The following is a 40,914-nucleotide window of genomic DNA, read 5'->3' as shown; positions in this document are numbered from 1 at the left end:
TCCTGCGCGAAATAGGATGAACGTAACACGTGCGCAACAAATTGCTCAATCGCCCGATATGAAAAATGTAACGTATAATGGAAAATCGGTATATATCGAACATGTCGATGCGCAAACGGAAACGGCAACAATCCATTTTTTAGACAACCCTGAAAAGCAACAGCTTGTTCCTGTTTCACAGCTAGAGGAACATTAAACAAAAAGATGTAACAGAGCAGGATAGCCGTGCTCGTTACATCTTTTTTCGTTCGAGAAAATCAATAAATAAATGGACAATTTTTTTGCTTTTCATTGTCGGTGCATAAAGATAAGAAAACGTTCGGTAAAAAGGGGGGTGCTTTAAACAGACGATCGATAAGTGACCTTGTTTTAATTCACGCTCAATCACATGGCGTGAAAGAAAGGCTAACCCGTTTCCGCGCATTAACGTTTCTTTAATTCCTTGATTGCTGCTGATGATCATGAGCGATTTAATTTTTAATCCATTTGAACGAATAAAATGGTTAAAGTATTCACGTGTGCCAGAGCCTAATTCGCGCGTAATCCATATTTGATTTTGTAGATCGCTTATACATACTTCCTGTTTGTGAACGAGCGGGTGATCGTTTGAAGCCACGATAACAAGCTCATCTTGCATGAATGGATAAACAGCCAATTCTTTTTCGTTCGTTTGCCCTTCAATTAAGCCAATATCGGCTTCATATGAACGGACAAGCTCGACGATCTCCTTCGTGTTGCCAATCATCACTTCGAAGTGTAGTTCTGGATAATCGTCTTGTAAAGAAAGTAAAAAAGAAGGAAGCACGTATTCCCCGATCGTAAAACTAGCCCCGATTTTCAACGTTCCTTTCACACAATCGTGGTATTCTAAAATATCTTGTTTTGTTTGTTCGTACAAGGCAATCATTTTTTTAGCTCGATCGTAAAGTAATTCGCCAGTCGCCGTCACTTGTAGTTTTTTTGGCGAACGAATAAATAGTTTCGTTTGAAATTCTTTTTCTAAATTTTTAATGTGCAAACTGACGCTCGGTTGGGATAGATGGAGAATTTCCGCAGTTTTTGTGAAGTTTTTCACCTCTACTAAAGTCATAAATGTTTTTAATTCATCGTACACAGCTATCGCCCCTTAATCATTAAAAAAATAAATAGTTCTGATAATTTATATTTATTTTACTAATTTTATTTTTTGCGGTAAAGTCAAATAAAACATACTTGATTTATAGGAATAGTAAAAAAATGAGAGGTGAAAGATGTTGCCGTTTCAAGTGACGAATAGCCCATTTAACGAACAACAAGTTGACTTGCTCAACCGACTTTGGCCGACATTAACGCCAGCGCAAAAGCTTTGGTTAAGCGGATATTTGGCTGCTACCGAATTTGCGAGCACAGCGGTACAGCAAGAAGCCCCTGTATCGAAAGAAGTGACCGTTCTTTACGGGTCGCAAACAGGAAACGCACAAAAATTGGCAGAAAAAGCAGGAGAAGCACTTAAAAATCGCGGGTTTCACGTCACCGTTTCCTCGATGCTTGATTTCAAACCAAGCGACTTAAAAAAAATCGACACGTTGCTTGTTGTCGTTAGCACGTATGGTGAAGGGGAACCGCCAGATAATGCTTTATCATTTTACGAATTTCTCCATAGCAAGCGCGCACCGAAGCTCAATCATCTTCGTTTTTCGGTATTGGCGCTTGGCGATACGTCGTATGAGCATTTTTGCAAGACGGGAAAAGATTTTGATAAACGGTTAGAAGAGCTAGGCGGGGAGCGGTTATACGAGCGCGTTGATTGTGACGTCGATTATGAGGAAGCAGCGGCGAAGTGGCTTGATGGGGTGCTTAGTGAGTTGAATAAGCAAGGCGGGGGTTCCGTCACCGTCCTTCCCCAGCAGTCGCAAGTGAAACCTGTTTCTAACTACTCGCGCAAGCATCCGTTTCAAGCAGAAGTATTAGAAAATATCAATTTAAACGGACGCGGTTCGAACAAAGAAACACGTCATATTGAATTATCGCTCGAAGGTTCAGGATTGGTATTTGAACCAGGCGACGCGCTTGGTGTTTTCCCGAAAAACGACCCAGAACTTGTCGATTGGATTATTGAAGAAATGAAATGGAATCCAGACACACCGGTTTCTGTGGAAGGGAAGGAAGAACCGTTACGCGAAGCGTTGCTCTCTCGTTTAGAAATTACGGTATTAAGCGAGCAATTATTGCAAACATTGGCTTCGTTTTCACGTAATCAAGCGTTTCATGCGCTTCTTTCTGCTGAACAAGAAGCGAAGCGAAAAGACTATATAAAAGGGCGCGATGTGCTCGATGTCCTTCGCGAGTTCGGTCCGTGGGATATGTCGCCAGAACAGTTTGTGTCTTCTTTGCGGAAGTTGCAGCCGCGCTTTTATTCAATTGCAAGCAGCTTGTTAGCGTATCCAGAGGAAGTGCATATTACCGTTGGTGCGGTTCGTTACGAAGCGCACGGACGGTTGCGAAAAGGCGTTTGCTCGACGTTTTGTGCAGAGCGCCTGCAAATCGGCGACAAACTTCCTGTGTTCGTTCATCACAATCCGAACTTTAAACTGCCAAAGGATGCAAATACGCCAATTATTATGATTGGACCAGGTACGGGAGTTGCGCCGTTCCGCAGCTTTTTGCAAGAGCGTGAGGCAATAGGGGCGAAAGGGAAGTCGTGGCTATTTTTTGGCGATCAACATTTCGTGACCGATTTCCTTTATCAAACAGAATGGCAAGCTTGGTTGAAAAACGGTGTGCTAACGAAAATGGACGTCGCATTTTCGCGCGATACAAAAGAAAAAGTGTACGTCCAACACCGAATGCTCGAGCAAAGGAAAGAGTTGTTCCGATGGTTAGAAGAAGGAGCAGCTGTTTACGTTTGCGGTGATAAGCAGCGTATGGCGCGCGACGTTCACCAGACGCTTATTCATATTATCGAAAAAGAAGGACAGATGAGTAGTGAACAAGCGGAAGCGTATATAGCTGAGATGCAAAAACAAAAACGTTACCAACGCGACGTATATTAGGGGGGATCATTGTGGAAAAATTTTTATTAACCGCACCAGATGGACCGCCAAGCGACGTCGAGCGGATTAAACAAGAAAGCAACTATTTGCGCGGCACGTTAAAAGAAACGATGGAAGACCGTATTACTGCTGGTATTCCAGAAGACGACAATCGACTAATGAAATTTCATGGAAGTTATTTACAAGATGACCGCGACTTACGAGCAGAGCGACAAAAACAGAAGTTAGAACCTGCATATCAATTTATGATTCGCGTTCGTACGCCAGGCGGAGTAGCAACACCAGAACAGTGGCTTGTGATGGACGAATTGGCGCGGACATATGCGAACGGGACATTGAAGCTTACGACACGACAAGCGTTTCAGTTTCATGGTGTATTGAAATGGAATATGAAAAAAACGCTTCAAGCCATTAATGATGCCCTACTTACAACGTTGGCGGCATGTGGCGATGTGAATCGAAACGTTATGTGCAACCCAAATCCGTACCAGTCAGAAGTGCATGCGGAAGTGTATGAATGGGCGAAAAGGTTAAGTGACCATTTATTGCCACAAACAAGGGCGTATTACGAAATTTGGTTGGATGAAGAAAAAGTAGCCGGTACACCAGAAATAGAGCAAGAGCCGATTTACGGACCGCTTTACTTGCCACGGAAATTTAAAATCGGCATTGCCGTCCCACCGTCAAACGATGTCGATGTATTTTCGCAAGACCTTGGTTTTATTGCGATTGTCGAACAAGGAAAGCTCGTTGGTTTTAATGTAGCGATCGGTGGGGGGATGGGAATGACGCATGGCGACCGTACGACATATCCGCAGCTAGCGAAAGTCATCGGTTTTTGTAAGCCAGAACAAGTCATTGATGTGGCAGAAAAAGTCGTCACGATTCAGCGCGATTACGGCAACCGCTCCGTACGCAAACACGCCCGCTTTAAATATACGATTGATCGGCTAGGGCTTGAAGCTGTCAAAGCAGAATTAGAGCGTCGGCTTGGATGGGAGCTGGAAGAAGCGCGTCCGTATCATTTTGAACATAATGGCGATCGCTACGGCTGGGTTGAAGGGGTAAACGGGACGTGGCATTTTACGTTATTTGTCGAAGGTGGTCGGGTGAAAGATACAGATGATTATCCGTTAATGACAGGCTTGCGAGAAATTGCGAAAGTGCATACAGGGGACTTTCGCTTAACAGCTAATCAAAACTTAGTCATTGCGAACGTGCCAAGCGAGAAAAAAGAAGAAATTGATGCGCTCATTCAACAATACAAATTGACAGATGGCAAACATTATAGTGCGCTTCGCCGCAACTCACTTGCCTGTGTGGCGCTACCAACGTGCGGATTAGCGATGGCGGAAGCGGAGCGGTATTTGCCAAAACTGCTTGATAAAATCGAAGAAATTGTGGAAGAAAACGGGCTTCGCGATGAAGAAATCACGATTCGTATGACGGGTTGCCCGAACGGCTGTGCACGTCATGTGCTTGGAGAAATTGCATTTATCGGCAAATCCGTTGGTAAATATAATATGTATCTCGGAGCAGCGTTTGACGGCAGTCGCCTTGGAAAATTATATCGTGAAAATATCGGGGAAAAAGAGATTTTATCAGAGCTTCGTATGCTTCTTTCTCGTTATGCGAAAGAACGCTTCGATGGCGAACGTTTTGGCGACTTCGTCATTCGTGCGGGCATTGTGAAAGAAACGACAGATGGAAGGAACTTTCATGACTAAACAAATCGGCTTCCTGTTTGGGAGCCGATTCGTTTTTGGAGAAAGGATGATTTTAAACGGTGGAGAATATAATAAAGGAGTTCATTTTATTTATAGAAAGGGGTAATTGACATGATCGTTACAACAACAAATAGCATTGAAGGAAAGCAAATTGAGCAATATCTCGGTTTAGTGTCTGGTGAGGTGATTTTAGGGGCTAACGTCGTACGCGATTTTTTAGCGAGCATTACAGACATTATCGGTGGGCGAAGTGGAACGTATGAAAGCAAGCTAGCTGAAGGACGAGACATGGCAGTAGAAGAAATGGTAAAAAAAGCGCGCAATATGGGCGCAAATGCAGTCGTTGGTGTCGATCTTGATTTTGAAACGTTGCGCGATGGAATGATGATGTGCATTGCGACAGGTACAGCGGTGAAGGTGAAGGAATAGAAAATTTTGGGAAGAAGCCAAGTCGGCTTCTTTTTTCTTTTTTATGGTTGAGCGTGTATTCAAAATTTCGTTGAGAAACTGACATACAATGTTCAATGGTTCCTTTTTGTATATTGACTCATGTATAAAAAAGGGATATTATGCAATTAGAAATTTATCTAAATATCTAAAAGAAAGTAGGTGAAAAAGGATGTCGTTTAACGAAGCGTTTAAAGCGATTGCTGATCCGAACCGAAGAAAAATTCTTTCTTTATTAAAAAAAGGGGACTTAACAGCAGGGGAAATTGCCGAACATTTTGATATGCAAAAGCCGAGCGTTTCCCATCATTTAAAAATATTAAAGCAAGCCGATTTAGTGGAAGATCGACGGGTTGGTCAGCATATTTATTATTCATTAAACACAACGGTGTTTCAAGATTTAATGAGCTGGTTTTATGACATATTACAAAAAGAAGGTGATGAATCATGAAAAAGCATTCGTTTGTTATTTTTCTTATTATATGTAGCTATATCTTAAGTTTATTAGCTATTCCGTATTTGCCGAATGAGGTAGCCATTCATTGGAACGTTGCGGGAGAACCAGATGGCTTTACAAACAAATGGTGGGGCGCGTTATTATTACCGATTTTGTTAACAGGAATTGTTGCTCTCATCGTCTTTTTGCCGAAAGTGGATCCACGCAAAGAAAACTACGAGAAATTTGAAAAAGTATATCGTATTTTTTTACATGTATTTATTTTGTTTTTATTTAGCATACATGTGGTGACGCTCGCATATAATCTCGGGTTTCCTGTGCAAGTTGATATTGTTGTGCCTATCGGGGTGGGTGTTTTATTTATTGTCCTTGGCAATTATATGCCGAAAATTAAACCGAATTATTTCATTGGCATTCGCACCCCTTGGACGTTAGAAAACGAAGTAGTTTGGCAAAAAACGCACCGTGTCGGTGGAAAAGTGTTTGTTATCATGGGTGTATTGATTATGTTCACGATATTTGTAACAAGTGTGTGGCGCTTTATTTTTCTTATGATCGTCGTATTTGGTGGCACGATGTATTTGTTTATCCAGTCGTATATATTTTCACGTAAATGAACGGAGAGATCAATTTGTTTGGGATGTCTATTCAATGATGTTGTCCCTGCGTTATATCAAGTGAAAGTTATTTCAAATATTTGGGCTGTAGAAAGTATCCTTGCTTTGATTGCAATTGCTTCGTTTGTTTTTATTCGACGCATGAGTGAAAAGTTTCATTAAAAAATTACAAAAACATGTTGCATCGAAACGCGTTTCATACCTTATGCTTGCGTCAAAAGCATAAGGGAGGGAAAACAATGGGGATCTTTTTTATTTTCATTTTATGCGCCGTTGAGTTAATGGGGGCACAGTTTGCGATAGAAGCTGCTTCAAAAAAGAAGTAATTACGAAAAAATCATCTGTTGACCCTGCGTTTCAGCTTGATGTAACAAAGATTTTTCATTGTCTTCATCGGTTCGTTCGGGGCTAGTAAAAGCTTGGTGAAAAACTAAACATGCTAAGCTTAAAAAATGTGCAAACAGTTTGGCAAATAATTTGTGTGGGCGATAATAACTTATTGACAGGTAGAAAAAAATGAGATAATATGAAAGTAGCAGTATATGAGAGATGTGTAAAAGGGGAGTAGCTTTTACAGCAAAGTCGTCAGTTCAGGGTTTGCGCCCTCGGCTTTGTTGGCAACGTTGACGTTGTTAGCGAGACCTTTACCGATGCGGTAGAGGTCCGTACGAATATAGAAGACCTTTACCGAAATGGTAAAGGTCTTTTTTCGTTTGGAAGGAGGGGAAAGCAATGAGAAGGATACGATTATTTTTCAAAATAGGGCGCTTTATTCCGTTTGTCATTTCGTTTTTTCGTTCCCGAGAAATAGCGCTTCGTAAAAAAATAGCGTACCTTCTTCTCTTCATCGGGTATTTTTTCATTCCGTTTGATGCCATTCCAGATTGGCTAGCTGTTATTGGGATGCTCGATGATGTAGCCGTATTGATGCTTATTTTGAAAAGCATGATCAAAACAGCACCAAACACATTAAAACATAAATATGGAATATAAGAGGATGAAACAAAATGGATTTTCTTTCAATAGAATTTTTGACCGCACTATTATCAATCATTATTATTGACCTTGTGTTGGCTGGAGATAATGCGATTGTCATTGGGTTGGCTGCACGAAATTTACCGAAGCATCAACAAAAGCAAGCGATCATTTGGGGGACAGTCGGTGCCATTGCCATTCGGGCGTTGGCGACAATGGCGGTCGTGTGGTTGTTAAAAATTCCAGGCTTATTACTTGTCGGTGGGGTATTGCTCGTTTGGATCGCTTATAAATTGCTTATCGAAGAAAAAGGACATGAAGTGGAAGCCGGACAAAGCATGTGGGAAGCGATTCGCACGATTATTATCGCTGATGCACTAATGGGGATTGACAACGTTTTAGCGGTAGCTGGTGCTGCTCATGGTAGCTTTTTGCTCGTCATTTTAGGATTGCTCATTTCTGTTCCGGTCGTTGTCTGGGGAAGCACGCTCATTTTAAGATGGGTCGATCGCTTCCCGATCATTATTACGATCGGAGCCGGTGTGTTAGCGTGGACGGCTGCAAAAATGATTGTTGGCGAGCCGTTTTTAGCAACGTATTTCGCCAATCCAATCGTAAAATATGGATTTGAGCTTCTTGTCATTGCTGGAGTGCTTATGGCAGGGAAATGGAAAAATGGAAAAATGCATAAAGAAGCGACAGAAGAAGCGAAAGCCGCCAATGGATAATTGGCGGCTTTGATTTATGAGTGATGGAGAGGGGATTGGAGAAACTACATCGAATTATGAGCGCTTGATATAGCGGTTTACTGGTCGGCCAATTCCGCCGTATTGAACGTCTAGTTGAACTTTTCGCTCTTTTTCTAAATACTCTAAATACCTTCGAGCCGTCACGCGAGCAATGCCGACTCCTTCAGCTACTTCTTCTGCCGACACCGAAACGGTTTGTTGTTGCAGAAAGTCGACAATTTTTTTTAATGTGATGTCATTTAGCCCTTTCGGAAGTTCTGTCCGCACGTCCGTTTCCAGTTGGAAAAGCGAGTCTAACTCTTTTTGTGTAACCTTTTCTTTTGTTTTTAACGTTTGACGGAAAGTGTGATAATGCTCGAGCGTTTGTTTAAGCCGTTCAAACTTAAACGGTTTCATAATATAGTCAAACACACCGTTTTGCAACATCCGTCGAACGGTTTCTATATCATTTGCAGCAGTAATGGCAATGACATCTACTTCAAGTTTTTCGCTCCGAATTGTTTGGATCGTCTCAATCCCGTCTTTTAGAGGCATGTAAATATCAATAATTACTAAATCGGGCTGAAGATTGCGAACCATTTCCATTCCGTCGACGCCATTGCCGGCGATGCCGACGACACGAAATGGCGAAACTTGTTCGATAAATTGCCGATTTACTTCTTGTACCATTGGATCGTCTTCGATTAATACCACTTTGTACATTTCCCATCCCCTCACATTTCGAATGTAATTGTAAAAATCGTTCCTTTTCCTTTTTCCGACTCAACGTGAATATGCCCTTTTCCTTTTTCAACGATTTGTTTAATTAAATATAGGCCAATGCCACGTCCTGTTGTTTTTTTTGTAGAAAATCCTTCTTCAAACATATGGACTTGTATCGATTCTTCTATGCCGCAGCCGTTATCTTCTACAGACAGCGATAAAATGTCATCTGTTTGTTCAATGCTAATATATACTTCTTTCGGACGATCGTTAACCGTCTCAAACGAATCGAAGGCATTTTCAATGAGATTGCCGAGGATGACGACGAAATCATGATGATCTAAAGACTTTGGAAATCGGTGTAATTGGCTATGACGATCAATCGTTACTGTAATCCCCAATTCTTTTCCGCGGCTAATTTTACTTAAGAGAAGACCAGAAATGCTCTCATTTTTAATGTTTTTGCTTAAAAAGCGAATTAATTCTTCTTGCTCGGCTGTCACTTGAAACACATATTCTAGCGCCTTTTCTTTATGTCCGAGCTGAATAAGTCCAGCGATTGTATGAAGTTTATTCATATATTCGTGCGTCTGCACGCGAAGTGCGCTAACGAACGCTTTGACCCCGGTCAGTTCTTCTGCTAGTTTTTTCACCTCTGTCTGGTCTTGGAAAATTGCAACTGCTCCTACTGTTTTCCCGTTCACTTTAATCGGGATACGATTGCTTAAAATCGCTAAATTGCGAATTTGCAGTTCTTTGTTATAAATTGGGCGATTGATTTGTAAAATTTCCGGCAAATGAGTATCAGGAAGCACGGAACGAATCGGTTTTCCGATGACATCTTCCGTTACACCTAGCATCGCTTTTGCCCTATCATTAAAAATAGTAATGCGTTCATCTGTATCAATTGCGATCACTCCTTCATGCATCGCGTTGAATGTTTCCATCCGCTCCACTAATAACTTTGCAATTTCATGAGGTTCAAGTTGAAACATTTGTTGTTTAATATGGGAAGCTAAATGCCATGCGCCGAATCCGCCAAACAATAACGAAAGACTCGCTGTGACGAAAATCTCGGTTTTTAACGATAGAAGCACTTGCATAAAGCTAGGAAGCACGTATGCAGCAATCACAACGCCAATTTGGTGATGGTCGTTATCCATCACAGGAACAAAGGCACGAATCACCGTTCCGATTTCGCCGCGTGCTTTTGTTGTATACGTATGTTCAGCAAAAGCTGGGCCTTCATCTTCCCCGTAGGAGCGCTTCCCAATCATTTCGTTGACCGGATGAGAAAGGCGGACTTTTTTCATATCCAAAACGGAAATATACGCGGCCCCGTGGATGACGCGCAACCGCTCTACAATAGGATTAATCATGCGCCGTTCTTTCACTGTCCCTTTAATGTTTTGTTTTATTTCGGGTAGTTCAGAAACGGTGCGAGCTGTTAACAACGCTCGTTGTTTTAACTCTTCTTCTTTTGTATGCACAAAGTTTCCGACGACAATCGTTCCGCTAAGCAATAATGAAAAGCTGACGATAAAGAAAATAAGAGCAGTAATTTTCCAGCGAATCGATAAGCGCTTCATCGTTTCTCCCTCTTGATCTATCATTCTTTCACTATTTTAACATTTCTTTTGTTGTATGTTAGAATTTTATTAAAACAATTGGAGATGCCCTATTTGTGTTGCGCTTTTTTTACATACTACTATCGGGGTGAATAGTTACGTTAAGTGGTGTTGGGATATGAAAAAATGGTATTTCGTTAGCGGGATATTGCTTATGTTTGTCATATTAGTATTTATGTGGCAAAAACAGACGATGGAACATGTTGTGTACGATGATGAACAAAAAGGATTACAGAAACAAATTGTTATTTACTTCAGCCATGTCGTAGCGGAAAATACGCCGAAAGGATTGGCAGCGCAAAAATTTGCAGAGCTTGTCAAAGAGAAAACAAACGGTCGCGTCAAAGTCGAAGTATTCCCGAACGGTTCTCTTTATTCAGATGAAGAAGAAATCGACGCACTGTTGCGTGGCGACGTCCAAATGATTGCACCATCGGTTTCAAAAGTAACGCAATTGCTTCCAGAATGGCAAGTGCTCGATTTGCCGTTTATTTTTGAGAGCTATGATGATGTGGAGCGAGCGTTCACGGGGGAAGTAGGGAAACGTCTATTAGCGATGTTAGAGAAAAAAGAGATGAAAGGATTGGCCTTGTGGGGGAACGGTTTTAAGCAAATGACGAGCAACCGTCGCCTGCTTATCGAACCGAGCGATTTTTCAGGATTAAAATTTCGCGTCATGCCAAGTGAAATAATCGAAAAGCAATTTCAACTTTTAGGGGCAAAGCCGACTGTTGTTCCGTTTAATCATGTATATGAATCGCTAGAAAAACATGCGTTTGATGGCCAAGAAAATACAATTTCTAATATTTATTCAAAAAACTTTTATCAGTTTCAGCCGTATTTGACGATTAGTAATCACGGTTATCTCGGCTATGCGGTAATCGTCAATCAGCATTTTTGGGATAAGCTTCCGAAAGATATACAGCAAAACATTGCGGAAGCGATGCAAGAAACGACCGCTTGGAACTTAAACCAATCAAGAAAACAAAATGAAGCAGAATTAGAGAAAATGAAACAAAATTCAAAGATGCATATTTACGAACTAACGAAGAAGGAACAAGAAGTGTGGAAACAAAAGTTTTCTCCTTTATATGACGAGTTTGAATGGGAATTCGGAAGCGAACTTTTGCATCAAATCAAAGCTGAGTAAAATGCTCAGCTTTTTTGACGACCAAAATGAACAAAACGACCAATAGTAACATAATATTCAAATTTTTAAAAACATTCGTTACGATAAAAACAGCAAAGGGGATTTTTTTGAAAGCGTTACCAAAAAAACGAAGGGGAGAGAGAGGAATGAGAATCACGTTTAAAAATTTAACGGTTCAAGTTATTACCGGGATTCTTTTAGGGATTGCTGTCGGATTTTTGTTTCCAGAGTTCGGAACCAAATTGAAAGTATTAGCGGATGGATTTATTAAGCTTATTAAGATGGTGATTGCACCAATCATTTTTTTTACTGTTGTTATCGGCATTGGTAATATGGGAGATTTAAAAAAGGTTGGGCGAATTGGCGGAAAAGCGCTCATTTATTTTGAAATTATCACAACGTTTGCTCTTGCGATCGGAATTGTTGTTGTGAATTTTGTCAAACCGGGTGTCGGCTTCAACACGGAAGCTGTAGAAGGCGGCGATATTTCGCAATATACGCAACAAGCAGAAGCAGCAAATCATGGGTTCGTGGAGTTTTTGCTTGGCATTATCCCAGATAACGTTGTCGGTGCGATGGCAAAAGGAGAGTTGTTGCCGATCTTATTCTTCGCTGTATTATTCGGCTTAGCAACTGCTGCCTTAGGAGAAAAAGCAAAGCCGGTTATGGCGTTGTTTGAAAAGCTAGCAGATATTTTCTTCGGTATCGTGAATATGGTGATGAAAGTGTCGCCAATTGGTGCATTTGGCGCGATGGCGTATACGATCGGCACATTTGGATTAGGTTCGTTAGTGGCGCTTGGAAAATTAATGGCTTCTGTATATATAACAATGTTCTTATTTATTGTTGTCGTGCTAGGAGCGATCGCTAAGTTTTATCGGTTCAATATTTTTAAATTTATTGCCTACATTAAGGAAGAAATCTTACTTGTATTAGGAACATCATCATCTGAATCGGCGTTGCCAAAAATGATGGAAAAGCTCGAAAAATACGGTTGTTCGAAATCGGTTGTTGGTTTAGTCATTCCGACAGGCTATTCGTTCAACTTAGACGGAACGTCCATTTATCTTTCGATGGCAGCGATGTTTATTGCGCAAGCATATGGCATTGATCTTACTATTTGGCAGGAACTTACGCTTTTAGGGGTATTAATGCTAACGTCTAAAGGAGCAGCAGGAGTTACAGGTTCAGGCTTTATTACATTGGCGGCTACGTTAGCTGTATTTCCGATGATTCCAATAGAAGGAATGGCGCTTTTGCTTGGGGTAGACCGCTTTATGTCGGAGGCGCGTGCGATTACGAACTTAATCGGCAACGGTGTGGCAACCGTCGTTGTTTCAAAAATGGAAAACGAGTTTCACCCGGTAGGCGATGCGCAGTTGCAGCGCACCCATATGGAGTTAGCGGAATAAAGGCAGCCCATGGAGCTGTCTTTTTTAGGTAATTTTTTTGCAGTAAAGCAAAAAACGGATTATAATGTAAATATTCCATTTGTTTCGTAGGGAGAGAGGAAGATGCAAGCAAGTATTGAGCAACGTGCAAATATGCAAACCGTTGTTTATCCTATTTTAATCGCTATTAGCATCGGTCATTTATTGAACGACGCGATGCAAGCTGTGGTGCCAGCGCTGTTTCCCATTTTAGAATCATCGATGCATTTATCTTATACACAAATCGGTTGGATTGCATTTACGCTGAATATGACTTCGTCCATCTTGCAACCGGTTGTCGGTTTGCTTTCGGATCGACGCCCGTCACCGAGCTTTTTGCCGCTTGGCATGGGAGCTAGTTTGTTAGGAATGATTGGATTGGCGTTTGCGCCTAATTTTTTCTTTGTTTTATTGTCGGTTTTATTCATTGGATTAGGGTCAGCAGTATTTCATCCGGAAGGTTCGCGTGTTGTTTATTTGGCTGCTCGAGCGAGAAGAGGATTTGCCCAATCGATTTACCAACTTGGCGGCAATACAGGAAACGCCCTTGCACCGTTATTTACAGCCCTTATTTTTGTTCCGTTCGGGCAAAAGGGAGCAGGATGGTTTGTGTTTGTTGCAGCGGTTGGGATGACTGTTTTATTTTGGGTTTCTAAATGGTATGCTGTTCAATTGTATCAGGTGAAAGAGCGACGTGAAAAAACGATAGAAGAAAAGGAGCGTGCAAACAAACGTGTAATATTTGCACTCATTCTTTTAGTTCTTTTAGTGTTTGCGCGTTCGTGGTACTATGCGGGAATTTCAAATTATTATCAATTTTATTTAGCGAAATATTATCATATTTCGATTCGTGAAGCGCAGCTTTATTTATTTGTTTTTATGATTGCAGGGGCAATCGGGACAGTTTTTGGCGGTCCGCTTGCTGATCGATTTGGGAGACGAAATTTAATTTTTGCTTCAACGCTTGGTACGGCACCATTTGCGCTCATTTTGCCATATGTTCCGCTTCATTTCGTTTTGCCAATTGTCTTTGTCACAGGTTTTATTTTATCGTCTAGTTTTGCTACTTTTGTTGTTTATGCGCAAGAGTTGCTTCCAGGAAACGTTGGGATGGCATCAGGGTTAATTGTCGGCCTCGCATTTGGCATGGGAGCGCTTGGAGCGGTTGCACTTGGAAAAATTGCAGACGTGTATACGCTAAAAACACTTATGGTTATGTGTAGTTTTCTTCCTTTATTTGGTGTTCTGACGTTTTGGTTGCCGAAAGAAGCATAGTGGCAAGTGTATCGCTTGCCACTATACAGATGTCCGTTCAATAAGGCGAACGGGTAGTTTTTCTTTTTTGGGCTGTGTGTAGCTGTTTGCAAAATAGTCGTATATCATTTGGAAAGCTTTTTTCCCCATAAGAGAAAGAGGGAGTTCGATTGTTGTAATGTGCAACGCTTCTGAAATAGGATGGTTATCGAAGCTGACGATAGCTAGATCGTTCGGAACGCGCAATCCGTATGTTTTTCCCCATAAAACAATTCCAGCAGCAACTTGATCGCTAGTAACGAGCAAAGCGGTCGGTTTTTCCGCAAGCGAAAGAATCGTAGATACGATTCGCTTCCCATCGCCTATATGTAGACAATGGTGGAACATCCAATTTGCATGAATCGGAGCATGTATGTGTTGAAGGGCATCTTTATAAGCAGCTTTTCGCTTTTGGCTATTAATGCTCGTTGGTCGACCGAGACAATATCCGATTTTTGAATGCCCTTTTTTTATTAAATAATCCATCCCAAGCATAAAAGCTTGATAATGGTCAATGTATACAGAAAATATATGGGGCTCTTGTATATCTTCGCATAAAACGATTGGTCCGTCGCTTATGTATAATTCAAGTGTTTCAAGGCTAATGGTGTGTGAACAAATGATGAGGCCATCTATTTGCTTGACACGTAACATTTCGAGCGCTTCTAATTCTTTATGTATGTCATAGTTTGTTTGAAAAAAGAGAAGATGGTATCCATATCGCAATGCTTCTTCCGCAATTCCTTCTACAATCATGCTAAAATAGGGGTGATTGATGGTCGGTAACATAACCCCGATAATATTTGTTTTTCCTTTTGATAAGTGAACGGCATTAATATTTTTTTTGTAGTTTAATTCATGAACGACATCCCATACAGCTTTTCGTTTTTCTTCTTTGACATATGGATAGCCATTGAGCACACGAGATACGGTTGATACAGAAACACCTGCCCGTTTTGCGATTTCACGAATATTTGCCATACTTTCACCTGCTTTTTTGATCACATATATGTCATATTTTACTCCTTTTTTTGTGAGTTTGTAAAAAGTTTCATATTTTTTCAACAGGTGAGTTTTCAAAACGATATGGATTTATTTACGTGGATTGTCATGATGGAAGCGGAACATTAAAATGGAGGATAATGTTAAATTTAGCTTGCCCACTTAAGCGGGCAAGCTGGCAACTATGGTAAATCAATCAGCATAAATCGGCTATCTGTTTTCGATGTGATGTGTAATGTTGTTATATCTGTTATACGAGCAGCATCACGACGTTGTAACATCGTTTCACCATTTAACACAAGTTCTCCTTCAATAACAAAAAGATATATTCGACGGCCTTCTTGTTGATGGAATGTTATGTGCTGATTATTTTCTAAATCGGATAAATACATCGTTATATCTTGATGAATGTAAGCAACTTGATCACCTGCCTGCTTTTTCGAAACAATAGGCAATAAGCGATTTTTCATTTTTTCAATATCATATGAAACTTGTTCATATGACGGGGTAAGACCGCGTGCTTCAGGTAGAAACCAAAGTTGTAGCAGATTGACTTCTTCTGTAGCAGATGGATTCATTTCTGAATGTACAATGCCTGTTCCGGCTGTCATTCGTTGTACTTCACCAAATGAAATGATACGATGATTGCCGAGATTATCGCGATGTTCGAGCTGTCCCTTTAAGACGACTGTCACAATCTCCATTTCTTGATGAGGGTGAGCTCCAAAACCACGTTGTGGCGCGATGATATCATCGTTAAATACACGTAATGGACCAAAGTGCATATTTTTCCGATCAAAGTATTCAGCGAATGAAAAACTAAAATAGCTTTGTAGCCAACCGTGGTTTGATTGAAACCGTTTATGTCCAGGATATACGTGAATCATGGTGTGCCTCCTTATTTTATGAGTGCATCAATTGAGTAGTCGCCTGCGCCGATAAGAGCAATACCGATCACAACAACAATCAAAATAAAGTTGTACTCAAAGCCATTTTGAGTGACCCAAAATCCATTCGGAGCGTGCACTTTTACAATAGCGACGACCATTGTAGCAGCGAGCAGCAAAGCTGCAAATGGGGTGAACAGCCCGAGGGCAAACAACAATCCCCCAACGAACTCCGCTAGGCCAGCAATGAGTGCCATTGTCACTCCTGGTTTTAACCCAATGGACTCAAGCCACCCACCTGTTCCTTTTAAGCCGTATCCCCCGAACCATCCAAACAATTTTTGGGCTCCATGACCGACGAACGTTAAACCGACAGCGAGACGAATAAGTAAAATACCAATGTGCATCATGATCATTTCTCCTTTCATATATCTTGATTTCAAGATAAAGGTGTGCGATAGGCCTTTAAAAAGGCGTTAATGAAAGACCTATCTTTTTAAGCAAGTGGATCGCCATTTCCTTCTCGTCTGTAGAAAGCGCTTGGAAAATATCCGCCATTTTTTGCGCATGTTGCGGGAAAATGTGATCCATTAATGCTTTCCCTTCTTCGGTAATGACAGCGTACGTAATACGCCGATCCTTTTCACAACGTTGTCGGACGATATATCCTTTTTCTTCGAGTTTGTCGATGACATATGTCATGCTTCCACTTGTAAGCAAAATTTTATCACCGATTTGTTGGATCGGCTGCGCTCCTTTATGATACAGCAAATCAAGAACACCAAACTCCGTTGGATTTAGTCCGTAACGTTGAATGTCATGTTTTACATGTTCCGACACCGCTTTATGTGCCCTAGAAAGAACAACGAATAGTTTTAACGATAATGTTTGCTCGTTTTGATTCATACGCATCAACCTTTATCTTGACTTCAAGATAATTATAAACTTACGAAAAGTAAGTTGTCAACGATTAATATGTCATCATTTGTTCAAAAAATTCCATCGTCAAGTGATTTGTAGCACAACTTGAATTTTATGTAAGACATTATAATAGATTGTGAAGGAAAAATGAAAAGAGGTGAGGAAATGAAACAGTCACTGCTTATTTTTTTGCTTAGCGCTGTTATAGGCTTGGCGGGTGGATATACATATTTCCATTTCGCTAACAAAGAGCCTGCCAAAGAACAACCAACAGCTACTGAGCAAAGCAACGAAACGTCGACTGAACAAAAGGACACCACTGTAAGTTCGAAGGAGGGGGAAATCTTTAAACAAAAAGGGTGTATTTCTTGTCACGCTATTTCTAAATTGAACGTGCAAGGCGGTACGACAGGACCGGACTTATCGAACGCTTATGTAGAAGTCGAAGGAAAACATGGAAAACCAATTGATGAGTTTTTAAAGGAGCCAACGTCTGCGGTGATGTCTGGCGTAATCAAATCGAATCCGCTGACGGATGAAGAACGAAAAGCGATCGTTCAAGCGTTAAAAGTTGCCTCGGAAAAATAAACGAAAAGAGGTGTTCGTATGAAGAAAAAATGGATTTCCGCCATTTCTGGGTTGGCTGTCGGTGTGTTAGCTTCCACTGTTTTTTTCGGCGATTTTTCTCCAAAACAACCGACTTCAACGGCATCTGCGAAAACCAATGCGGAAAAAGTATACGTTCCGTTTGGTGAGAGAGATGAATACTACTTATTTGCTTCTGGTGGCCACTCAGGACAGTTATTTGTATATGGTGTTCCATCGCTTCGACGCATTCGAACTGTCCCCGTATTTTCACTTGACTCCGCTACCGGATATGGATGGGACGAACATTCGAAAAAAATGCTTGGCGGCTACACATGGGGAGATTTGCACCATCCTGCGCTTTCCGAAACGAACGGAGATTATGACGGAAAATATTTATTTGCGACCGATGTCGCCAACAGCCGTGCGGCAGTGATGGATTTGAAAACGTTTACCGTTAAAGACATTATTAGTGTGCCAAATACAAGCGGTCCACACTGTGCGGCATTTGTGACGGAAAACACGGAATATTTGTTTTTGCCGACGCGTTTTGCCGTTCCGCTTGGGGATAAATATGAATCGCTTGATGACTATAGCACAAAATACCGCGGCGTGATGAGTGCTGTCACATTCGATGAAAAGACGCAAAAATTAAATATCGCGTATCAAGTCGCATTACCGCCATGGTCGTATGATTTGTCTGATGCGGGGAAGAAGATTTCCAAAGACTGGGCAGTTATGACGACGTATAACACAGAAGAAGCAACGACTAACTTAGAGATTAACGCTTCTAAAGAAGACCGCGACTTTATCGTTTTGTTTAACTGGAAAGAGCTCGAGAAGATGGTGAAAGAGGGGAAATATGATACCGTTGAAGGACAAAAAATTATTTTCCCTGAAAAACATAAAGGTGGCATTTATTTAATACCAGTGGCAAAATCGCCGCACGGAGTAGATGTCACCCCTGATGGCAAGCGATTTATTGCTTCAGGTAAACTAGCACCATTGCTTACCGTATTCTCTTTTGAAAAAGCGTTTAAAGCGATTGAAAATAAAGACTTCGCCGGTGAACGAAACGGCATTCCGATTTTAAAATATGAATCGGTGGTAGAACGTGAAGTAAACCCAGAAAATGCAATTGGACCACTTCATACCCAATTCGATGATAAAGGAATGGCGTATACGACGATGTTCATTTCTTCTGAGGTCGTCAAATGGGATCCGAACACAGGCGAAGTGCTTGACCGTGTGCCGGTGCAATATTCGCCAGGCCACTCGGTTGCTGCAGAAGGCGACACCGTTTCTCCGGACGGAAAATATTTAGTTTCATTGAATAAATTGGCAAAAGACAGCTATTTATCTGTTGGACCATCGCACCCAGAGTCGATGCAATTAATCGATATTAGTGGAAAAATGGAAGTTATTCAATCGGCACCGGTCGATCCGGAACCGCACTACGGACAAATGATTAGGGCCGATAAAATTAAAACGATTGAAGTATATCCAAAAGATGAAAAAAATCCGCACGCTGTCTTTAATCAAAAAGATACGCGCATCGTCCGCAAAGGGAACGAAGTGCACGTATATGGTATTGCGATGCGTTCGAAATTCATTTTTGATGCGAAAGCAAAACGTCCAGATGTCATAGAGGTAAACGAAGGCGATAAAGTATTTATCCATCTCACGAACATCGACCGTGACGAAGATATTACACACGGTTTTGCGATTAACAAATACAATCTTAATATCGAAATACAACCAGGGCAAACGAACACAGTAGAATTTGTGGCGGATAAAGCAGGAACATATCCAATTTATTGCACAAATTTCTGTTCAGCATTGCACCAAGAAATGACAGGATATTTACTCGTCAAACCAAAGCAATAAGAAAAAGGGGGGAATCTTTCCCCCTTTTAATTAAAAGGAAGTGAAAAGAATGAAGAAAGCGAAATTATCTGTTTCATCCGCACTCATCATTAGCTGTGCGGCTGTTTTAATCGGTGCATCGCTCTTTTTCCCGTGGTGGGGAATGCGGTTTGTTGCACCGCAATATCCTGAGGGACTCGATATTATTGTCTATCCCAATAAACTGAAAGGAAATATCGACATTATTAACGGGTTGAACCATTATATCGGCATGAAACCGTTCAGCGAAGAAAGCTTTCCGGAATTGTCGTATTTGCCGTACGTTATCGGGGCGCTGGCGGTTTTGACGTTAGTGGTCGCGTGGCTTCGCGATAAACGATGGCTGTTCGGACTAATCATTGTTTTTGCTTTCGGAGGATTGTTAGGGCTTTATGACCTTCATCGCTGGTTAGTTGACTTCGGAACAAATTTAAGCGATGATGCACCAATTAAAATCGAACCGTTCGTTCCGCCAGTGTTTGGGGAAAATCGCATCGCTAACTTTGTGACGAACAGCTATTTTTCTACCGGTGCGTATATGATTGGGGCAGCATTTCTTTTGCTTATACTTCCGTTATGGAAGGAGCGAAAATGATGAAAAAGTGGTTGCTTGGGCTTGTCCTTGTCCTTGTCCTTGTCCTTCTTTTCTTTCCGTTCTTCTCTCCACTGGCGACTTATGCAGAGGGGACGCTGCAACAACTAATTGATGAAACGCCAGCGAACGGAACGCTTTTATTAAAAAATAAAACATATGTCGGCGATATCGTTATCGAAAAGCCGATAACGATTAAAGGGGCAGCCCATACGGTTATTAAAGGAAGCGGCAACGGAAACGTCATCAGTATTCGCGCACCGCATGTGACGATTGCGAATGTGACGGTGACAAATAGCGGGAAAAGTCGTAGCACACAAGAAGAGTATGCCGCCATTAAAGTATATTCCGATAATAACACGTTGAAACATATTACGATTACCAATTCGTTTCACGGTATTTACTTAAGCCAAGCTCATCATAATGTCGTCGAATATGTGCGCGTCATTGGGAAAAGTGGGGAGATAGCTGGACAAGGGAATGGATTGCACGTGTATTACTCTAATTTTAACAAGCTTGCCCATAATACAATTGTCGGAGCGAGAGACGGCATGTTTTTTGACTACGCCAATCATAACGTTGTGAAAGATAATGACGTTTCGCGTACAAGATACGGACTTCATTATATGTATTCAGACGATAACGAGTTTTACCGAAACCGATTTACGTTAAATACTGGCGGTGCGGCAATTATGAATTCGAATCGCATCGTGTTAAAAGGTAATGAATTTTTGTTAAATAAAGGAATGCGTTCGTTTGGAGTGTTGTTGCAAATGGCGAATGACAACAAAATTATTGGTAACGAATTTTATCAAAACGAACGAGCGTTCTATATTGATCAATCGTCGAACAACTTTATGGAGGGCAATACGATTGTCAAAAACCAAATTGGCGTTGAATTATGGGGAAGTTCACAGCGCCAAACATTTACGAACAATCGTTTTTGGAATAATACGATTTCTGTATTAAGTTTAGGGGGCGAAGAAAATAATCGCTTCAGTTTTCGTGGCGTAGGAAATCATTGGGGAGACGACGCGCACTTTTTCGACTTAAATCAAGACGGAAAAGGCGATTCTCCGTTTCAATATAAATCATCGTTACACAAAATCGTCGAACAAAATGAATTAGCGTATTTATTTTTAAATACACCAAGCATTAAACTATACGAAAAAATAAACGAGTTGATGCACGAAACAGAAGTTATGGCAACCGACAATCATCCGTTTGTCGATCGCCACAGCATGCCGTGGACAACGATATTAGTTGCGCTTGTAATGATGGTCTGGATTTTACAAAGCAAAAGGGGTCAACGACAATGAACTTTATTTGGAAAGAATGGTTAGAAATTTCTCGTGGAAAAGCGTTTTGGCTTTTCTTTATTTTGGTAGTTGCTACGTCTTTTTCCGTTTTTTTAAACACAAAAAATTTGCCGGTAGATGAAGGATTTGCAGTGTTTTTATTAACGCTGTTTGAAATGAATATTTATGTCATCCCAATTCTTTGTCTCTTTTTTGCTTCATTTGCTGTGATGCAAGAAAAAGAGTTTAAGACGCTCCTTATGATGATGGCGCGCAGCGGTTCATACGGCTCGTTTTTATGGCGAAAAAGCGTAGCAGTGCAAACGATCACGATCGGCATGTTTCTCCTTTCGTATTTTGTACTGATGATACCAGTAAAATTTGTTTTTTCGTTTCACGCGACACATTTTCTTTCTTTTTTAGCTGCTATCACGGTGCTCATTGTCATCTTTAATCAAATTGGGCTATTGTTAGGAAGCGTTTGCCGAACGAAAATTCAACTGATCGGTGCGAACTTATTTGTTCTTTTCTTTTTCTTATATTTGTACGATTTCGTGTTGCTTTATATGTTGCCGAACGTCACTTATGATAACGTCCAAAGCTTTGCGCTCCTTTATTTCTTGCAGCCGATGCATACGCTTCGTTTCTTTTTAGAAACGTCGCTTGGTGTTTTTTCGCTCGATTATTTATCGCGAACGATGGAAAAATTTTTCTCATTTCCAGCGCTAACGTTAGTAGCACTCAATATCGTCGTTTGGGTTGGTATCGTCTTTTTCGCTTCTGTCTTGTTTTATCGGAAGGGGGAACAAGGATGATTGTGATGGAACATGTCACCGTCGCGTACAAGCAGAAAAAAGTGTTAGACGATGTTTCACTTGTCGTGGGGAAAGGAGAGCGGTGCGCGCTTATCGGAAGAAACGGAGCGGGCAAATCGACGCTTATTTCGAGTGTGTTAAATATGATCCCGATAAAGCAAGGGAAAATTTCGATTTGCGGCATCCCAAACAAACAACACCAGTGGAAACCGCATGTCGCTTATTTGCCGGAAAAGTTTCAGCTATATCCTCATTTGACAGGAGAAGAAAATATTCGCTTTTTCGCGTCATTGAACGGTTCGGCTGTCAATGAACAAAAAATCGAAGAGGCGTTGAAATTAGTCGGATTGTGGGAAGAGCGAAACGTCCGAAGCAAAGAATATTCCAAAGGGATGCTTCAACGGCTTGGGCTTGGAATTATGCTTTATTATGATGCCGACCTTTTTATATTGGATGAGCCGACGAGCGGACTAGACCCGATGGGACGGGCCGATATTTTGTCGATTTTGCATTCGTTGCACGGCAAAACGATTTTTCTATCTTCGCATCATTTAGACGAAGTGAAGCAAATTTGTACTCATATTGCTTATTTAGAGAACGGAAAAATGACGAAATATACGTTAGCGGAATTTGAAGCTAACGTGATGTATGGGGAGGAGAGAAGATGAGGAAACTAACCGTTTTTCTTTTCAGCTTGTTATTTTTGTTCACAGGATGTTCGAACGGTGACTGGGAAGTGACGATAAAGACGACTCCATTTTATAAAGAAGGGGTAGCGGCTCCGTTTGCCGTACAAATTAAAGAAAACGGAAAACTAGCTAAACAATTAAAAGTTCATGCGACGTTTGAAATGAGCAATATGGATCATGGGAAAATTGAGGTAGATTTGCACGAGAAAGAAAATGGCGTTTACGAAGGAAATGTACAGCTACCAATGGAAGGAGATTGGGAAGCGCTTCTTGTCATTAAGAAAGGGAATGACAAAGTCGAAAAATTGCTAAAAATGCATGTAAAAAAAGAAACAGCAGTCGCCAAAGTCGGTAAAGAAAAAATTACGATGAACGACGTTCGTTTTTATCAAGCGTTGAGTAAAATCGAAATTGCGATTCAAAAAGAACGCGCGCAAGCAACGTATAAAGGAGCCGCGCTAAACGAACAACTTGCCTACTGGGATCGAAGAGAGCAGTACGCACATCGATTGGATCAAGCTTTGTCACACTTAGTAGAGTTGCAGGTGATGGCTTTATTAGCTGAAGAAAAAGGACATGTTGTTACAAAGCAAGAAATCACGAAAACGATTGCTGCGCTTCGCCATCAATATGAGCGCTATGAAGTTGTTCAACAAATGATTGATACGTATGGAGAAAAAAAGTTTTGGGAAGATTATTCCCACTATAGTAAACTCCGTTTGCTGGTGAGCGATGTTTACAACGATTTGGCAGGTGCAGTGAGAAAAGCGAACCCAACCGTCAACGACAACGAGATTCGCTATTTAGCGCAAAAACAATATAACGAGTTGTTTATTTCTCAAATCAATTCATTGCAAATCGATTTGTATATTCAGGGGCAAACAGAAGGTCGTTTGCCCCATTAATTTGATAAAAAGCCCAATTGCCGTAGTGCGGCTTCGCTCATTCGCTCTGGTGTCCATGGCGGATTCCACGTAATTTGTACATCGACATCTTTTACCCCCTCCATGTGTGCAAGCGCTCGTTTGACACCACCAACAATGGAATCGTGCAGCGGGCAGCCAGGGGTAGTAAGTGTCATCACAATCGACACAACCCCGTTGTCAACGCGTAAATCGTAAATTAACCCTAAATCTACCACATTAATGCCTAGTTCTGGGTCGTATACGGTACGAAGCTGTTCCATGACCATCTCTTTTAATTCCATTTGATTTTCCTCCTTTATTTCCGCAATACGGAGATGATTGCTCCTGCAAACAAGAGAGAAAATGCAACCATCCCACCTTGAGCAACATAAAATAACGGCAAGCTAGAAACAATAAGCGCTAGGATGACACCGATAAAGCTAACGAGAAATAGCCCGCAGGTAAAAACAGTACATTTTTCATTTATCATTTGCTTTAACGTCGGTACGTTTTCTTTGCCGATTTTTTGGCTATAGCGGTGCGTCCACCATAAAAATGGCACGATTTTATATAAATAACCGACAATGCTTAAAATAATCCATCCGAAAAGATACCCGTATATAATCACGCCAAAACCGGCCGTATTTCCTATGATCGCGAACAGAAAAGCGAATCCATGTAGGCAAAGTGCGATAGCGATTGCGAAAAGCGCAAATAAAAACGGACGATCTAATTTTTTCTTGACTCGCTTTCGCAAAATCGTTACGATATGGTAGCTAAATAGCGCAAACCCAAGCAACAACAGTCCTGTTCCACTAGCGAAAAGAGCAGAACTGTTCGTGAAAAAGCTGAAAAAGGTAACGGCGAGTCCGCTGACGTAAAAGGCGTACACATAGCGGGCAAGCGTCATCGAAAACCCGTGCGCCAACGAAAACATCGGCACCATTTTGTAAGAAAAGCCGATAATAAGCAACGTAAACCATCCGGCAATTCCTAATAATAGATGTGTTTTTAGCATGAATACATGATCTGCTATTTTGCTGCCGCTAAAAAAATGAAACGAAAGCGCTATTCCTAAAGAAACCGTCAATAGCAAGCAAAAAAGCGCTGTACTGACAAATAACGTCATGATATTTTTTGCCGGCTGTTTTTTTAGCGTCATCGCCATTTGGATGAAAAAAAGAACAAACCCGAGCATAAGCAACAAGCCAGCGAAAAACACGAACTCCATTTTCCAAAGGAAACTAATTGAAAGCAGAAAAATGCCAAGTGCGGTGATAAAAAATTGCACAAATCCTAATGTTTCGTTCCATATCGGCGTTAAAAAGGCAACTGGAACGAGTTGATACATCGCGCCCATCGCGACCATTAACGCCCAACCGAGCACTGCTAGATGCATCGCCGCCCATACGCTAGGGATACGGAACGCCCCTTGAACGAGCGATGTGCCGGAAAAAAGCAACATCGCTTCAGAAGCGATGAACGCAACGACGCCAAATAAAATAAAAGAAAACGGCAAGCGAATATTTGTTTCATACGTTTGTTGTGTCGAAGGAAACATCGTCGTCATCCCTTTGTAATCGTAATTTCAAAGCTCCCGTCCTCGCGCTCTTTCGTTTTATAAAGATAGCCAAGTTCGTCAAGCTGTTCGTATAAAAACATCGGGCGGCGGTCATTAATAATCGTTAATGTCTCTCCTTTAGGAAGTGTTTCTAATGCCGCAAGCGTCCGCATCATCGGTTGCGGTGGTTCTAATCCACGATTATCTAAGATCATCGTTCTCCCCCCTGCTTGACAAACGTCACTTTCCAATGTTTTTTGTCGAGTTGTTCCGCTTCATACGTAAATCCTTTCGCTTTCATTACCGCAAAAAGTGGGACGGGCTTAAACGGTGCATGTAAAATAAACGTATCACCCACTTCGAGCGGTTGAACAGCGTTCATAATTTTTTGGAACGGCTCCAACTTTTTTTGCAAATCATCACGAACATCCAACTCCACGATTTTTCCCATCGTTCTCCCCCTTTCATGATCTCTTCACTTTCTATGATAGCGATTTTCACTCGTGGGTATTGTGATCTCTGTCACATATTATAAAAAAATCTCCTTTTCCAATTTTTCTGCATCAATTAAGTAATAGCCATTGTCATCAATATCGATCAGTCCTTTTCGCTTCAATTGGCTGAGCGTACGACTAATTGTTTCGCGCGATGTGCCAATCATATTGGCGAGTTCGCGGTTTGTAAAATGCGTCGTTAAGCGATGGAATCGTCCTTGCGAGACTGCGTTTGTTTTTGTCAGTCGCAATAAAAGCAAAATAATTTGTTCATACGTATTATGGAGAATTTGTTCTTCTAGGCGGTTTTGTAGGTCGATAATTTTTTCTCCCATCACGCGAAATAGTTTCATGCACAATTCTGGGTAACAAATAAGCGTTTGTTCAAATTCGGCGATTGGAATGGCAATGAGCGTTGCTTCTTCCATCACTTCCGCATGGGCTGGGTAGCTTCCACGACGGAAAAAGCCAGCGTGCGGGAACATTTCTCCTGTTTGCAAAATCGACACAATTTGTTCTTTGCCGTTAATATCCGTTTTGTAAATCTTTACTGTTCCTGATTGAATAAAAAAGACACGTTCAAGCGGCTCTCCTTGCATAAAGACGAACGTTCGCGGTTTATAAACACGCACTTGAGAAATTTTCACGATTGAGTCAAGTTCTTGATCGGATAATTCCCGAAAAAGCGCGACATTTTTCAACCTTGTTTTAATCCAATCATGCGTCATATTATCCACTCCTTATGGAATTTCTAAGCAAAATTTTACGTTGTTTTCTATTGAGAAGCTGTGACATAAATCATAACTTTTCGTGAACGTGTGACGAAAATCATAGGGAACGTTTGCGACATCTCACATAACGGAACATTTTTCAGCGCTACAATGAGAACGAAAGAAACGAAAAGGAAGGTGGAGGGATATGGAAATAAACCGGAACGTTCGCGCATCGGTCGCTCGTTCAACGCAAAACAGCTTTTTAAAGTCTGTCTTTTTGTAGAATGTTTTCGGACGTTGTTTTTCCAATTGATATGGTATACTTGTTCGTAATACCGTTTTTGTTGTGTGGGCGATGTCACAGAGCGATGAACGGTTGTTTCCTATAGTGAAAATAGAACGATGCGTAAAATAATGATGGATAAAGAATTTATGCTTGGTCGGCTTTATTTCCTCGGTGACGGAATCTTTTTGCCAAAGCTGTACACGAGCGCGCATTGCTGCTAATGGGACGCTTTATACGTGCTTGTTCGCTACGGAAGGGGTATAATTGAAACAACTGTTGCGCCAAGGAGCAGATCGAACAGCGCTGAAACAGCTTATTGTTGATACGTGGAACAAGCGAACCGATCGTTATTCGGATGAGCGAACGGAGCAAACCGCGAAAATGCGCAAGAAAATCGAAATGTCCTATATTGGTGGATAAAAAATGGGATCGCTTTTATCAAGCGATCCTGTTTTACTGATTATTTCGCATTAGCAAGAATGCGTGGAAAGAGAATATTATTCTCAAGATGAATATGAGTGAATAGATCTTCCTCTAGCGCTTCAAGCCGATTGTAAACTAGTCGATACGTTCCGCATGCATCAAAAGGTGGTGTAAAATCGTTCGTGATTTTGCGAATTTCTTTAATGATATCTCCTGCCGTATCGTGTTCGGTAACAAGTTCTTCAATAACTTCTCTCATCGCTTGTTCATTTTCTTTTGTCGGATATTGTTCGAATTGGATGATTAATGGAAATGCTTTTGTTTCTTCTTTCATTAAATGTTGTTCTAGTTCGGTTTTTAGCTCATTGAACAGCTTATGCACTTCAACTAAGTGTGGTTGTGTGGGACCATGAACGCGTGCCACTTTTGTTACATATGGGCTAAGTTGTGGTAATTCTTCCATTAAAAAATGATGATGTTTTTGAACAATATGCTCGATTAAGTTTGTATAGGAAGCCTCCATCCAGTTTTTTTCTACCTTTTCAAGCGATTTTTCATACATTGATTGTAGCTCGCTTAAAATTGTTTCTATATCTAATTGTTTTTCAGCGAGCACTTCAGATAAGGAACGATTTCCACCACAACAAAAATCAATTTTATATGCTTTAAACAAATCGCTCGCTTTTGGGAACATCGCCACAATTTCACCGACCGTCGATTGTGCATTGAATATATTTTCCATAATTTTCTCCTCCGAAATGTATTGATATTTACAATGTAATCATATCTTCTTTTTTGTCTGTTTGTTGTGATGCTCATCACATGATTCTTGTGATTTTGGAAAAAACTTTGACAAATAAACTGTTCATATTGAAAGTATAATAGTTTATGAATAAATTTCCATATACCTTCTCGGGCTTTGAGCGCCATATGATCTGAAAGTTTTCCATAAATTAGATAATGATAGATTGCTAAATCCCTGCTAGTCTTATAAGCGAGCAATGGACTAGGAGGGATAACATGAGGAAATTACTCGCATTTGCTTCGTTTTGTATAGCTGCTATCTTTTTTTCAGCTGATGAAACGACTGCACAAACGATGGTTCATCATGTGAAGCCGGGGGAAACGCTTTGGACGATCGCAAAAAACTACAATGTTTCATTACTAGAACTACAACGAATCAATCATAAACAAACGGATGTTTTATTCGTTGGGGAAACGTTGCGTATCCCACAGCCGATCTCTCAAGCTGATAAAGACTTATTAGCTCGTCTCGTTCATGCAGAAGCAAAAGGGGAACCATATGCAGGAAAAGTAGCGGTGGCAACTGTCGTTTTGAACCGTGTCGATCATCCAAATTTCCCAAATACGATTCGTGAAGTCATTTATGATCGTTCAGGAGGATATTATGCGTTTACTCCTGTACAAAATGGCGAGATTAACAAACCAGCAGATCGAGAAGCGTATCGAGCGGTTGAAGAAGCCATTGCTTTTCGCGGTTTAGGAAGAGGATCATTGTATTTTTATAATCCAAAAACGGCGAAAAGCGAATGGATCCGCTCACGCCAAGTGACAGTTGTTATTGGAAACCATGTATTTGCGAAATAAAAGGTTTGTTTCATATGATTGAAGCGAAAGGTGTCCCAGAAAGTTTTTGGGACACCTTTCTACTTTTTATTTTCTTTCAAACGTCCTTCGCGCTTTGCTGCTTCACGCAGTAAAAATTCGATATGAGCATTCACGCTTCGAAATTCATCTTGTGCCCAACGTTCGATGATTTCATACAACTTTGGATCAATTCGTAGCGGGAAGTTTTTTTTCTTTGTCATTTCTTATCCACCGTCAGTATAACGTTCCGGCATTGATGACAGGTTGGGCTCCGCGATCAGAAATAATCGCCACCATCAAATTGTTAACCATATTTGCTTTTCTTTCCTCATCTAACTGCAAATGAGCTTCTTTGTCCAACTGTTCAATCGCCATTTTTGCCATGGAAACAGCACCCTCGACAATTTTTTTCCTTGCCGCTAAGATGGCGGTAGCTTGCTGGCGTTGTAACATCGCGTTTGCGATTTCTGCGGAGTATGCTAAGTGCGTTAAACGTGCTTCAATGACTTCGACACCGGCAACATTCAGACGTTCTTGCAGCTCTTTTGCTAATACTTCTGAGACAATGTCGGCGTTCCCACGTAACGAAATGTCGTCATTTTCAAATGTGTCATACGGATATTTTGTTGCGACGTGACGAATCGCTGTTTCACTCTGAATCTCAACGAATTGTTCGTAGTTATCTACATCAAATACGGCTTTCGCTGAATCAATGACCTTAAAAACGACGACAGCTGCAATTTCAATTGGATTTCCTTCAATATCATTCACTTTTAATTTGGCGCTGTTGAAGTTGCGAACACGTAATGAAACGGTTTTGCGAACGCTAAATGGAACCGTGAGGAATAAGCCGTTATCGCGAATGGTACCGATATATTTTCCAAAAAAGGTGACGACTTTTGCTTGATTAGGTTGCACCATCGTCATGCCTGTTGCCACTAAGAAAGCGAGAAAAACAAACAAAAGCGGAAGAACAGGTTGCATCTTCATAAAAAACAACCAAACAGCCCCTGCAAGCAACGTGATGATGAAAAATAGAGCGACGAATCCATTCATATACCATGCTTTTGTTTCTTTCATTTTTTCTCCTCCTAACATCATAAAGATATTTTTATGATATCACTTTTTTAATTATATGTAAATTGATTTTTGTTGAGTAATTAGTCAGAATTCTATATTATGGAATTTACTTGTTAGTTAAGAAACGGGTAATGCCGAGGGAGGCGAAATAATGGGTATTGTTCATGTGAACGAGTTAACGAAAATGTATAAAAACCATCGCGGAATTGAACATGTCACATTTTCGATTGAAGAAGGAGAAATTTTTGGGTTTATCGGGCCGAATGGGGCAGGAAAAAGCACAACGATTCGCACATTACTAAACTTCATTTATCCAACGAGCGGTAGCGCCACGATTTTTGGGAAAGATATTGTGAAAGATGCGAAGGAAATTCGGAGACATGTCGGTTACTTACCTTCTGAAGTGCACCATTATGATGATATGAAAGTAATTGATTTACTGATGTATTCTGGAGCATTTTACAAAGTATCGGATCGACGATTGAAACAGTTAGCTGAACGTCTTGATTTAGATATGCATAAAAAAATTGAAGATTTATCATTTGGTAATCGAAAAAAAGCAGGTATCGTTCAAGCGCTTTTGCACGAGCCGAAATTGTTAATTTTAGATGAACCAACAGGCGGATTAGATCCGCTCATGCAGCATACTTTTTTTGAACTTCTTTTAGAAGAACGTAAAAAAGGCGTGACTATTTTCTTCTCCTCACACATTCTTTCAGAAGTACAAAAGCTTTGCGATCGTGTAGCGATTATTAAAGAAGGGAAATTAATTCAAGTGGAAACGGTCGAGCATTTAAAATATGTTAGTCCGTTTAAATATGTCGATGCAGCACCAATTATTAACGAGCTTCAAATCGATCCGTTATACATGGTCTTGATGATTGTGATCATTAGTGTCAGCATTGTTTCAGCATATGTCATTTACCAGAAGAAAGATATTGTCGTATAGGGTGTTTTTCACTGTACGAAGCGTTTTGAATATGGTAAAATGCAAAGTTTATCAATCGTAAAGCAGGGTTGCCCCCTGTTTTTTAAATTGTCAGAAAATACTTGAAAATATGTGACTCATTATGGTATCATTTTCTTAGAAATTTATGAAACTATGTTTCGTAATACGCAACAGAAAAGGGAAGGGGAACGATGATGGGGGAATATGTACAAGTTGGACGTTTGCAAGTAGCTAAGTTGTTTTATGAGTTTATTGTTGAGGAAGTATTACCAAATAGCCAAGTGGATCCAAGGAAGTTTTGGGGAGATTTTGAACAACTCATTAATGAGTTAACACCAAAAAATAAAGCATTGCTTGAAAAACGTGATGAGCTGCAAGAAAAGATCAATGAATGGCATAAACAGCATCGTTCACAGTTCGACTTTGAACAATATAAATCATTTTTACAAGAAATCGGTTATTTAGAGCCAGAAGTCGAGGACTTTGAAATTACGACAGAAAATGTCGATGATGAAATTGCTAAACAGGCAGGACCGCAATTAGTTGTTCCGATTACAAATGCGCGCTATGCACTGAACGCAGCTAACGCTCGTTGGGGAAGTTTGTACGATGCGTTGTATGGAACAGATGTCATTAGTGAAGAAAATGGTGCGGAACGCGGGAAAGGATATAATCCGGTGCGCGGTGAAAAAGTCATCGCTTACGTTCGCACTTTTTTAGATGAAACGGTACCACTTCGCGGATATTCGCATAAGGATGCCGTTCAATATGCTGTCGTAAACGGCGTGTTAACCGTAACGGTAAAAGATGGGCAAGCGACAACGTTACGAGATGAGGAGAAATTTGTCGGGTACCAAGGTTCGCCTGAGCAACCGTCTGCCATTTTGTTAAAAAATAATGGTCTACATATTGAAATACAAGTGGATCGTAACCATCCGATCGGGCAGACTGATCTAGCAGGGATAAAGGACGTTTATGTAGAAGCAGCTTTAACAACAATTATGGATTGCGAAGATTCTGTTGCGGCAGTAGATGCGGAAGATAAAGTGCTTGTATATCGCAATTTGTTCGGTTTAGTTCGAGGTGATTTAACGGCGAGCTTCGCGAAAGGAAGCAAAACGGTTACACGCGAGCTAAATCCAGATCGTGTATATACAACGCCAAGTGGAGAAACACTCAACTTGCCAGGACGCTCACTTATGTTTGTACGCAACGTTGGTCACTTAATGACAAATAATACGATTTTGCTTGAAAACGGAGAAGAAGTGTATGAAGGCATTTTAGATGCGGTTGTAACGACGTTAATTATGAAGCATTCGCTTCTTGGTAATGGAAAATACGTCAATTCAAGAAAAGGTTCCATTTACATCGTGAAGCCAAAAATGCACGGTTCTGAAGAAGTGGCGTTTGCCAATGAATTGTTTGACCGTGTTGAAGATATGCTCGGTCTTGAACGAAACACGATTAAAATTGGTGTAATGGATGAAGAACGACGGACAACGTTGAATTTAAAAAATTGTATTTATCAAGTAAGAGATCGAATTGTTTTTATTAATACAGGCTTTTTAGATCGCACAGGAGATGAAATTCATACGTCCATGGAAGCGGGTCCGATGATTCGGAAAAACGAAATGAAATCATCGACATGGCTGCAAGGCTATGAAAAATCAAACGTTAGTGTGGGATTGGCGACAGGCTTTCAAGGACGTGCTCAAATTGGTAAAGGAATGTGGGCAATGCCAGATATGATGGCAGAGATGGTGAAGCAAAAAATCGCCCATCTTCAAGCGGGAGCAAATACAGCGTGGGTGCCGTCCCCAACAGCAGCGACGTTACATGCGCTTCATTACCATCAAGTAGATGTATTCGCGGTACAAGACGAATTGAAAAAGGATGTAAAGAACTATCGTGATGATATTTTACAAATTCCTGTCGCTATCAATCCGCAATGGACGCCAGAAGAGATTCAACAAGAGTTAGATAATAATGCACAAGGTATTCTTGGTTACGTTGTTCGTTGGATTGATCAAGGGATTGGATGTTCGAAAGTACCGGATATTCATAACATCGGTCTCATGGAAGATCGTGCAACGTTGCGTATTTCAAGTCAACATATTGCCAACTGGTTGCATCATGGCATTTGTACAAGAGAACAAGTACTTGAAACGCTAAAGCGAATGGCGAAAGTTGTTGATGAACAAAATGCAGACGACCCAGCATATCGACCAATGTCGACTGATTATGATAACTCAGTTGCTTTCCAAGCAGCATGCGATCTTGTTTTTAAAGGCTATGAGCAACCAAACGGCTATACGGAGCCAATTTTACATCGTCGTCGTTTAGAAGCAAAAGCAAAATATGCACATGTAAAACAATAGTAAGATGGAGGGCATTCTATACGAGTGCCCTCGTTATTATGTTAAAGGTGGGAAATGTAATGAGGGAAGATTCGTTTGTGAAATCAGTCAGCCGAGCATTGCAAATTGTCGATATGGTAAGCAACTATCGTCATGGCGTAGGGGTAACCGAAATTGCTAAGCAAATTGGCATTCATAAAAGCTCGGTGTATCGGTTATTATCAACGCTTGTTGAGCATGGGTATATCGAACAAGATGAAGAAACAGAGCGTTATAAACTTGGCTATAAATTTTTAGAAATGAGCTCGAAGTTGCTAGAATCGATTGATTTGCGAAAAGAAGCAAAACCGTATTTACGTGAGCTGGAACAAATAACGAATGAAGTGGTGCATCTTGTTGTGTACGATCAAGGTGAGGTGATTTATATTGAAAAATTGGACGGAAATGAAACGTTGCGCATGCATTCGAAAGTCGGAAAGCGAGCACCGATGCATTGTACAGCTGTCGGGAAAGCGATTTTAGCGCACTTACCAAAGCACGTTGTCATGGACGTTTTAGAAAGAAAAGGATTACCGCCACATACAGATTATACGATTACAGAGCGAGAGGTGTTGTTTCATGAACTTGAATGTGTTCGAAAACGCGGTTATGCGCTCGATTTAGAGGAAAACGAGTACGGCATCCGTTGCATAGCGGTGCCCATTTTTGATCACACAAAGCAAGTTGTTGCAGCAGTCAGCGTTTCTGGACCGACGATTCGAATGACTGATGAGCGCCTCGAACAGCTCTACGTACAAATGAAAAAGATAGGTAAGCAAATTTCCGAGCGGCTCGGGTATCGATGAATAATGTATACGTTTGGCTTCTAGTCATAGTATAATGTTAAAAAGGATGTTTAAGGAGGCCGCTTTATGGCACAACGTGTTGTGAAAACAACCTACTTGCTTGGGCTTTTGTTTCTCGTTTCAGCACTTGTTTATTTTTTTGCTTCGAATTGGCCGGAGCTTGGACGGTTGACGAAAGTCGGGATTGGTGCTGGGTTTATGATTTTGTTTTATAGCCTGAGTGCCACGGTTTTTCGCCATCATTTTTTTAGTAAATGGTTGCTTATTTTTGGGGCGATTACGTTCGGGATTTGTGTTGCATTAATTGGGCAAGTGTATAATTCACACGCTGATAGCTTTTTGTTGTTTTTTATTTGGTTTATTCCTACTGCTATTTTGGCATGGCTTACTCGCGGTCGATTTCTCTCTATATTCAGTTTTGGGTTGCTGCAGCTTACATTTTGGTTTTACTATTTTCCGTCTTCGTATCAAATTGAACGTGGAGAATGGCAGTCGTTTTTTATTTTATTGCTTTTTGCTGTAATAAATGGAATGATTGCACTTCTTGGGCGCTCATCCATCTTGTCTGTTCTATCGTATTTCGCGATGCATAGTTGGCTATTTGTCATATTTGTGCAAGGAATTTCTATGGATCGGTTTCATTTTTGGCCATACGCATATGCTGTTATTCTTGTGTTGTTTTTAATATATGTAAAAAAACAACCGTATTTTATATGTACTGTGCTATTTACAGGAATGTTTTGGGTCGTACAATATTTCCGTTTTGTTGAACGGCACTTTGGTGGGAATTGGTATATATTTGGGCTTGTATTAGCTGTCATCATCGTTTATATAGGCATTTATGTACTTCGCTGGATGAAAAGGCGAAGCAACGGAAAAGTAGAAAAAGTTTTCCTCGTTGCTTTTCAAATCATTGTCACAGGGGTTGCTTCAGTCATTGCAATTGGAAGTATCATGCAGTTGTTGACGTTTTGGTTCAATGTATTTTCTCCTTATTGGTTGTTAAGTATATCTATTTTCCTGTTTGTTGTTCCAGGATTGCTATGGAAAAGATGGAACGATGTTGTTCGTTACACGTTGCTTGCGATTGGATATATGCTCGGTGCGTTTAGCGTAACAGAGATTTCCTTTATCGTAATCAGTGTATATATCGCTGGATTATTTATTGTTTCATGGCGTATGCCAGCAGGTGTGCGAACGATGACGAATATCGCTGTTTCGCTTTATGCTGCTATGATGATGCTTGATGAATGGAGCGACATTCGTTTCACGTTATTTGCTGTATTTGTTTTTTACGGCATTATTTATTGGGTTACAAAACATACGTATGAGCGACTCGTGTTCCTCATTTTTTCATTCACTTCGTTTCTGTTATTGACGAGTGCTGATTTAGTTGAGATGGATTGGATGTATGTTGTATGGAACGTACTGTTTCTTTGCTTTGTTGCCTTTGTTCTCTTTTTCCGTACAAATGAAAAGGAACAATCGATTGCTTGGTTATATACTTTTTTGTTTTTGATTCTAAAGTATTATGAGTGGGTTTGGAGTTTATTGCATAAATCCATGACGTTAGCGATTGTTGGTATATGTTTATTGATCGTTGCTTCGGTCGTACAAAAAAGAAAAGCGATTTCGTTTTCTGTTACAAAGCAAAAATGGTTGCCGCTTTTTGTTGTCATGATTTTGCAAAGTGCTTTTATCATCTATGTGACGTTTGATAAAGAACAACATCTTCAATATGGTCAACAAATTAAATTACAGCTTGAACCAATTGATCCACGTTCGCTTATCCAAGGGGATTATGTACGCCTTCAATACAATATTTCGACGATTGAAGGAGTGAATGAGTGGGGAAAAGTGCAAGTCATTTTACGAAAGGATGAAGCGGGAATTCATCGATTAGTTGGCATTTATTCATTAAATGGAAAAAAACGAAATGGGGATATGTATCAAGAAGGGGATGTATTAGTAAACGGAAATATATATGGAGATACGATCATTTATGGAATTGAAACGTATTTTGTCCCTGAAAAAACAGGGGGAGACATACAACAGCGCGCTCGCTTTGCATATGTACGCGTGAGTGAGACAGGAGATGCGTTGTTAGAGAAAGTGTCTGAACAATGAGCATAACACCGCCGCCCCGTATGAAGACGGCGGTGTTTTTGATAGTTCGCTTCAAAGCAGCAAGGAAATTTTACTTCCCGATAAACATTTGTGTCCAGTAATTCCCATTTCCATCAAATCCAACACCGATATGTGTAAAGTTTCGATTTAAAATGTTGGCGCGGTGTCCTGCGCTATTCATCCATGCATTGACAACCTCTTGGGGTGTTCGCTGCCCTTTTGCGATGTTTTCCCCTGCTGTCCGATAAGAAACGCCAAAATCGCGCATCATATCAAATGGGGAGCCATATGTTGGGCTTGTATGCGAGAAATAATTATTTTTTCGCATATCTTCCGATTTTTTCTGAGCGACAGAGCTAAGTTGGGCATCAGCACGTAAGGCTGGAAGTCCTGCCCGAGCACGTTCTCTATTTGTCAAATCAATGACTTGTTGTGCATATTGGCTAATACTTGTTGTCGGTGTTGTCTGTCTTGGTTGCTGCTGAGCTGGTTGTTGTGTTTGTCTGTTCGGTTGTGTTGGTGTTACTTGATTTGGACGTTGATACGCGTTTGGTGCTGGCGTATAAGGTCTTGGTTGCATATACATTCTTTGCTGTTCCATCAACGATCGTTCAATTTGTGTGCGCAGATTGGCTGCGTCTTTCGGATCGATTGGAACAAATTTATAACGAGCTTCTTGAATCAATATCGCTTTTGTATGGGGATATTGATCGCTAGATAGCGTTGTATGCAAAGCAGAAATGTTTGAACGATTGTTCATATCCATTGCGTTGTTACAGCCAACAATGGCAAGTAAACTTAAGGCGGCAATGGATTTTGTCAACTTTGCTATCATTTGCTCATCCCTCCTTGGCATATTTCATCGTCATGCACCGTTAGTTTTTACAATGATGAGGCAAACTAAAGATGGGAATGGTTGAGAAATGTTTTTTCCTCTTTTTGTTTTTTAAAAATGACAAGATTGTGACAGACAAAATGATGTTTACTTTAAATTGAATACAATCTGTAAGCGCTTTAATATAAAGCTATAGCAAGACCAAATAAACAAAGGAGGAGAGAACATGGAAAATCAAACAGGTTTTCGTGTGAAAGTGCAACGTTTTGGCAGTTATTTAAGCGGAATGATTATGCCAAACATTGGGGCATTTATTGCGTGGGGAATTATTACTGCATTATTCATCCCAACAGGTTGGTTGCCAAATGAAACATTCGCTAAATTAGTTGGCCCAATGATTACGTATTTATTGCCATTATTAATCGGTTATACAGGCGGAAAAATGATTTATGACGTTCGCGGTGGAGTCGTCGGTGCAACGGCAACAATGGGGGTTATTGTCGGTTCAGACATTCCAATGTTTTTAGGGGCCATGATCATGGGTCCACTTGGAGGATATGCAATCAAACAGTTTGACAAGCTATTCCACGGAAAAGTCAAACAAGGTTTTGAAATGTTAGTGAACAACTTTTCAGCAGGTATTATTGGCGGATTGCTCACATTTGTTTAAAATACATGGAGATGTCAAGTAACAAACGAGAACCGGCTAGTGTACAAAGAAAAAGACATACTAGTGCTTTGATCGATTTTTAGGAAGCATGAACATCTTCTTCACTCCTTTATCTTTTTTTATTATATCTCATCAATGGCTTTTTAGGGATAAACGATCATAAAAAACCCCTGTTGCTTATTGTCGTTGTTTTCCATAGAATGATAGAGTCAAACTATTACAGATAGGTGAATACATTTCATGAAACGATTATTTGCACACTATATGTGACGCTCATTTCTTTGTTTGGGTGTGCATTATTTCTATACGTATGGCCATTTTCTAGTGTGCATGTGAAAGAGCAGTGATTGTTGTTATTGTTGTTTGCTAGCTCGGCAGTTTTGTTAAGTAGGTATGTGATATATTTACCACCTAATGGGAATGCTTTCGCTTTAGGGTCTTCCGTTTACCTGTCTCTACTTTTTATTTATAGTTTGCATTTTATGACAACGAAACCGTTAGGGACAGGCTTAGGGTTAACGATTGTCAAACGAATTGTTGAAAACCATGGCGGAACGATTGCGCTTTATGACAGTTCGGAGAAAGGAACGACGTTTGTCATCAGCTTGCCGATTGGGCGAAAAGAAGAATAGAAAAAGTGTCCGTTACGGGCACCTTTTTCTATCCATTTTTTATCTCCATATAAAAAGCGGTTAAAAATTTTTTTACGTTAATGCGACATTTTGTTGCTTTTTCCCCAGCTTCTAACTCTTGCATGCGCAGGCGAATTTCTTCAAAGTCAAACAAGCGTGGAGCGAAATGTTCAAATGTCGGGTTTGTGTAGTCAGCTAATCCGAGCGATGATAAATGTGTAAACGCTTGTAACACCATACGGCGAATGCGTTGTTCCATGGCACGTATTTCTTTTTGAACTAATGGTTCCTCTTTATATACCCGCTGCAATGTTTGGGCATATAGCTCTTTTAATGGTGGCAAGTCATGAATCGATCTCCCTTGCTGTTCTTGATCAAAAAGCCAACGTATAATAGCTAATAAGTCGGCTGTTCCTGCTTCGCCAGCGATGCCTAAAACGAGAAGAAGCTGTCGGGCTTTTTGTTCGAGCGTTGGTTCATGATTGGTGGCTGTTGGTTGCTTTGTATTTTCTAACGTTTGCACGAGACGACGAATCGAGTCGAGCGATGAAGCAACAGAAAGGTAATCGGCCACCCGTTTTAAAACGGAGACGACTTCGTAACGATTAATCGGTTTATGAATGTATGTATCGATGCCGTGAAGATACGCTTGGCCAATCATTTCTTTATTTTCTACTTGAGAAATCATAACAAATGGACCGGTAAACCCTTGAGCACGCAACTTTTTGATCGTTTGAATGCCGTCAAGCCCTGGCATAAGCAAATCGATCAGCACAACGTCAACACCATATAGCTGATCAATCGATACGTGCAGCCCGTCTTCGGCTTGTCCAACGACTTCCCCAAGCCCGCTTTCATGAATGATTTTTTCTAACATTTTTCTTACAACTGCGTCATCTTCAATGAGAAAAAAGCGCATGGCATCCTCCCCTTATCATAGTTGTTTGCTAGGAATGTTGACTTGAAACTGTGTCCGACCGTTCTCATCGGTTGTTAATGTGATTTTTCCGTTGAAACTATGAACAATTTCTTTTGCGTGCGTCAGCCCAATGCCAGTGGACGGGTTGCCGTGTTCATCGTATTTTGTCGTAAAGCCGAGCTGAAACACCCAATCCCGTTCGTCTTCTGGGATTCCGAGACCGGAATCAGTAACAATAAAGACGATATCCTCGCCATCAAGTTCAGCGCGAAGATCAATCCATCCTGATGACGGAATCGCTTCTACCGCATTGGCAACTAAATTATTTAAGACGGAAAGAAGAGCGTAAACGTGCCGCGTCGATAAGTCGAGATCGCACGTCCATTGAAAAATAATTTCTTTTTTCAACAATTCCGCGTATTTTTTATTCGCACGAACGACCATGCCGCAAAGTTCAGAGATTGATAAGTATAAATCTCGCCGTTCTTGGTTAATTAATTCTGATAGACCAGCTAAAATGCGCTGCGAATCTTTTTTTACTTCGTGGACATGTTCGGCGATATAGAGCGCCATACTTGGCTCAATCGTTTGACCGTCTATTAACCTTGTATATAGCTCATAGCTTTTGCGTGTAATGTCTTCCATATGGCTCATTGACTTACGTAAGTAAAATGCTTCTTCATAGAGGCTGGCGTTCATCATGACAAGCCGTTCAATCTCTTGTCGCCGCGCTTCTCCTAACGTTTGCATTTGCTGAATCATTAATATGTTATATAGTCCGACAACACAAAAACTTCGTAAAATTCCGAATAAAATAAGCATAAAAAACGTTTCATGCGTCATGGCGATCGTTTCGCCTGTTAGATGGCGAACAAACAGCTCAACGATATTTGAAGCGAAATCAATGCTTGCGCCAAGCAACGCCACATAAATGGGAAGCTCCATATAATTACGGAGACGAAGCACATGAACAAATAGGGAAAAAGCGACATAATAGCACGCAGCCGGCAGATGAGAAAGCAGGCTGTCGCTCCAAGAGACGTCTTTCATTAGTAGGTCAATGCTTGTACGAAACAAGGAAATAAAAAGCCCTGTCAACACACCCGTCCATATAACCGGCACCGTTCGAAACCAAATAAGCCCGAAAAAGAAAACGGCGCTTCCAAGTGAAAAGCGAAACGAACTCCCAAACGGATTTACTTTCATTTCTCCGAAGAAAGCGGTAGCGATGATAAGAAGGAAGATTGGTAGCATTCGTTCGCGCATAGGTGATCTCCCATGTTTTTCATTTATTTTTATCGTATCAGCCGTTGGATGTTCTTGTAAATATTGTTTTTATTGGAGTTTTTAAACAAAAATACTAAAAACCTGAATCCGTCATGGATTGACATCGACTTTGACTTTTTTGCTGGTTTTATGGATGTGTGATCCACCATTCCCTTTTTATGTTTAAAACAGATGTCATCTTCACTCTCAGAAATGAAATAAATATCTTTTTTAGGTATATAAACCAAAGAAAAAACAAAAAAGGACAGAGGGTTAGGATGAGTACAGAATTGCGAACAATCGTTCGTTATGCTCCTTCTCTCCATTTTATGTAAATGTTCAG

42 protein-coding genes and 2 pseudogenes are annotated in these 40,914 nt (G+C 40.7%); 26 read left to right on the top strand and 18 right to left on the bottom strand.

Features of this window, described 5'->3' with window-relative positions:
* The first annotated feature begins 16 nt into the window (after window positions 1-16).
* On the top strand, window positions 17-196 hold the full coding sequence (locus tag ABEV15_RS04050) for a small acid-soluble spore protein H (RefSeq protein ID WP_429633709.1): 180 nt from the start codon (window positions 17-19) through the stop codon (window positions 194-196).
* 36 nt (window positions 197-232) lie between these two features.
* Here the strand turns inward: ABEV15_RS04050 and ABEV15_RS04045 are convergent, their stop codons facing one another.
* Window positions 233-1,114: a LysR family transcriptional regulator gene (locus ABEV15_RS04045; RefSeq protein WP_498852426.1), complete on the bottom strand. Its 882-nt coding sequence runs from the start codon at window positions 1,112-1,114 to the stop codon at window positions 233-235.
* Between the two features lie 136 nt (window positions 1,115-1,250).
* Between ABEV15_RS04045 and ABEV15_RS04040 the strand changes: the two genes are divergently transcribed.
* The 7 genes from ABEV15_RS04040 (at window position 1,251) to ABEV15_RS04010 (ending at window position 7,983) form a co-directional block, all read left to right on the top strand.
* Window positions 1,251-3,032, top strand: coding sequence for an assimilatory sulfite reductase (NADPH) flavoprotein subunit (locus tag ABEV15_RS04040; protein WP_498852425.1), 1,782 nt, complete (start codon window positions 1,251-1,253; stop codon window positions 3,030-3,032).
* An 8-nt stretch (window positions 3,033-3,040) separates the two neighbouring features.
* Window positions 3,041-4,759, top strand: a complete 1,719-nt coding sequence (gene cysI / locus ABEV15_RS04035; protein ID WP_498852427.1) for an assimilatory sulfite reductase (NADPH) hemoprotein subunit — start codon at window positions 3,041-3,043, stop codon at window positions 4,757-4,759.
* Window positions 4,760-4,870: 111 nt separating this feature from the next.
* Entirely contained in the window at window positions 4,871-5,188 is a 318-nt protein-coding gene (locus ABEV15_RS04030; protein ID WP_004890888.1) for a YbjQ family protein, read from the top strand.
* A gap of 190 nt (window positions 5,189-5,378) precedes the next feature.
* Window positions 5,379-5,657 carry an autorepressor SdpR family transcription factor gene (locus tag ABEV15_RS04025; protein WP_003397448.1) on the top strand — a complete coding sequence of 93 codons (279 nt, stop codon included), beginning with the start codon at window positions 5,379-5,381 and terminating at the stop codon, window positions 5,655-5,657.
* Entirely contained in the window at window positions 5,654-6,280 is a 627-nt protein-coding gene (locus ABEV15_RS04020) for an SdpI family protein (RefSeq protein ID WP_192948754.1), read from the top strand. Before ABEV15_RS04025 ends, ABEV15_RS04020 begins: the two co-directional genes overlap by 4 nt.
* A gap of 732 nt (window positions 6,281-7,012) precedes the next feature.
* Window positions 7,013-7,273, top strand: coding sequence for a YkvA family protein (locus ABEV15_RS04015; protein ID WP_429637677.1), 261 nt, complete (start codon window positions 7,013-7,015; stop codon window positions 7,271-7,273).
* Between the two features lie 14 nt (window positions 7,274-7,287).
* The gene (locus ABEV15_RS04010) at window positions 7,288-7,983 is read left to right on the top strand and encodes a TerC family protein (RefSeq protein WP_498852424.1); all 696 of its coding nucleotides are present in this window, start codon (window positions 7,288-7,290) and stop codon (window positions 7,981-7,983) included.
* A 54-nt stretch (window positions 7,984-8,037) separates the two neighbouring features.
* Here ABEV15_RS04010 and ABEV15_RS04005 read toward each other — a convergent pair whose 3' ends face one another.
* Together ABEV15_RS04005 and ABEV15_RS04000 are read right to left on the bottom strand one after the other, a co-directional pair.
* Window positions 8,038-8,706, bottom strand: coding sequence for a response regulator (locus ABEV15_RS04005; protein ID WP_429637675.1), 669 nt, complete (start codon window positions 8,704-8,706; stop codon window positions 8,038-8,040).
* Window positions 8,707-8,717: 11 nt separating this feature from the next.
* On the bottom strand, window positions 8,718-10,295 hold the full coding sequence (locus ABEV15_RS04000; protein ID WP_498852423.1) for an ATP-binding protein: 1,578 nt from the start codon (window positions 10,293-10,295) through the stop codon (window positions 8,718-8,720).
* 157 nt (window positions 10,296-10,452) lie between these two features.
* Here ABEV15_RS04000 and ABEV15_RS03995 point away from each other — a divergent pair, with 157 nt between their 5' ends.
* The 3 genes from ABEV15_RS03995 (at window position 10,453) to ABEV15_RS03985 (ending at window position 14,189) form a co-directional block, all read left to right on the top strand.
* Window positions 10,453-11,484: a TRAP transporter substrate-binding protein gene (locus tag ABEV15_RS03995; protein WP_498852422.1), complete on the top strand. Its 1,032-nt coding sequence runs from the start codon at window positions 10,453-10,455 to the stop codon at window positions 11,482-11,484.
* Between the two features lie 146 nt (window positions 11,485-11,630).
* Window positions 11,631-12,896, top strand: coding sequence for a dicarboxylate/amino acid:cation symporter (locus tag ABEV15_RS03990; protein WP_498852421.1), 1,266 nt, complete (start codon window positions 11,631-11,633; stop codon window positions 12,894-12,896).
* A gap of 102 nt (window positions 12,897-12,998) precedes the next feature.
* The gene (locus ABEV15_RS03985; RefSeq protein WP_498852420.1) at window positions 12,999-14,189 is read left to right on the top strand and encodes an MFS transporter; all 1,191 of its coding nucleotides are present in this window, start codon (window positions 12,999-13,001) and stop codon (window positions 14,187-14,189) included.
* A gap of 21 nt (window positions 14,190-14,210) precedes the next feature.
* Here the strand turns inward: ABEV15_RS03985 and ABEV15_RS03980 are convergent, their stop codons facing one another.
* The 4 genes from ABEV15_RS03980 to ABEV15_RS03965 form a co-directional block, all read right to left on the bottom strand.
* Window positions 14,211-15,188, bottom strand: coding sequence for a LacI family DNA-binding transcriptional regulator (locus tag ABEV15_RS03980; RefSeq protein ID WP_498852419.1), 978 nt, complete (start codon window positions 15,186-15,188; stop codon window positions 14,211-14,213).
* A 203-nt stretch (window positions 15,189-15,391) separates the two neighbouring features.
* The gene (locus ABEV15_RS03975) at window positions 15,392-16,096 is read right to left on the bottom strand and encodes a pirin family protein (protein WP_498852418.1); all 705 of its coding nucleotides are present in this window, start codon (window positions 16,094-16,096) and stop codon (window positions 15,392-15,394) included.
* An 11-nt stretch (window positions 16,097-16,107) separates the two neighbouring features.
* Window positions 16,108-16,506 (bottom strand): DoxX family protein, encoded by a 399-nt coding sequence (locus ABEV15_RS03970; protein ID WP_035018704.1) that lies wholly within the window; start codon window positions 16,504-16,506, stop codon window positions 16,108-16,110.
* Window positions 16,507-16,561: 55 nt separating this feature from the next.
* Entirely contained in the window at window positions 16,562-17,002 is a 441-nt protein-coding gene (locus ABEV15_RS03965; RefSeq protein ID WP_498852417.1) for a MarR family winged helix-turn-helix transcriptional regulator, read from the bottom strand.
* Window positions 17,003-17,182: 180 nt separating this feature from the next.
* On the opposite strand from ABEV15_RS03965, the gene ABEV15_RS03960 reads away from it, so the two are divergent.
* Genes ABEV15_RS03960 through ABEV15_RS03930 form a run of 7 tightly spaced genes read left to right on the top strand, consistent with a single transcriptional unit; the run spans window position 17,183 to window position 23,806 of the window.
* The gene (locus tag ABEV15_RS03960) at window positions 17,183-17,605 is read left to right on the top strand and encodes a c-type cytochrome (protein ID WP_252506221.1); all 423 of its coding nucleotides are present in this window, start codon (window positions 17,183-17,185) and stop codon (window positions 17,603-17,605) included.
* A gap of 18 nt (window positions 17,606-17,623) precedes the next feature.
* Window positions 17,624-19,489: a Sec-dependent nitrous-oxide reductase gene (nosZ, locus tag ABEV15_RS03955; protein WP_498852416.1), complete on the top strand. Its 1,866-nt coding sequence runs from the start codon at window positions 17,624-17,626 to the stop codon at window positions 19,487-19,489.
* Between the two features lie 49 nt (window positions 19,490-19,538).
* Complete coding sequence (locus ABEV15_RS03950; protein WP_498852415.1) at window positions 19,539-20,102, top strand: hypothetical protein; 564 nt, start codon at window positions 19,539-19,541, stop codon at window positions 20,100-20,102.
* A complete protein-coding gene (gene nosD, locus ABEV15_RS03945; RefSeq protein WP_498852414.1) occupies window positions 20,102-21,418 on the top strand; it encodes a nitrous oxide reductase family maturation protein NosD in 1,317 nt (438 codons plus the stop codon). The genes ABEV15_RS03950 and nosD overlap by 1 nt, the downstream gene beginning before the upstream one ends.
* Window positions 21,415-22,212, top strand: a complete 798-nt coding sequence (locus ABEV15_RS03940) for an ABC transporter permease subunit (RefSeq protein WP_064213992.1) — start codon at window positions 21,415-21,417, stop codon at window positions 22,210-22,212. The genes nosD and ABEV15_RS03940 overlap by 4 nt, the downstream gene beginning before the upstream one ends.
* Window positions 22,209-22,880 carry an ABC transporter ATP-binding protein gene (locus ABEV15_RS03935; protein ID WP_004890837.1) on the top strand — a complete coding sequence of 224 codons (672 nt, stop codon included), beginning with the start codon at window positions 22,209-22,211 and terminating at the stop codon, window positions 22,878-22,880. Before ABEV15_RS03940 ends, ABEV15_RS03935 begins: the two co-directional genes overlap by 4 nt.
* Window positions 22,877-23,806: a FixH family protein gene (locus ABEV15_RS03930; protein ID WP_429635699.1), complete on the top strand. Its 930-nt coding sequence runs from the start codon at window positions 22,877-22,879 to the stop codon at window positions 23,804-23,806. The genes ABEV15_RS03935 and ABEV15_RS03930 overlap by 4 nt, the downstream gene beginning before the upstream one ends.
* Here ABEV15_RS03930 and ABEV15_RS03925 read toward each other — a convergent pair.
* From ABEV15_RS03925 to ABEV15_RS03905, 5 genes are all read right to left on the bottom strand, one after another.
* The gene (locus ABEV15_RS03925) at window positions 23,803-24,108 is read right to left on the bottom strand and encodes a metal-sulfur cluster assembly factor (RefSeq protein ID WP_192953322.1); all 306 of its coding nucleotides are present in this window, start codon (window positions 24,106-24,108) and stop codon (window positions 23,803-23,805) included. The two genes, ABEV15_RS03930 and ABEV15_RS03925, sit on opposite strands and share 4 nt — an antisense overlap.
* A 14-nt stretch (window positions 24,109-24,122) precedes the next feature.
* Window positions 24,123-25,376, bottom strand: coding sequence for a hypothetical protein (locus tag ABEV15_RS03920; RefSeq protein WP_192953321.1), 1,254 nt, complete (start codon window positions 25,374-25,376; stop codon window positions 24,123-24,125).
* On the bottom strand, window positions 25,373-25,582 hold the full coding sequence (locus ABEV15_RS03915) for a DUF2249 domain-containing protein (protein ID WP_035019230.1): 210 nt from the start codon (window positions 25,580-25,582) through the stop codon (window positions 25,373-25,375). Before ABEV15_RS03915 ends, ABEV15_RS03920 begins: the two co-directional genes overlap by 4 nt.
* Window positions 25,579-25,818, bottom strand: coding sequence for a DUF2249 domain-containing protein (locus ABEV15_RS03910; RefSeq protein ID WP_339170185.1), 240 nt, complete (start codon window positions 25,816-25,818; stop codon window positions 25,579-25,581). The genes ABEV15_RS03915 and ABEV15_RS03910 overlap by 4 nt, the downstream gene beginning before the upstream one ends.
* 78 nt (window positions 25,819-25,896) lie before the next feature.
* Window positions 25,897-26,589 carry a Crp/Fnr family transcriptional regulator gene (locus ABEV15_RS03905; RefSeq protein ID WP_004890822.1) on the bottom strand — a complete coding sequence of 231 codons (693 nt, stop codon included), beginning with the start codon at window positions 26,587-26,589 and terminating at the stop codon, window positions 25,897-25,899.
* Window positions 26,590-27,013: 424 nt separating this feature from the next.
* On the opposite strand from ABEV15_RS03905, the pseudogene ABEV15_RS03900 reads away from it, so the two are divergent.
* A pseudogene (locus tag ABEV15_RS03900) lies at window positions 27,014-27,280 on the top strand (GTP 3',8-cyclase MoaA); the annotation flags it as partial.
* 40 nt (window positions 27,281-27,320) lie between these two features.
* Here the strand turns inward: ABEV15_RS03900 and ric are convergent.
* A complete protein-coding gene (gene ric, locus ABEV15_RS03895; protein ID WP_498852413.1) occupies window positions 27,321-28,025 on the bottom strand; it encodes an iron-sulfur cluster repair di-iron protein in 705 nt (234 codons plus the stop codon).
* Between the two features lie 278 nt (window positions 28,026-28,303).
* On the opposite strand from ric, the gene ABEV15_RS03890 reads away from it, so the two are divergent.
* Window positions 28,304-28,891, top strand: a complete 588-nt coding sequence (locus ABEV15_RS03890) for a cell wall hydrolase (protein ID WP_498852412.1) — start codon at window positions 28,304-28,306, stop codon at window positions 28,889-28,891.
* 59 nt (window positions 28,892-28,950) lie between these two features.
* Here the strand turns inward: ABEV15_RS03890 and ABEV15_RS03885 are convergent, their stop codons facing one another.
* Both ABEV15_RS03885 and ABEV15_RS03880 read right to left on the bottom strand, forming a co-directional pair.
* The gene (locus ABEV15_RS03885) at window positions 28,951-29,112 is read right to left on the bottom strand and encodes a type II toxin-antitoxin system antitoxin (RefSeq protein ID WP_003397421.1); all 162 of its coding nucleotides are present in this window, start codon (window positions 29,110-29,112) and stop codon (window positions 28,951-28,953) included.
* Window positions 29,113-29,125: 13 nt separating this feature from the next.
* A complete protein-coding gene (locus ABEV15_RS03880) occupies window positions 29,126-29,971 on the bottom strand; it encodes an SPFH domain-containing protein (RefSeq protein WP_498852411.1) in 846 nt (281 codons plus the stop codon).
* Window positions 29,972-30,122: 151 nt separating this feature from the next.
* Here ABEV15_RS03880 and ABEV15_RS03875 point away from each other — a divergent pair, with 151 nt between their 5' ends.
* The 4 genes from ABEV15_RS03875 to ABEV15_RS03860 all read left to right on the top strand — a co-directional run bounded on the left by ABEV15_RS03875 (window position 30,123) and on the right by ABEV15_RS03860 (window position 36,249).
* The gene (locus ABEV15_RS03875) at window positions 30,123-30,920 is read left to right on the top strand and encodes an ABC transporter ATP-binding protein (protein WP_498852410.1); all 798 of its coding nucleotides are present in this window, start codon (window positions 30,123-30,125) and stop codon (window positions 30,918-30,920) included.
* A 194-nt stretch (window positions 30,921-31,114) separates the two neighbouring features.
* Window positions 31,115-33,298: a malate synthase G gene (locus ABEV15_RS03870; RefSeq protein ID WP_498852409.1), complete on the top strand. Its 2,184-nt coding sequence runs from the start codon at window positions 31,115-31,117 to the stop codon at window positions 33,296-33,298.
* Window positions 33,299-33,357: 59 nt separating this feature from the next.
* On the top strand, window positions 33,358-34,122 hold the full coding sequence (locus ABEV15_RS03865; RefSeq protein ID WP_498852408.1) for an IclR family transcriptional regulator: 765 nt from the start codon (window positions 33,358-33,360) through the stop codon (window positions 34,120-34,122).
* A gap of 66 nt (window positions 34,123-34,188) precedes the next feature.
* A complete protein-coding gene (locus tag ABEV15_RS03860) occupies window positions 34,189-36,249 on the top strand; it encodes a GDYXXLXY domain-containing protein (RefSeq protein WP_498852407.1) in 2,061 nt (686 codons plus the stop codon).
* A gap of 70 nt (window positions 36,250-36,319) precedes the next feature.
* On the opposite strand, the gene ABEV15_RS03855 is transcribed toward ABEV15_RS03860, so the two are convergent.
* Entirely contained in the window at window positions 36,320-37,084 is a 765-nt protein-coding gene (locus ABEV15_RS03855; protein WP_498852406.1) for a CAP domain-containing protein, read from the bottom strand.
* Window positions 37,085-37,310: 226 nt separating this feature from the next.
* On the opposite strand from ABEV15_RS03855, the pseudogene ABEV15_RS03850 reads away from it, so the two are divergent.
* Both ABEV15_RS03850 and ABEV15_RS03845 read left to right on the top strand, forming a co-directional pair.
* Window positions 37,311-37,751 (top strand): annotated as a pseudogene (locus ABEV15_RS03850) (PTS transporter subunit EIIC); the annotation flags it as partial.
* A 485-nt stretch (window positions 37,752-38,236) separates the two neighbouring features.
* On the top strand, window positions 38,237-38,386 hold the full coding sequence (locus ABEV15_RS03845) for an ATP-binding protein (protein WP_498852405.1): 150 nt from the start codon (window positions 38,237-38,239) through the stop codon (window positions 38,384-38,386).
* A 28-nt stretch (window positions 38,387-38,414) separates the two neighbouring features.
* On the opposite strand, the gene ABEV15_RS03840 is transcribed toward ABEV15_RS03845, so the two are convergent.
* Together ABEV15_RS03840 and ABEV15_RS03835 are read right to left on the bottom strand one after the other, a co-directional pair.
* A complete protein-coding gene (locus tag ABEV15_RS03840) occupies window positions 38,415-39,305 on the bottom strand; it encodes a response regulator (RefSeq protein ID WP_498852404.1) in 891 nt (296 codons plus the stop codon).
* 15 nt (window positions 39,306-39,320) lie between these two features.
* A complete protein-coding gene (locus ABEV15_RS03835; protein WP_192951045.1) occupies window positions 39,321-40,571 on the bottom strand; it encodes a sensor histidine kinase in 1,251 nt (416 codons plus the stop codon).
* Between the last annotated feature and the right edge of the window lie 343 nt (window positions 40,572-40,914).

It is taken from the genome of Bhargavaea massiliensis, assembly GCF_050480245.1.
In the GTDB taxonomy this organism is placed as follows: domain Bacteria; phylum Bacillota; class Bacilli; order Bacillales; family Anoxybacillaceae; genus Anoxybacillus.
The sequence above is the reverse complement of the archived record's forward strand: the minus strand, read 5'-3'. Positions and strand labels throughout refer to the sequence as shown.

Bases quoted from the DNA above. Each gene is read 5' to 3' on its own strand.
- ABEV15_RS04050 (WP_429633709.1), top strand. From the start codon at position 17: ATGAACGTAACACGTGCGCAACAAATTGCTCAATCGCCCGATATGAAA.
- ABEV15_RS04040 (WP_498852425.1), top strand. From the start codon at position 1,251: ATGTTGCCGTTTCAAGTGACGAATAGCCCATTTAACGAACAACAAGTT.
- ABEV15_RS04030 (WP_004890888.1), top strand. From the start codon at position 4,871: ATGATCGTTACAACAACAAATAGCATTGAAGGAAAGCAAATTGAGCAA.
- ABEV15_RS04025 (WP_003397448.1), top strand. From the start codon at position 5,379: ATGTCGTTTAACGAAGCGTTTAAAGCGATTGCTGATCCGAACCGAAGA.
- ABEV15_RS04020 (WP_192948754.1), top strand. From the start codon at position 5,654: ATGAAAAAGCATTCGTTTGTTATTTTTCTTATTATATGTAGCTATATC.
- ABEV15_RS04015 (WP_429637677.1), top strand. From the start codon at position 7,013: ATGAGAAGGATACGATTATTTTTCAAAATAGGGCGCTTTATTCCGTTT.
- ABEV15_RS04010 (WP_498852424.1), top strand. From the start codon at position 7,288: ATGGATTTTCTTTCAATAGAATTTTTGACCGCACTATTATCAATCATT.
- ABEV15_RS04005 (WP_429637675.1), bottom strand. From the start codon at position 8,706: ATGTACAAAGTGGTATTAATCGAAGACGATCCAATGGTACAAGAAGTA.
- ABEV15_RS04000 (WP_498852423.1), bottom strand. From the start codon at position 10,295: ATGAAGCGCTTATCGATTCGCTGGAAAATTACTGCTCTTATTTTCTTT.
- ABEV15_RS03995 (WP_498852422.1), top strand. From the start codon at position 10,453: ATGAAAAAATGGTATTTCGTTAGCGGGATATTGCTTATGTTTGTCATA.
- ABEV15_RS03990 (WP_498852421.1), top strand. From the start codon at position 11,631: ATGAGAATCACGTTTAAAAATTTAACGGTTCAAGTTATTACCGGGATT.
- ABEV15_RS03985 (WP_498852420.1), top strand. From the start codon at position 12,999: ATGCAAGCAAGTATTGAGCAACGTGCAAATATGCAAACCGTTGTTTAT.
- ABEV15_RS03980 (WP_498852419.1), bottom strand. From the start codon at position 15,188: ATGGCAAATATTCGTGAAATCGCAAAACGGGCAGGTGTTTCTGTATCA.
- ABEV15_RS03975 (WP_498852418.1), bottom strand. From the start codon at position 16,096: ATGATTCACGTATATCCTGGACATAAACGGTTTCAATCAAACCACGGT.
- ABEV15_RS03970 (WP_035018704.1), bottom strand. From the start codon at position 16,506: ATGATGCACATTGGTATTTTACTTATTCGTCTCGCTGTCGGTTTAACG.
- ABEV15_RS03965 (WP_498852417.1), bottom strand. From the start codon at position 17,002: ATGAATCAAAACGAGCAAACATTATCGTTAAAACTATTCGTTGTTCTT.
- ABEV15_RS03960 (WP_252506221.1), top strand. From the start codon at position 17,183: ATGAAACAGTCACTGCTTATTTTTTTGCTTAGCGCTGTTATAGGCTTG.
- nosZ (WP_498852416.1), top strand. From the start codon at position 17,624: ATGAAGAAAAAATGGATTTCCGCCATTTCTGGGTTGGCTGTCGGTGTG.
- ABEV15_RS03950 (WP_498852415.1), top strand. From the start codon at position 19,539: ATGAAGAAAGCGAAATTATCTGTTTCATCCGCACTCATCATTAGCTGT.
- nosD (WP_498852414.1), top strand. From the start codon at position 20,102: ATGAAAAAGTGGTTGCTTGGGCTTGTCCTTGTCCTTGTCCTTGTCCTT.
- ABEV15_RS03940 (WP_064213992.1), top strand. From the start codon at position 21,415: ATGAACTTTATTTGGAAAGAATGGTTAGAAATTTCTCGTGGAAAAGCG.
- ABEV15_RS03935 (WP_004890837.1), top strand. From the start codon at position 22,209: ATGATTGTGATGGAACATGTCACCGTCGCGTACAAGCAGAAAAAAGTG.
- ABEV15_RS03930 (WP_429635699.1), top strand. From the start codon at position 22,877: ATGAGGAAACTAACCGTTTTTCTTTTCAGCTTGTTATTTTTGTTCACA.
- ABEV15_RS03925 (WP_192953322.1), bottom strand. From the start codon at position 24,108: ATGGAATTAAAAGAGATGGTCATGGAACAGCTTCGTACCGTATACGAC.
- ABEV15_RS03920 (WP_192953321.1), bottom strand. From the start codon at position 25,376: ATGACGACGATGTTTCCTTCGACACAACAAACGTATGAAACAAATATT.
- ABEV15_RS03915 (WP_035019230.1), bottom strand. From the start codon at position 25,582: ATGATCTTAGATAATCGTGGATTAGAACCACCGCAACCGATGATGCGG.
- ABEV15_RS03910 (WP_339170185.1), bottom strand. From the start codon at position 25,818: ATGGGAAAAATCGTGGAGTTGGATGTTCGTGATGATTTGCAAAAAAAG.
- ABEV15_RS03905 (WP_004890822.1), bottom strand. From the start codon at position 26,589: ATGACGCATGATTGGATTAAAACAAGGTTGAAAAATGTCGCGCTTTTT.
- ric (WP_498852413.1), bottom strand. From the start codon at position 28,025: ATGGAAAATATATTCAATGCACAATCGACGGTCGGTGAAATTGTGGCG.
- ABEV15_RS03890 (WP_498852412.1), top strand. From the start codon at position 28,304: ATGAGGAAATTACTCGCATTTGCTTCGTTTTGTATAGCTGCTATCTTT.
- ABEV15_RS03885 (WP_003397421.1), bottom strand. From the start codon at position 29,112: ATGACAAAGAAAAAAAACTTCCCGCTACGAATTGATCCAAAGTTGTAT.
- ABEV15_RS03880 (WP_498852411.1), bottom strand. From the start codon at position 29,971: ATGAAAGAAACAAAAGCATGGTATATGAATGGATTCGTCGCTCTATTT.
- ABEV15_RS03875 (WP_498852410.1), top strand. From the start codon at position 30,123: ATGGGTATTGTTCATGTGAACGAGTTAACGAAAATGTATAAAAACCAT.
- ABEV15_RS03870 (WP_498852409.1), top strand. From the start codon at position 31,115: ATGGGGGAATATGTACAAGTTGGACGTTTGCAAGTAGCTAAGTTGTTT.
- ABEV15_RS03865 (WP_498852408.1), top strand. From the start codon at position 33,358: ATGAGGGAAGATTCGTTTGTGAAATCAGTCAGCCGAGCATTGCAAATT.
- ABEV15_RS03860 (WP_498852407.1), top strand. From the start codon at position 34,189: ATGGCACAACGTGTTGTGAAAACAACCTACTTGCTTGGGCTTTTGTTT.
- ABEV15_RS03855 (WP_498852406.1), bottom strand. From the start codon at position 37,084: ATGATAGCAAAGTTGACAAAATCCATTGCCGCCTTAAGTTTACTTGCC.
- ABEV15_RS03845 (WP_498852405.1), top strand. From the start codon at position 38,237: ATGACAACGAAACCGTTAGGGACAGGCTTAGGGTTAACGATTGTCAAA.
- ABEV15_RS03840 (WP_498852404.1), bottom strand. From the start codon at position 39,305: ATGCGCTTTTTTCTCATTGAAGATGACGCAGTTGTAAGAAAAATGTTA.
- ABEV15_RS03835 (WP_192951045.1), bottom strand. From the start codon at position 40,571: ATGCGCGAACGAATGCTACCAATCTTCCTTCTTATCATCGCTACCGCT.